We start from the raw sequence: 55,892 nt of genomic DNA on the forward strand, positions 1-55,892 counted from the left end.
CGTACTGCCAGCAGATCCAGCGGCTTATCATTTACAAAAATTCGCATAGTCGCAAAGGTAATCCTTTCAAAAATGCACAAAAAAAAACAGGCACACCAATTTCCAATGGATAAAATGTTAATTTTGAGTCATGAAAATTTTAGACAGAGAAGTAGCCTCTCGGGTAGCTGGGGCACTTTTATCCATCGAAGCCATACGTTTACAGCCGAAAAATCCTTTCACTTGGGCCTCCGGCTGGAAGTCTCCTATTTACTGCGACAACAGGCGCGCGCTTTCTTTCCCTGAAATTCGAAATTATATCAAGGAACAGCTGGTACTGGCAGCAAAAACTTTTCAAGGGGTAGAGGCCATCGCGGGGGTAGCTACTGCGGGCATCCCTCAGGGGGCTCTCTTAGCTGATGCGCTGGGGGTACCTTTTATTTATGTACGGGCGAAACCCAAAGGCCATGGCATGGGCAATAGCATCGAAGGAAAAATCACCCCCGGCCAAAAAGTGCTGGTGGTAGAGGATTTAGTCAGTACCGGAGGAAGTTCCCTAAAGGCGGTGCAAGATTTAAGAGCGGCCGGATTTGAGGTGTTAGGGATGCTTGCCATCTTCACCTATGGCTTTGAGTTAGCGCGCCAGAACTTTGAAGCAGCGGAAGTTGCATTACTTTGTTTATCCGACTACGCACATCTACTCCCCAAAGCTCTAGCGGACGACTACATCGACGAAGAAGCACTCGCCTCGCTGGTAGAATGGCGGAAAAATCCAGAAACCTGGGGCACTCCAGAAGCGGATTTCCCTATTTAAAGTCCATTTTTTAATCCCGCACACAAGCGCTCTGATAGAAAAAGGATACGATTGAATGCGTGCTGGATGATAAATCTCAAATCAGGCAAAACACACAAAATTGGGCGATTTTGTTTTATGCCCAACCTATGCATGGGGTTTTGATAGTGGATAAACCGGATAGAGATAATGACAGCGTCGAAAATAAAACAGATGAAACTATCCATGGCGATAAGGATAAACAGCATACCGTAGAGACAGGAAATGCCCTGTCTCTACCTCCGAACAAACCATCCGCCACTTTCGGACAAAAACGATTTCAAAATATAGCGGTATAAACACGGTTTCATCTATCATTGGTTGATACAAATCGGATGTAATCAAACACGACTCAACCAAAGGCTCAGCCTCCCCCCTCACGTACACATGTTCGTTTGCTTTCCTTTTTCTGTTCGTTTGCTTTCTTTTTTCAGTTTTACGTGATCGTTTGCTTTCGTTTGCTTTCTTTTTGATGTTCGTTTGTGTTCGTTTGCTTTCCTTTTGGCCTACAGGCCAAAAAAAAGAAAGTGTGTCCCAAGGCACTAAACGCAAGGGACTAAAGAGGGGTGAAAAAGGCTTCTCGCCTATGTTTTCGACTTGAGGACGATAGCTGGGTTCGCCTGCTGTAAGGCGTGAATAAATGCCTGCTTGTCTTGGGGGGAAAGGAGAATGGCATCAAAGCGGCCATACTTGAGTTCCAGCCGGTCTAAGGACAAAGCAGGCGCACTTCGGGGATTACGGGTTTCAGAAATTTCCTTTATGCTTTGGATATCGATGGTCTTCTCGTTACCCCAACCGCAGCTGACCTGGAGTTTATCATCGAGCAAGGTGTAGCGGGTGTTCAGCAAAAGGTGCCCAATATAAAGCAATACGGGTACACATAGCACCAGAGCCAGCCACAGGAGGCCTTCGTACACGAATAGGAGAGCTACTACAAAGAGCAGCGACAGCGGTAGGAGCATCAAACCGACACTGATTTTAGATTTAAAAACCTGCTTCATCGACTTATTTCTTTACATGTACTCAAGATACTAATTTTTAGCTTTATTGAGTTCAAGCGTTTTTGGATTTTTCAGGCTTTACATCGAAAAGGTATACAAAACGCGTTCATGGTGTAACGAGGCCCTGTACCTATTCGTTTCCTTTAGGTCCTGCCTTCCTAAATTATGCTGCTTAAACCAAATGGCATGCATGGCGCGATCGCTTACATGAATGACCTATTACCGCGCAGTCTGCATCGCTGCGTGATTTTTCTCACTTTATTCCCCAGCGAAATCCTCCACATTTGTTGCTGAATTCTAAAACGCATCACAGATGAAGCGCTCCTACCGCACCCCCCTCCTGCCCCTCCTCGCCCTGCTCCTCCTGCTGCAGGTCGCTTCCTGCAATAGTCCAGCCACGAAAGCACCCACCCTGGGCGAAGATCAACACACAGAAAATTTGGATAAAAGCCAAGTGCTTAGCTTCTTATTAGAAGGAAATAAACGCTTCTCAGAAGATCATCCCATACATCCCGATCAAACATTAGAGAAGCTTCGCGCGTTAAGCCAAGGGCAACATCCCATAGCGGCCATCGTTTCCTGCTCGGACTCCCGCGTTCCCCCTGAGTTGCTCTTCGATCAGGGACTCGGGGACCTCTTCGTCATCCGAAACGCCGGAAACATCGTCAGCGACTATGAAATCGGCAGCGTGGAATATGCCATAGAACACCTCGAAGTACCCCTGGTCATCGTCCTCGGACATACGCAGTGCGGGGCCATAGGTGCCTACGTAGCCAGAGTACAGGACAGCACGGCCCATAACGCCACGCATACGCATGCCACGCACAGTATGTATATAGAAAAAAATTATCGCTTACATCGAAGCGGAAGAAGAGGAAAAGGCACTTCCGAAAAGTGCACCTAATTTCTACGAACAGGCCATCGTCGCGAACGTCATGCATGGCGTGCAGGCCATTCACGATGCACTGCCCGAAGTAGAAGAAAAGATAAAAAGTGGAAAACTGCGTATCATTGGCGCAATTTATGATATGGAAACAGGGAAAGTACGCACCCTAGAAAAGAAACTATGATTGACATATTTATTTGGAAATACTACCCTCTCTGGGGGTAGTTTTTTTTGCCCGACAGGGCCAAAACTACTCACGAGAAGAAGCTCCCTTCCTGAAATCAACACTTTTTTCCACACGCCTCACTTAACGTTCTCCGATGACGCCTAAGCTGAAAAGCGCAAAATCGTAACGTACCGGATCCGAAGCGTCCAGGGTCCGAAGCGCTCGCGTTAACTCCATAGCGGTAGCCCAGTCGGTCTGTTTCCGCTGAATCAAGCCCAAACCGCGCGCTACCCGATCCACATGCAAGTCACAAGGGCAGACCAGCTGGCTCGGCTGTATGCGCTTCCATATCCCGAAATCGACGCCAGCCTCATCCTGCCGCACCATCCAGCGTAGAAACATGTTTAACCGTTTACATGCCGACTTGCGTGCGGGGGTAGCCACATGCTTGCGGGTGCGCGCCGGCGCAAAAGGATCCGCAAAAAACTGCTCATGGAAGCCACGCAGCAGCCGCTCCATCACATCCACCTCATCCGCCTGATACCCCTGGAGAAATGCTTCTTCTAAACTGGAATGCTCCTGATAAAAACGCTTGAAGAACGCCATAAAGTACAGCGTGTCCGTCGGGGTAAAGGTGCGATGCTTAAACTGCTCGAAGACCTTGAGATCACGCTCCTCATGGTGCAGCACGAAATCATAGGGAGCATGATCCATCAGCTCCATCCACTGCCGGCACTTGGCGATAATGGTCTTTCTTTGGCCCCAGGCCAAAGTAGCCGCGATAAAACCTGCTATCTCGATGTCCTGCTTCTTCGTGAAGGCATGGGGAATGCAAATCGGATCTTCTGGGATAAATTCAGGGCGATTAAAACGGGAGACATGCTCCTCTAAAAAATCTTTTAAAGCAAGTGGATGCACGAACCGACGCAATTTATAAATGAACCACTACCGTGTCTCCCTGAATGCCATCAAACCACTTGAAACGCAGGGTGTCACCCTCCCGCTCAGAAAGGTGCCAGTCAAAACACGTGATGCGCGTTAAGGGGCGCAGCTGATCTTCCTCAGGCAGGTACAAGCAGAGGGTGAAGTCAGGGAGCTCTTTAGGTTCTACGGTATTCCATTTTTCGAGGAGAAGGCCTTCTTCAATCTCGTACACGCGTGAACCGAAAATATGCTCCTCTAAAACCGATGGTACACCATCTGCACGGCGAAAGGTGAAGCCCTCCGGTCCGAACATGATTTTTTTAGAGAGCTTGGCCTCTAACAGTTGTGCCACAGGAATCGGCCCTTCCCCCGCGCTCTCCTGCGTGCTTTGGGCGACAGAGGCCCCCGCGGCATCGTTCAGAAACGCCTGCACCTGAACCGTTTTCCAAGACCCGGAAAGGGTGGGAGACATTTCTTCTTCCCCACTACGAAAACGGGTAAGCAAACGCGAAATGCCGGAAAATAAATAAGTAAGCCCGATAAAAAGAAGGCCAAAGGTGGCTAAAATCGGGTAAGACAGCACGAATATCCCATTCCAAATGTACCGAAAGAGATGGTGTAAGCCTGTGCTGATGGAGGAAGAGTTATTCATGAAGAGCAAAAATACAGGGAATGTGGCGCTTATCCAAAAAAATCCACATTCCCTATACATGCTGCCCCTGTAAAGGGCTTAATAGGATATTTCAACGGGGAAGCGTGCATTTACCGCCCGCAGCTGATCGTACGCAGCCTTAGACACCTTGATCAAAAGCTTGCTGTTGTCTCCAGTATCCGGGAGCTTGCCCACCACACGCGCGAAGATCGTGACATCATTTTCGGCATTACGCACACTCATGATCGTTCCCACAGGGGCATCACGGTGCAGCACCAAGTATTTTTTATGATTGCCTGTACCATCGATCACCTCTGCCAGGCCGTTTTGCTTCAAGTTTTTAAAGCCCGTGGACTTATCCTCCACCTTCTCTACCGAGGCTACTGTGGGCCTATTATTCGCCCGAATGGGAACCTCCGCCTCGATTACAGGCACGCGCTCCACTGGAACTGCCTCTCGGCCGACACGGAGCTCTTGGCCGGAGGCCAAATTATTCGAGCTCAAGCCGTTCCAGCGAATCAAATCATCTACCTTAATGTCGTAGCGACTGGCAATGGAAAATAAAGTCTCCCCCTGCTTGACCTGGTGCACGCGCCAGCCACCTGGGGTAGTGGCTGAAGCAGCGGCTGCCACACTTTCTTCACGCACCACAGGCGTCTGTACTTCTGCTCTTCGAGCACTCCGTGTGCTGCTGCGCACTTCCGCCGTAGTTTCTTCTACCTGACGGACCGGAGCCACCGCTTCACGCCCGGCAGCTTCGGTGTTTTGGCTAGCGGCAGCGCCCGTCTGTCGGGAACGTTCGGCAGCCGCAGCACCCGTTGCTGCAGCCTGAGCCACAGGAGCTGCTGGCGTGGCGGGTGCGGCAGCTACGCCTTTTACCACGAGCTGCTGGCCGACACTAATATCATTTCCAACCAAATTATTCCAGCGCTTTAAGTCGTCCACCGCCACCTCGTAGCGCCGCGAAATCGCAAAGAGCGTCTCTCCCGGCTGTACCTGATGTGCGCGGGCATCGGAAGGAAGCTCAGCCGCTAACACGATCGGAATGCGTATCCGCTGACCAATCTTCAGACCATCTTTCAGGTCATTTTGCTGTATGATGTCGTTTACCGTAGCTCCATACCGCCGAGACAACCCAAAAAGAGTTTCCTTAGGAGCCACATCGTGCAGGACAAAGGTCTGGTTTCCTTTGCGCTCTATCCCCACTGAATCCAGTGCCGCCGGCTCATGTGCCCATGCAAAACCACTTAAAAACAGCCCGGTTAGTAGGCCAACTATACGCTTTTTCATGCTTTGTTATTGCTCTTAATGCTCGATATAACCACAAATATAGGAGGATTCCACCCAAAATACGGGCTTACAGGAAAAACGTTCCTCTTCCCGATTCATTTCATGGGAAACAAAATCTCTTTTTATTTCCCCTCCTGCGTGTCTGTAGGGATCTTTTTTACCCGCAGGGAGGTGCCTTCTGTGCTGATCACCTGCACCCGCTCGCCACGATCGATAAATTCGCCCCGCGAAAAGGCATCGTACACCTCTCCTTCGATTTCGATGCGACCGCTGGGCATCAAGCGGGAAATCACGATTCCCTCCTGACCCAAAAGCTCCTCCTGATAGGTCGTAGACGTGTACCCCTCGGAACGATTCTGCGTACTCGCCAGCGCTACACTGCGAAAAGCTTGCCAACTATTAACTTTTGGGGCCAAGGTAAAAATCCCGATGATGGATACGATCGCCGATACGAGCACCGTCAGGAGTGCGGAGAAGAGGTCTCCGCCTGGAACAAAGGTAAAATCAAAGACATCATTGGGCAGCATGCCCAAAGTCAGCCCCGTAAGCACCCCGACAATCCCTAAAATACCGAATATCCCAAACCCCGGCAGCACAAACAGCTCCACAAACAAAAAGAGCACACCCACGATAAAGACCGCAATCTCCCAGTTGGCCGCCAAGCCATTCAAGTAATACGGAATAAAGTACAGGATCACGGCCACGATCGAAGCGGCCAAGGGAAAGCCCACCCCTGGCGTCTGAATTTCAAAATACAAGCCTCCCAGGATGATGAGAATCAAAATCCCACTCACGGCGGGGTTTAAAAACAGGGATATCACCTGCTCCACGCCCGACTCCTCGTACCGCTCCAGGCTGTAGTCCGTCACCCCCACACGCTCCAGCAGCTCTTCCACTGAGCGCACTTCGGCCTCACAGAAACCATTCGCGATGGCCTCCGACACGGAAAAGGTGATAACAGAGCCTTTTTCTGTTACGCCCTCGATTTCCAGGCGCTCATCCACCATGGCCTCCGCGATTTTCGGATCGCGCCCCTTGGCTTCTGCCGTGCTACGCATCATCGAGCGCATGTAACTTTGATACTTATCAGGCGCCGCCTCCCCGGAGCCCCCCTGTACGACCGTGGCCGCACCGATGCTACTCCCCGGGGCCATGTAAATACTATCTGTGGCGATAGAAATCAGCGCCCCCGCAGAAGCCGCGTCCTTGTTGATCCACACATACACAGGCACTTCTAAATCCAGCAGCATGGTCCGAATATCGTCCGCATCATTTACTGCCCCTCCATAGGTATCCATTTCGATCAGGATCAGGTCGGCCTCCTTCCGCGCCGCATCTTCCAGCGCTAGCCGAACCCGCCGATTCATCCGCGGATCGATATTGTCATCTATTTGGAAAAGGTAGACCTTCTTCTTGCCCGCAGCGGGGGCTAATGGCTGCTTTTCTGCGGTGGTCGCTGCACTGTCTGCCGCCATGGTATCCAGCTCCTGCCCCTGTACTGCCTCTGCCTCCCCCTGCGCCGCCAGACTATCAGCAGCTGCCGGTTCGGCTTCAGAACGGGGACTTTGGGCGAAGCCCAAAGCGGAGGCCTGCCCAGAACCTGTGAAAAAGTAAAGGCCAAAAACGAAGGCCCACCCTAGGAGCCTGCGGTATAGCGTACATGTTTGCATAGCGAATTTTATCTTACAGAAAGTGGGCGCGAAATGCCCCTCTTTTCCAAACGTATGGAATCCAAGTTAGTTAAGAAAAACAAAATTCCCGACATCCCTTCCATAAATTCTTTTGGGAATGGTATCTTCGCAGCATGGAAAAAGGCCAAACTGTCTATGAGTTAATCGGAGACGCGGGCATCCGGAGCCTGGTGGCGCACTTTTATGTAGAAGTGCAGCATCGGCCAGCCCTGCGCGCCCTCTACCCGGAAGAGGACCTCGGGCCGGCAGAAGACCGCCTCTACTGGTTCCTCCTTCATGTATTCGGTGGGCCACATACCTACCTGGAAAAACGCGGCCACCCGATGCTGCGCAAGCGCCACTTTCAGTGGAAAATCGACGGAGAGATGCGCCGGCTGTGGCTGGACTGCATGCTCACCGCCATGGACAAGGTGGACCTTCCCTATGAGGTGCGCGAGTACATGCAAAATTACTTTATAAAAGTGGCTAACCACATGATTAACAGCGCATGAAAGCCCTGAAAATTCTGTACACGGCCTATGCCTTGCTCGTCTTTATCCTCACCTTCCTGCTGCTTTTCCCCCTATTTTTACTGGCAGCCTCCTCGCAGAAGCGCGCCTCTTTCGGGCGACGCGTGAACCAGCACTGGGCTCGGGTTTATTTTAGCCTCATCGGCAAAACCGTGCAGCGAGAGGGCTGGGAGCAGCTCCCGAAAAAGGGACCCGCCGTATTTATCGCCAACCACTTCAGCTACCTGGATATCGCCATGATGGGGCTGCTGCCGGGAGATGTGGTCTTCGTCGGCAAAAGCGGCATCGGCAAGTTGCCGTTCTTCGGCTACTACTTTAAAAAACTCCACATCGCTGTGGACCGGGAGAGCCTGCGGAGCCGCGCCGAAGTGATGCGCCGTGCGCAAAGGGCCTGCAGCAGGGCAGCGCGCTCGTCATCTTTCCGGAAGGAGGCATCCTGAGCAGTAGCCCTCCAGAGATGAAACGCTTTAAAGAAGGCGCTTTTCGCATCGCTTGGCAAGCGGGCGTACCAATCGTGCCCATCACCCTCTCATATAATCACCTGATTTTACCCGATGTTTCGATTCCTTTGCTTAACTTTAAGGCCGGAAAAATGGTGGTACATGCTCCGATCCCCACTGTGGGATGCACCGAAAAAGACCTTCCCCTACTAAAGGAACGCGCATTTACGTGCATACAGGAGCAACTTTACCGCGATGAAGCCGCACGGAAACCAGAAATGTATGAAAATAGATAACAGTACCATTCAAAAATTAGCCCACCTGTCCCGCCTCGAATTCGATGCGCAGGGGGTGGAAAAAATGAAAGCCGACCTCAGCCAGATCCTCGACTGGATGGAGCAGCTGAACGAAGTAGATACCGAAGGCGTGGAACCGCTCACCACGATGTCCACCGAGGTGAATGTGCTGCGCGAAGATGTTCTCGGAGAGCACCTTCCGCATGAGGATGGGCTAAAAAATGCCCCACAGCGTGATTCCGACTACTTCCGCGTACCTAAAGTTCTCGAATAGCATGCCCCAAGTCGCGCCTAAGCGCAAGAACGTTTTTTTCCCCCTTCCGCTTTTCCCGGGGCTTCTGCTCCTGGTTTTGGGAGGGGGTTTTCTCTTCTATAGCCTGCTCCTAGCCGAACCGCTGCTTCAGTATGAACAGCGCTTCGAAACGCTATCCCTTTCGCTGCCCTTCGATGCCTTCGACTTTCCCACAGGAAGGTACCAGCCCGAGGCACTGCATGAGCTGCAGCTGCCCCTTTTCAGCCCGAAAGACGCAGAAATTCCGCCCATGCTCTACCACAGCAGCTTCTGGCTTTTGCTACTCTTCCTCATCACCGCCCTAAGCCTGAGCACCTTCTTGAAAGGCTGGCTGTTCTACCTACCCCTCACCCTACTGATTGTGGGAATCAGCAGCGGCAGCTTCCTCGGACTGGAGCTCCAGCAGTGGCCCGACTCCACGGTTTGGCCACGCGGCATCGTCCTGCTCGCCTGCCTCCTACCTGTGCTGCTCATTCGGATTTATGGCCACTACTGGACCCTTTGGCAGCGCCTGCTGCTCTGCACGGGAGCGGTGGCCCTGCTCCTGATCGGCTGGTACCTCCAAGCCCCCGAAGCGGCGGGCAGTCAGCTACTCGCCGCACAGCAAGGGCTCTTGCTGCTCAGCCTCATCGCCGCAGCAGGCATGTGCTTTTACATCGCCCGGGCTTATTCAAGGGCTCAGCCTCTTGCTGCTCCGACTAAATACCGGAGTAGGCACTAACCTCAAGCCAGCACTCATCCTAATCAGCATCAGCTACTTAGGCCTTAGCACTGCCTCCCTGCTGGTGCTCCACGGCAGCTACACCCCCCTTTTCCCGGTTTTGCCGGCAGGCCTTTTTCTCCTGCCCGCCCTTCTGGGAAGTGCCTACTGCCTCTACGAAAAACAGCACAGCGTAAGCCGCTTCTTTCAGACCAGAGGGACCGAAACGATCGCCTTGCTGACAGGAGGGGGCCTACTTCTTTTGCTTTGGGGCTACGCCCAATGGAGCGCTAACACCCCGCTGCAGCGCCTGCTCAGCTACCTGCTCCTGACCACGCAGATGGCCGGCACCCTGATGGCTTTCCTGTATGTGGCGATGAATTTTTTTAATTTTATAAACAGTGGCACGCCCCTCCACCGGGTCTTTTATCAGCCCAAAATCCTAGAACGCATCCACATGCGGCTGGCCCTCCTGATGGGCACAGGAGCCGTGCTGCTTTTTGTGGATTTAGCCCCCGCTGTGCAGGCTGAGGTAGCCCTGACCACGAACGAGGCGGGCCGGTACTGGCTAGATCGAGAGCCCGTGAAAGCGGCCATTCTCTACGAAGAAGCTTGGAACGCCTACCGGCAGCACCCTTTCGCGATACTGGCATCGGCGACCCTGCGGCGGCAGCTCGAAAGCCCACGCAGCTATGCGGATTTGTTAGCCAATAGCTTTGACTTTGCCCCCAGCCCGGAGGCGATTTTGCTACTTGCAGCCCACAAACAGGCGCAGGGCAATGTCCTCGAAGGGCTTTTTTACCTCGAACAGGGGGTGGAGCTTTTTCCCGAGGAGGCGGCACTGCGGATCCACACGGCCAGCGTCTATGTGCAGCTGGGAGAGCCCCTTCAGGCAGCCAAGCTCGTCGCGGAAGCCCCTATAGATAGCCCCGGATTGGCGGCGCTACTGCCCGCGCTGGCCGCCCTACTGGATAGCGCAGGCGCAGCGAACCTGCCCGAAATACCCGCAGTTCCGCAAGGGGAGCGGCTGGCCTTTCAGGCCAATAAGCTCGTGGCAGACGCTGGTGCTCCTACATTTGCCTCGGCTGACGAAACGCTGGACGCGACCGCGCTGCTGGCATCCCCTGCCCTTCGACGTAATTTTATCTTGCGCGGTAATTTAAAAGAAGCCCCCTTTTTAGGGTCCACGCTAGACAGCTTGGTGGCACAGGCTACCGAGCTGCGCACACTACAGCGGGCGACAGAAGACCGCATCCTTTGGCACTGGCGCCAAGGAAATATTCAGGAGGCGCTTTTCTACCTGCAAGGGAGCATCGGACAGGCGGATCGTCAGCAGGCGGCTCACCGCGAGCTCTTAGCAGCCCTTTACATGAGCCGCTTCGACTTGGAACGCGCCACCGGCGTCTGGCAAAACCTGCTTCTTGATGGTCAGGCCCCCGATGAACTCCCCTTGTATGCCGCTTACCTGTTGGCCGAGCAGCCGGAGTCTCTGGACCCAGCCCAGCGCTTTCGTGTAGAACAGGCCTTGGCACTGCGCCCTGAACAGGAGCGCCAAGACATAGGTAGCCTGATGGCCCTGGCCCGCCGCCTGTTGGCACAAACTGCCGCCCCCCTTTACTCGGCCTGGGAGGCACTACCCGCAGGGGAAAGCCAGCGTTATTTGGCAGCAGGCCTGCTTCGGCATAAGAGTCATTTCCTGACTGCCGCGCAGCAGGAGCACCTATTGGGGACTTTGGGCGAAGCCCAAAGCAGCAGCTTTCAGCCCTACCTGCGCTTACAGACCAAGCCCGCCGAGGAGATTTCTAAGGAAGAGCTAAGAGGGTTTCAGCGGGACCCTTACCTAACCGCGGCCCAGCTGGTACTCGCCGAACGGGAAGCGGATCCGGATGCGCGCTATGCGCTGCTGCAGCAGGCCATTAGCTATAACAGCGATCCCCTTTTAAAGCTACGCTATGCAGCGGCGGCAGAAGCGGTGGGTTTAGGGCCCTTTGCGGCGGCAGCCGCCAGCAGATACGGGAGGCGATCGGCCCCGAAGCCTGATGGAGCTGCTAGAACAGGAAATTTTATGAATTTAATTGACCAGCGGCAGGTATTTTTACAGGCGAATGCCTATTTTTAAGTTTTCGGAGCAGGAGAGCCCGCTTCGAGAGATAATGACGACCGCTCTATGGGAAAGATAATTGAAACGACAGACATCAGCCGAGAGTACCGCATGGGTTCTGAGGTGGTGCGTGCGCTGAAATCAGTCAGCATCGAAGTGAATAAGGGAGAGTATGTGGCCTTTATGGGGCCTTCCGGCTCGGGTAAGTCCACGCTGATGAACATCATCGGCTGCCTGGACACCCCTACGGGAGGCAAGTATATCCTGAATGGCAAAGATGTCAGCGACATGACCGAGAATGAGTTGGCAGAAATCCGTAATAAAGAAATCGGCTTTGTGTTTCAGACCTTTAACCTTCTTCCGCGCGCAAGCTGCTTAGAAAATGTGGCCTTGCCCCTCGTCTATGCCGGATTCAGCAGAAGCCGACGTGAGGAGCAGGCGCGGGCGGCCTTAGAGAGTGTAGGATTAGGTGATCGCGTGACGCATAAGCCGAACGAGCTCTCCGGAGGCAGCGGCAGCGCGTGGCCATCGCACGGGCACTTGTGAATACGCCGAGCATCATTTTGGCCGATGAGCCGACGGGCAACTTGGACACCAAAACCTCTTACGATATCATGGAGCTGTTCCATGAGCTGCACGCTCAGGGGAACACCATTATCATGGTTACCCACGAAGACGATATCGCCCACTATGCCCACCGCATCGTGCGCCTGAAGGATGGCTTGATCGAATCGGATCGAATCAACCCAAATCCCACACGTGGAAAAAAAAGAAGCTATAGCCAATTAGCAAATAAACCCAATAATAAAGTGAAGGCCTTCTTATCTTGCGGCAGCGTAGAGAAAAGAAGTGCAGCAGGAGAATTATGAAAATTTACACGAAAACAGGTGACAGTGGCCAGACTTCCTTACTGGGAGGCAAGCGTGTTTCGAAGGCCCACCTGCGCATCGAGGCCTACGGCACGGTGGACGAGCTAAATGCCTATGTGGGCATGGTGCGCGATCAGGAGGTGAATGCGAGCCGTGCGCCTTTTTTAAAGGAAATTCAGGACCGTCTCTTCACCATCGGCGCGGATCTAGCTACGGCTCCGGACGCGGCCAAAGTCAAAAAACCGGATCTCCACGAGGAGGACGTCATGCAGTTAGAGGGAGCCATGGATGAAATGGACGCAGTTTTGCCTCCTTTAAAGCATTTTGTTTTGCCCGGAGGCACCCCGTCGTTTCCTTCTGCCATCTGGCCCGCACCGTATGTCGTCGCGCAGAACGTGCCTGCATCGCACTGGCAGAAGAAGAGAGTGTGAACCCATTAGTCATTACCTATATCAACAGACTTTCCGACTACTTTTTCGTACTGGGCCGCATGAATGCCCAGGAATTAGGCGTCGAGGAAGTCACCTGGAACCCCCGCATTGTATGAGCAGTAAAACTACCTTTCCGATCCACATCACCCGCACAGAGAAGTCGCGGCTGGCAGAAACGGATTTCGATAATTTAGTATTCGGCATGACCCTTTCCGATCACATGTTTATCGCTGACTATGAGGAGGGCGAGTGGTCTAATTTCCGGATCGAGCCCTATGCTCCACTAGCCTTAAAACCTGCGAATGCCACGCTGCATTATGGCAGTCCGTGTTCGAGGGCATGAAAGCCTATAAAAATGAAGCGGGGCAGACGCTCCTCTTCCGAGCAGATGCCAATCAGCAGCGTCTAAACGCTTCCGCCGAGCGTATGTGCATTCCCACAGTGCCTGAAGAAGTGTTTATGGAGGGCCTAAAGACCCTATTAGAGGTAGACAAGGACTGGATCCCGAACCGTGCCGGCTACTCGCTTTACATCCGGCCGTTTGTTTTTGCTACGGACGACTATCTCGGTATCCGCCCTTCGAAGAAATATTCTTTTATCATTTTCACCTGTCCCGTAGGGCATTATTACGCCAAGCCGGTTTCGGTGAAGGTGGAATGTGCCTATGCCCGCGCGGCTGAAGGAGGTACGGGCTACGCCAAAGCCGCCGGAAACTATGCCGGCTCCCTTTACCCTGCCTCCTAGCCCAAAAAGAGGGATTCGACCAGCTCTTGTGGACCGATGCCAAGTCCCATCAGCACATCGAAGAAAGTGGCACGATGAATGTGATGTTTATGATTAAGGGCACCCTCATCACCGCACCCACAAGTACGGGCACGATTTTAAAGGGGATCACTCGGGATTCTGTGCTTACCCTCGCCCGTGAAATGGGTGTTGCGGTGGAAGAACGCTTCCTACGTGTGGCCGAACTGGAAGATGCCCTGAAAAGCGGCACCCTAGAGGAAGCCTTCGGTACAGGTACAGCCGCCACCATCGCGCACATTAACCGAATCGGCGTAGGTGGTGCCGTTTATGACCTGCCAGAAAAGACAAACGAGGCCTTCTCGAACCGCGTGTTGGCCAAGTTAGATGCAATAAAATATGGAAAAGAAGCCGACACACATGGTTGGATCATCACTTTATAGCACAGCAGGTAGTAAAGACCTGAAAAATGAAGCCCTTGGTTCTTACCGAGGGCTTTGCTTGCTTTATGGAAAAGCCTTTTGCCTCCTCCTAGGGCTATTTTTTCTGCTCAGCGGAAGTCTTTTTGCCCAGGGGGCACGGCCCAAAGTGGAGCCTGTAGACAAATATATCCTCATCCAAAAAGGGGGAAAAAAGCGGACGGCCATGCGCTATCGTGTGGGCGAAGAGCTGACGTACAAGTTGAAAGGAGAGCCTTTTTTCGTCACCGATCGCATCGTTAATATTCAGGCGGATCTCATCGAGATGCGTGAAAACATCTTGACCCTGGAGCGCATCGAGGCGGTGGATATCTCCCAGAAAGACACCCGAAATCAGACCATCAGCAACCTCAGCACCGTGGCGATCGGTGGTGGGCTTCTGTTTTTAGGCGCTGAGTCCGTGAACCAGCTCAACCAAGAGGGGCGTCTGTCCATCAGTCGGGGCGTGTGGATCAGTTCGGCGGCCATGATCGCTGCGGGTATCGGCATTCGGCAGCTGAAAACCACGACCGTGCCTATCGGCAAGGCCTATAAGATGCAGCTCATCCTCATCTATGAGGACGACCCGACGCTGTAGGTGCTTAGCGCGGAAGGAAAGGCTTTTTCATAGGTTTTTCGGCTAAAAATCACGACCTTTGCAGGCTAAAACGAAAGCAATTATGACACTAGACCAGTTGAAAGACTTGAAAGCCCGCGTTTCGGCTTTGAGGAGGTATCTTTGACTACGATAAGAAGCGAGCAGAAATAGAAGATTTAGAGCTGGTATCTGCCCAGCCCGATTTTTGGAATGACCCGGAAGAGGCAGAAAAGACTATGAAGCAGATTCAGGCCCGAAAGGCCTGGACCAATGCCTACGATGGAGTCAACCAAGCCCTTCAGGACCTAGAGGTGCTGTATGAGTTTTACACTGCCGAGGAAGTTTCTGAGGAGGAAATCAAACGGGACTACACGAAAGCCAAGCAGGCGGTAGAAGAACTGGAGCTGAAAAAAATGCTGAGCTCCGAAGAAGATCAGCTTAGCGCCATGCTGGAGATTAATCCCGGCGCAGGAGGTACGGAAAGTAACGACTGGGCCAGCATCCTGATGCGGATGTACATCATGTGGGGGGAGAAAAACGGCTATAAAGTGAAGGAAGTGGACCTGCAAGAAGGTGAAGTAGCAGGCATCAAATCCGTCACGCTGGAATTTGATGGACCACTCGCCTACGGTTTCCTGAAATCTGAAATCGGCGTACACCGCCTCGTGCGGATTTCGCCTTTTGACAGTGGAGGCGCCGTCACACCTCTTTTGCCTCCGTATATGCCTATCCCGTGGTGGACGACACCATCGAAATCAACATTAACCCAGGGGACATCGAACTTCAGACCTCCCGTTCCGGTGGGGCCGGGGGCCAAAATGTCAACAAGGTAGAAACCAAGGTGCAGCTGACGCATAAACCTACAGGGATCGTGGTGGTCTGCCAGGTGGAGCGCTCTCAGTTGGCCAACAGGGAAAAAGCGATGCAGATGCTCAAGTCTCGTCTGTATCAGATGGAGATGGAAAAGCGGAATGCGGAGCGCAGTAAGATTGAGGCTTCGAAATTACGTGTGGATTTCGGTTCGCAGATTCGAAACTACGTCTTGCATCCGTATAAATTAATCAAAGATGCGCGGACAGGACATGAAACCTCCGATGTGCAGGCGGTCCTAGATGGTGCAGGGCTAAATGAGTTTATCAAAGCCTATCTCCTCGCCCAAAGCGAAGAGGAGGCGGGCACTGACAACTGATACGCTGGGTGATGTGATGGTGATACGACCAAGTGTCGCTATCCGGCCCACCCTTTTTGGCCTGCGGTGCCCGAGTGGTTCCGCAGGCTTTTCCATTCCTTCCCACCACGCACATCGTCTATTTCCGATTTCCTAATCGACTCTTTCGAAGTACCTGCATGCGATTCCTGCCTACCTTCTTTACCTTAGACTTTTTCGTGCTCTGCATGAGCTCCTTCCTCTTTTTCGCGAGCTTTAACATGATTATCCCCGAGCTACCGGCCTATCTAAGCAGCTTAGGAGGAGAGGATTACAAGGGCTGATCATCGCGCTCTTTACACTGACTGCCGGCCTCTCGCGCCCTTTCAGTGGCAAGCTAGCGGATAAAATCGGGAGAAAACCCGTGATGGTCGTGGGCGCTGCCGTTTGCTTTGGCGTCAGCCTATTCTATCCCTTACTGACCACGGTGGCAGGATTTCTGCTGCTGCGCTTCATTCATGGCTTTTCAGCGGGCTTCACCCCTACAGGCACCTCCGCTTATGTGGCCGACATCGTCCCCTTCCAGCGCAGAGGCGAGGCCATGGGCATTCAGTCGCTTTTCGGCTCACTAGGCATGGCCGCCGGTCCCGCTGCTGGCGGCTATATCGCCGCTGCTTTCGATATCAATACCCTTTTTTATGCCTCTGCCGCGACGGCGGTGCTGTCCATTCTGATTATCTTACGGCTGAAGGAGACGCTACCGAATAAGCAGCCCATGCGCCGAGCTTATCTCAAGCTCAACCGAACGGAGCTGATCGAAAAACGGGTTTTAGTGCCTTCGCTTGTGCTGTTTTTGACCGTTTTTTCTTTTGGCACCATCTTGACGATCATTCCTGACTACTCCGAGCACTTGGGAATCCAAAATAAGGGCCTCTTTTTCGCGGTGTTCACACTGGCATCCCTCGGGATCCGGATTATCGCCGGCAAAACCTCAGACCGCTATGGCCGGATCCCCGTGATGAAAGTGGCTACCAGCTCCATGGCTGTGGCCATGCTAGTGATCGCTTTTTCCACCACTACCTGGCAGCTCATCCTCGGAGGCATCATTTTCGGCGCCTCAGTGGGCATGAACTCGCCTACGATTTCGGCCTGGACCATCGACCTCTCCTTAGACGAAAAGCGAGGCAGAGCGCTGGCGACCATGTACATCGCTTTGGAGGCGGGCATCGGTATAGGGGCCTTAGTGAGCGGCTGGCTCTTCAACAATCGAGTAGAGAACTTTCCGCTGGTCTTCTCCATCGGTGCCATCACGGCCAGCATCGCCTTTATCTACCTCTTCACCCTTCCAAAGGACCAAAAGGAGCTGGTCCCCGTGGACGAAAAGGATCCCAAATAAAAAAGGGAAGCTTCTACGTCTGTAAAAACTCCCCTTTTGTATCCTCATTTTAGGCTACCCGCTTAGCCCGCTTCCGCATGTGCTGACACTGTTTGCTAATTTTCTTCTTCCTTCACCTCGTCTTGCTGCATTGCCTCATCCCCGGCAGGTATTACGGGACCACTGCCATCCATCCAGAGTTCGAGCGGACGAAACACCTCGATGAAGCGCTCGTTTTGGCGGTAGGCCTCGAAGCTCAGGTCCGTAAGCGCCCGCTGGCGCAAAGCATCTGAATAGGCGACAGCTTTCTGCAAATAGGCCAAGGCTAAATCCTCGTCCTTACCCACTTTCGCATTCACTAAGGCTAGGCCATAGAACCCATAGCCATAGGCACGGTTCACCTGCACACTCTCCTCGAAGGCCACTTGCGCTTTCTCATAATCACCAGAAAGGAAGTAGGCCAGTCCTAAGTTAAACAGATGCTCTTCTGTTCTCGGGGCTTGGTTTAAGCGCACCGTCGCCAGACGATAATCCCCATTGATGATGTCGATAGCCCCTCTGAGCGCCTCATTTTCCTTTAAGAAAGGATTATTTAGGTTACGCTCCATGGCAGAAGCCTGCGAAACAGCCACATACGCCTCGAAATAATCGTTTAACATCAGATAAGCTCTGCCTAGATTATGGTAAGCTATTGGGTTTTGCTGCATATTCGCGCTGGTCTTAAACTGCGCGATAGCGTTTGAAATCAAAATATTCCGCTCTCTCCTGTCCAGCGAGCGCTGCGCCTGATTTAAGAAAACCACCCCCAGATTATTGGTGGCCGTGGCCGAAGGGAAATGCTGCTCCATGTAGCGATAAATGGATTCTTTTTCGCTCAGCTGGGGAGCATCTTTTGCTGCTGCCAGCAGGTCTCCCTCGCTAAGATTGCGCAGCACTTCCCCATTTCGTACAGCGGCATAGACACGTGAAGCGATGGCCGCCTTCGTTTGGTCGGAAGGCTCCGAATAAAGGGTGACTTTGGCCGAGGCCAAAAGGGGAAATAAGTCCCGCTGAACGGCCGCAAAACCAGGCAGCTTGCGCAGCTCAGCAATCTGGTTTTCATAGGCGCTTTCGCTGAGAAGCACTTCGTAGAAAGCGGCCTTTTGACGGTCATTAAGTCCTTTATAGTCCGCGATCAGCAAGCGGAGGTCGAACAGGTCCGCATTACGGTGATTGACCTCTACGGGGACATCGAGTCCACGCAACTGCTGGCGCACGCGCTGCTCCGCCTCGATAGCCCGCATGCGTGCCAGATTCGCATCGCGGCGATCTGCATCTACAGGAGCATGTGTCCCCAAAATACTTACTTTGCGCAGCGTTTTACCCGGCTCTAAGAGCGAAGAAATCGGCCCCGACTCCGCGCTCGTGAGTCGGTTTCCACTGAGCTGCGCACTCCCATATCCAAACTTTATCGTGTGGATTTTTTCCTCTAGATAGGCCTCTGGGTTTAGATACGTCTCCATGTACATGCCCACGACGGGAATCGGCTCATCCAGAATCACTTGCCCGAAACGTGCCAGCATCGGGAGTGTGATGAGGCCCTTGCCAAGTTCTTTTTCGGGGATGGTTTTCAAGCCTTTCGCATCTTCTGCTAGGCCCTTTAAGACAAGCTTGCCCTTTTCCATTCCTGGTAGGTAGGGAAATGTAAGCTGAAGGGAAACATCCACACGTCGATCCGTAGGCGTGAACTTGCCATTAAACACCTCAAATTCCCCTAAGCGGAGCGCCCCCTGCCCGTAGTGGTATTCCGGATACAGCGTGATGGCGCGGTCTTTTGCTAGGACCTCTAGTGGCAGTGGCCCTTTAATTTCCACGCGAATGGAATCACGGTGCAGGGTGAGAAGTTGTGGATTCGCCTCTATTCCATCGAATGCCGAATAGTATAGCGATTTTTGGGTGCTACAGCCATAAAATATGCCGGCCGTCAGCAAAAAAACGAAAAAAACTACCCTTGACTTAAACATTATTCTATTGATTAGCTTATGAATTTATCGATTTTATTCCTTACATTAGGTCACTCTAAACGAAAAAGCGTCATGAATCAAGTAAAACATTTCTTTGAAGACCGAGCTTTTGGCGTTTGCGCTAAGCTTGGTGAACGTTTACGCTTCCCAATCGACAGTATTCGTTTATTTTTTATTTATGCTTCTTTCGTCACCTTAGGCTCACCGGTTATCGTGTATGTGAGCCTAGCCATGATGATGAAAGTACGAAAATACATTCGAAAGATGAATAATCCGGTACTTTTCGATTGATCGCCCGCACTAAAGTGCTTGGTACCTGCGCCTACCTTTCAAATAGCGCGCCAAAATAACTGAGCGTAACACAGGCTGTCGTTGGCTAATCGGTCCGCGCAAGTGCTGGGGTGCCTCAGCTCGCTTTTTCAGCAACTCCCGAGCAGCTTTGCGGCCTGCCCGCACCGCCTGCACGTGTGCCCATTTACCCTGAAAAAGAAAATGTCCGCTCGCCAGCAGATCGAAGAGTTGGCGTGCCCGCCAAAGCCGCTTACGGGATGCCAGCGGGCTCCGATCCATGAGCATGAGTAGGGAATTACGGATATTCAAGAAGGTTTTTTTCGGGTGCGCTACGGCTAAGGTGGCCCCTCCCTGATGATAGACCGCCACAGCAGGCAGGCACCAAAGCTGTAGGCCTAGGTTTCGAGCGCGCCAACAGAGATCAATCTCCTCCATGTGCGCGAAATAGTCGGCATCAAATCCCCCAAGCGAAAAAAAGTGTTCCGCCGCCACTGCCATGCAGGCTCCGGAGCACCAGTCCACTGTGAGGGAATCGGTATACTGCCCGGTATCTTGCTCGCAGTCCATCAGGATACGCCCCCGACAGAAGGGGAAGCCATACTGATCTAAAAACCCTCCCGCAGCACCGGCATACTCAAAATACTCCGGGCGTTTCGCATCCAAGATTTTCGGCTGCACAGCGAAGGCCGCGCTCCCCTGCTGTTCTAAGAAGGCCAGCAGCTGCTGGTCCCAGCCGGGTGTGACGCGCACATCTGTATTCAGCAGGATAAAGAAGCGGTACCTTCCCTTAAGTTGCGCCAGCCCACGGTTATAGCCCTCCGCAAAGCCGAAATTTCCCGCTAAAGGCAAGACAGACAGGCTCCCCTTCCGCTCATAGGCCTGAAGATAGTCCAGCGAGCCATCCGCGCTCCCGTTATCGATTACATAAATGGGCAGGCTACTCCCCTGTAAAACAGAAGGGAGAAAATCCGGTAGTACTTTCTCCCCATTAAAATTTAATAAAACGATCGCGCCTGGTTTCATCCAAACATATCACTGAAGTTCATGCCCGGAATATTCGGGAGCATACCCTGCGTGGCTTGTTTCATTTCCTCTTTGATCTTCACCTCCACGGCGGCTAAGGCATGGTTCACTGCAGCCACACTCAAGTCCTGCAGCATCTCACGGTCGGCGGGATTCAGTAAAGACTCGTCTACCTCCAGGCGCAGCACCTGCCGCTTGCCATTCACCACGGCACGGACCATGCCAGCACCCGCCTCACCTTCTGCTTGCACATGAACGAGGTTATCCTGCACTTCCTTCATTTTGGCCTGTGCTTCCTTCACCTTATTCATCATGCCCATCATATCAAACATAGCTCTCTTGGTTTATCTTTTATGGGGTAAAAATACATAAAATCCCCTGCTTTCGGAAGTGTGCTGGAAGAAAGAGCACCCTGAGCAGGCGGAGGAGAAGAATTCTGCTAGCTTTTGGCGCTGAGCGCCAAAGTTTACGCTACACAAATCGCCTAAAACCCCTTAGTAAATCCCTATAAGATAAGGACTTAAGGCTAAGAGGAAAAGAAACTACGCTGCTAAAGCCTACTTGCCTTATAAGATTTGTGAAAAGTAGCGCCTCCCAATAGAAGTAACAACACAGAATTTTATTTTGAATGACCCCGATTAAAAAGCTATTCTACCAAATATCCGATTTTTTCGAAAAATTCGCTTAAAAATCGGAACTTTAGTAAAAGATCTCATGTATATAAGACTCAAACCATTAAACAAAGAATGCCATGAAAACGGTAACAGCGATTGAGAAAGAGCAAATCACAAACTTAAAGTTTAGCGCGCAGGAAGTGCTGCACTCAGTAGAGGAGAGAAGCTTACGTAGAGCAGATTTAGAGCGTGCGCAGGCCCTGGGTAACTTGCTACAAAACAAGGTACGTATCCGCTTCGAAACTGCTGACGGTGAGCACTATGAGGTGTACACGACGGTGTGGGCGGTAGGTGAGCGCTTCATCAAGTTAAAAGGAGGTGTGCACATACCTATTCACTGCATCCTGAAGATCGCATGAAGAGCTGGGGGATTCCGCTTGACTGCTCGAAAGTTTAGCAGGCCCCGTTTCTATCCAGACTTCTTTTTATCGTCCTTCAGCGGGACAGAGCATGTAAGAAAAAAGCCCGTAGGCACTCGTGGTCTGCGGGCTTTCGCGTGCTTCGGGCAGTTTTTTTGGGGGTTGCGTCCACAGGTCGCAAGCTCCTTTTACCCCTGGCGAAGTGAGCCGAGCGGCTGCGCTACTGTAATATGACCAGGGAGCGGTCGTACCTGCCATCTAGGCCAGGATTGCGAGTAAAATACCGCACGCGCATCGGATAGACCCCTGTGGGGAGGCGCTCTCCGTTTATTTTGCCGCTCCAGCGGCAAACCGGAGCCAAGTCCCCCTCGTTCGTGGCTTCACAGGAGAAAACCAGTGCCCCGCTAGAAGAAAAAACCTCCACTTCTATGCGCAGCACGTCTGCCCGCATCCAGAAAAGTAGCTCGGAGTCTGCCTGGTCATAGCGCAGGGCATTCGGAAAGGCCACAAAAGGATCACAGTCATCAAAAACCAAGAACTGCTCCTGCCGGACACAGCCGAAAGCGTTCCCCACCGTGAGGGTGTATAATCCGGCACGTGCGGGGCGAAAGGTAGCTGAAGTGGCCAGCAGCTCCCCATCCAGCTCCCAGCGATAGGTGTCAAAATTTCCCGGACGGATCAGGGGGCGGCGTCCGTTTCGCTCACAAAAAGGGTACATGGCCTCTAGATCCGGCGTAAGGGGTTGGTCTAAGGGCATAACCAAAGCCACATCTCGGCCGATTTCACAGCGCTGCCCTCCTAAAATTTGTCGGAACCAGACGGCTTCATAGGTACCCGCTTCGCGAATGGCGATCTCAGATTGGTTCGCAAAGGCCGTAAGCTCCTGCACCCCGCCATCGGCATCGAAAAACTGCCAGCGAATCTCATCTACACCTTCCGCGCCTTCCTCCAATAAAAGGCTGATGCTCCCCTCCAGTTCATTTTCACAAAATGCACGCACCACTAATTCCCCCGCCGCACGGCTAAGGATAGGCGCTACCTCTAGCGGTACGCGACCATCTGGACAGGCGGTCACACCATTCCGAAGTGCCTCCACCGAATAACTGCCAGGGCGCGTGATCAGCAGGATTTGTTCCCTACCGATAATGGCGCCATCGGCATCATACCAGCGAAAACTTAGTGTCTCAGGGGCAAGTGAGCCATCAAGCTGCGCCTCGAAGAATAGGTTGCCCGAGCAGTCTTCTTCTATTAAAACGGGCTGAACGGGCACAGGCTCAAAAAGAAAAACTTGAATAGTTTGACTTCTCGGACAGCGGCTATCATCCGCTGTTTCAGGACGCGCCGTCAGCACATACTGCCCCTCTTGGGTGAGTCGGATGTCTTCACGAAATGCCTGCACGCTTCCATCGGGAAAGCGGATGCTGTACTGTAAGGCCTCCTCGGCGGCTGGCGCTAAAAGTGCCGGCCCACAGCTGCGAAGCGTGGTCGGTGCGCTGAACTGTACTTGGTTCGGCACATCCACCTCCAGTACGCTTTCTTCGGGAAATGCACATCCTCCCGAGGGGCTGTCGGCGATAAAGTTCAGCTGATACGCGCCTGGAGGAAGGCGCTCCAAAGCGGTGTCTCCGGACCCCTCCAGCCGTCCTGCTGCAGCCTCCTCTCCTGAAGCTCTGGAAGTAAGGATGTAGGTTCCCGGAATATCGTCGTTCAGAAGCAATCGAAATCCTCCATTTTCTACACCTTCTTCGGTACATACGGGTGGCTCGGAGCTCCAACTCAGCGGACTGGGCGCCTCATTGGGAATGGTGAGCACGAAGGCAGAGACACAGAAAGCATTTTCTACAGAAAAAGTGTATACGCCTGGAGTTAGGTCACTTAGGAGCTGCGGACTCCCTGGCTGTAGCGTAAACGTGGGGAGTTCAGGATTCGAGGTACTACGCACCTGAAGGGGAGTTGCTGTGGCGCTGAGGCGCAATTGGCCGCTGGCCACCTCGCAGGAGGCTCCCTGTAGTACTTCCGCTAGCAGCTGTGGGGCGGGTAAAATCTCAAGGGTGAACTGACCGCTGACCAGACAGCTGGGATTGTCGGGGTTCTGAACCTCTTGGATAAAGGTGTAACTACCAGGGCCAGGAAGCTGGTTGCGCGGATTTAGGGTAAGGTTAACGCCCCTAGGAAGTGGCTGTCTAGTGCCCGAAGCGTCCAGAAAAAACCAATTGCCCGCAAAGGGGCTGTCGCTTTCGATTAGCAGCACTTGATCCTCACAGACTTCCTCTCCCGGTAGGGTAAAGCGAATCTCGCCAAAATTCCCCACGAAGGTTTCCAATTGGTTTTCACAAGAAGCTTCGTCGTTTTGGGCTAGGAAATAGCGCACCGTGTAACGACCTTGAGTTTGGACATTCAGTGTATTGGCATTGCTGATAAGATTCCCCTCTTCATCGCGCCACTCGAAAGTAAAGGCATCTAAACCCTCTGTGGTGGGATCTACGGCCTGTAAGGAAAGGGTTTCATTTGCGCACAGCGTGAAGTCGGGACGTAGGATGGGAATCGGCACTTGTACGGCACGCACCTGCTGGCTGCCTGTAAAAACAGGTAGCTCGAAGGGGCCTCTTCGAACACGTAAGCCTACGGTGAATGTTCCCGTAGTTGGGAAGGCGAAGCGCAGCTCCTGTAGGTCTTCCCCTCCGGAGCGATTCGCTAGGGTGTCTCCAGACGCGTTCACCACGGTCCAAAAGTACCGGTCTATTTGGGGCTCGCCCCCACCGAAGAAACGCACGAGCTGTCCGGACTGCGCGCAGACCACCTCTGGACCTGTTAGAGCAGGAGGCGTCTGCCCGTATCCCTTATGGGAAAGGAAAGCAGGTAAAAAAGGGACAAAAAGGGTAGTATAACCCAAAACCTCGAGCAAGATGATGACATAGCTATAGAAATAAAAAAGCATGCGAAAGTTCAATAACAACGCACGCTTCTTTCTATAACTTCAAAAATTAGTCAAAAGTTAAGCAATAGCACTCCTGAATTAACTTGATGCACACCAACTTATGACTGGTTTTTTCTTTTTTTATCGATCTGCGAAAAGTTGCTCTACCGCCACCATTTCCTGTGTGCCCGCCTCGAGGTCCTTCACCGTCACCTGCCTGCGGCGATTTCATCATCCCCTAAAAGGAGCACCCTGCGGATGCCCTTTTTTGTGGCATAGGCCAGCTGTTTTTTCATTTTTGTGGGCTCCGGATACAGCTCCACCGCTAAACCGGCAGCGCGCAGCTGGGCGAGTAGGCTGAGTCCATACTGAAACCCTTTCGCATCGAAGTGTACCAATAAATAGTCGCTTACCTCCACGGCTTCCTCTGGGAACAGCTGAAGTACTTCGAGCACATCGTACAGGCGGTCCACCCCGAAGGAGAAGCCTACCCCTGGCACACCCTCCCAGCCGAAAACGCCCGTTAGGTTATCGTAACGCCCACCGCCACTCACCGAGCCGATGCCCGTATCCGGCACCTGCACCTCGAAAATCGCCCCCGTATAGTACGAAAGCCCGCGCGCCAGCATCACGTCCAGCACGATGCCTTTGGGCGAAGCCCCATACGTCTGCAGCAAAGAAAAAACGGTACGCAACTCCGCTACCCCTTCCATGCCAATAGTAGAAGGCGCCAAATAGCTACTCAAAAAGGTCAGGGTTTCCGCCACATCACCCGTATGCGCGACCAGTGGGGCCAAGGCCGTCCGTGCTTCCTCCGAAAATCCGCGCTCCGCCAGCTCTTCCTGCACCTTTTCCCAGCCGATCTTGTCCAACTTATCGATAGCCACACAAAGCGCCGACTCTTTGCCTGCCGCTCCGATTACCTCGGCGATGCCCGTCAGAACTTTACGGTTGTTGATTTTTAGTTGATAATTTTCAATTTTCAATTCAGCGAAAACCTCTTGGATCATGGCGATGATTTCGACCTCACAGAGCAGGCTTTCCGTTCCGACCACATCGGCATCACACTGATAAAACTCCCGGTAGCGGCCCCGCTGAGGGCGATCGGCACGCCATACGGGCTGCACCTGATACCGCTTAAAGGGAAATGCCAGCTCATTCCGGTTCATCACCACGTAGCGCGCGAAAGGCACGGTCAGGTCGTAGCGAAGACCTTTTTCAGCCACTTTTGGCAGGACATGCCCCGGGCCTTCGGCCAAATCAGAGGCCTCAACCTGCTTTAAAAAATCGCCGCTATTTAGGATTTTAAAGAGTAGTTGATCCCCTTCATCCCCATATTTTCCCGTCAGCGTGCTCAGATTTTCCATGGCAGGCGTTTCTAAGGCCTGAAATCCGAATTTTTTAAAGGTCTTGGTGATGGTACGTAAAATGTAGGCGCGCTTGGCCATTTGTGCAGGCCCGAAATCTCGGGTGCCCTTAGGTAAACTAGGTTTTTGCATGGGGAGTATCGCGTATCGCTTCTTTTAAGGCCGCAATTTACGTCTATTTTTTGGAAGGCACTATATTTTCACCCGCAGCGCATGCGCCGGAGGAGGGAGTAAGCAGCATTTTTGAAATAAATTACGCATGAATACGAACGCCAGCATGGTTTTCAAAAAATATTTCCTATTTTTGCAGTCCTTTACTATTTTGCATTTAACAGATAAAATTAATAAAGCCATGGCCGTTACTACGCTAAAAAGAAAACTAAAAAGAAGAAGACAAGCAGCTACTACACGCGTTGCAAGAATCAAGCAACTTACTGCGAAGCCCGTAATCAAAAACGTGGATGTTGAGGAGTTGAAAAAGTCTTTTGATAAGTAAGCATCCAATGCCGCACCTGCGGCGTAGGGGAACGTTAAACAAGTAGAGCTTTCGTAAGAGGCTCTATTTTTTTATCCCTCAAGCAGTTCAGGAGTGGGGGCGGCACGAAGTCCCAGCTCGATTACCTGCATATTGGATACCTTGCCCGCATCTAAGCGAAAGCGCATCAGGGTTCTCACACGATGGAAGCCCTTTCTACCCGCAGCACCGGGATTTACATAGAGTAGCCCTAGATCGGCATCTTTTTGCACCCGACAGATGTGACTATGCCCACAGACCAGCCAGTCCGGCTGCTCTCGCTTTAAAACAGCTTTTACACCTTTCGCATAACGGGGCGGCATGCCTGCGATGTGAACCAGCGTAAACTTTAGACCTTCCAGATGAAAGTGCTGGTATTCAGGATACCGATGGCGCATCTTTTCATCGTCGATATTTCCATAAACGGCACGAACGTGTACATGCTTGGGCACTAAAGCCTCCAGATGTAGCTCACCGATATCCCCTCCATGCCAGAGCTCATCGGCCTCTTCGAGATAAGCTGTAATACGCTCATCCCAGTAGCCGTGTGTATCGGATAGTAAAACAATATTTTTCATTTGGTTTAGTTGTTCCTATTTTCAATAATCAAATATAGGCATTTTCCTGAGAAAATTCTCCTTAACACTTCTTAAATCAAGCACTTGCTCAACAAAACACCATACATTAGTTTGTCCTACTCCCAAACAAGCTTTGCTTCCATTTTTATATGCAAGAGAAAAGCTGTAAATTGTATATTGATTACCAAGAATAAACGCCCTTATGCCGTTTCTTACGACTTTTGGCATCACATAAAAATTAACCGTATGCAGCGATTACGTACTTCTTCCTGGCTTACGCTACTCTTCCTAGGAGCGGCCCTGTTCTTTGCCGCCTGTTCTCAGGCGCAAAATGAAAAAATCATCCGCCTCGATGCGGAGGAGTTTGCTTCTTATCTGGCAGCTGAAAAACCAGAAGACATTATAATTTTAGACGTACGCACAGAGCGCGAGATTCGGCAGGGCTACATCGCAGGTGCCGCATTCGCCGATGTGCTGGAGGATAGTTTCGAAGAAAAAGTCGCCAAATTAGACCGCACTAAAAAGTTTTACGTGTACTGCCGCTCCGCGAATCGCTCACAGCCCGCCACTGAGCTGCTGGCTAAATTAGGAATCGCGGAAATTTATGAGCTAAAAGGAGGCATGATCGCCTGGGAAAAAGCAGGAAAGCCCGTAGAGAAACCGTAGCGTTTTCGCTAAAAGCATAAGAGCAGGCCGAAAAGCGATTTCGGTTTTGTAATTGAGGGAGAGTTTCCTATTTTTACGCTCTGTAAACCGAAACTAAAATGAGAGTCATACAATTTAGAGAGGCCCTTCGTGAAGCCATGACAGAGGAAATGAGACGCGATAAGAACGTGTTTCTCATGGGAGAAGAGGTAGCTGAATATAACGGTGCCTATAAAGTTTCCCAAGGCATGTTGGATGAATTTGGGCCAGATCGTGTATACGACACCCCCATCGCGGAACTAGGTTTCGCTGGACTAGGTGTAGGTGCTGCCATGAACGGTTTAAGACCTATTATCGAGTTCATGACGTTTAACTTTTCGCTAGTAGCGATAGACCAAGTCATCAACTCCGCCGCGAAGATGCTAGCCATGTCCGGTGGGCAGTATGGTGTGCCGATCGTGTTCCGTGGACCAACAGGTAACGCAGGACAGCTAGGGGCTACACACTCTTCTAACTTTGAAAACTGGTTCGCAAATACGCCTGGCTTGAAGGTCGTTGTTCCTTCTAACCCTTATGATGCGAAAGGCCTACTGAAATCCTCTATTCGTGATAATGATCCTGTGATTTTTATGGAATCGGAGCTTATGTATGGGGATAAAGGCGAAGTACCTGAGGGCGAATACCTCCTTCCTATTGGCGTAGCCGACATCAAGCGCAAAGGGAAAGATGTTACGATCATTTCCTTCGGAAAAATGATGAAAGTGGCACTAGAGGCAGCTGAAGAACTGGCGAAAGATGGGATCGAAGCAGAAGTAATCGACCTCAGAACGGTACGTCCGATCGACTATAAAACCTGTTTAGACTCTGTTAAAAAGACAAACCGCTGCGTGGTGGTGGAAGAAGCGAACCCATTAGCGGCCATTTCTTCTGAACTCACCTATAACATCCAGCGCAATGCATTTGATTACCTGGATGCTCCAGTCATCCGAGTAAACTCTATGGACGTGCCCTTAAGTTACGCACCGACTTACATAGAGGCGACCATTCCAAATGTAAAAAGAACCATCGATGCTGTCAAGCAGGTGATGTATAAAAAATAATCCCTTTTAGAAAGAAAAAAAGACCCTTGCTTCCTGCATGGGTCTTTTTTTATGTCTTACTCATCGTCCAGCGCTGCTATCCGCACTTCTACCTTCCGATCAGCATCATTGGTACCGGACTGACGACCTCGGACGACCAAGCCACCCACTTCTTTTTCTATTTGCTCTGCCGGCACTTCAAACTGCTCGACCAACTGCTCTCGGATAAAAGCGATGCGATCTTCTATCAAGCGAATGTTATAAGAAATATTCCCGGTGTTATCGGCAAAACCCAGTAGACGCAAACCATATCCTGGACGCTCCTTCACGAAACGGGCGATTTCTTCTAGCTTTTGAATCTCTTCTTCGCTCGCCTGCCGCTGATTTACCCCAAAGAATACCTCCACTTTGCTATTCAACAAGCGTACTTCGGTACGGTCTAAGCTTGAAGGCTCACGAGAGGCACGTAAGCTGGCTAACTCCGCCTCGGTTTCAGCCAACCTTTTTTCTACCTCTGCCAAGGCTTTTTGTGTATCAGCTGCAGGCTGTGCTCCCTGCGTAAAACGAGGTGCAGCTACCTGCTCCGCCTCACCCACGGCGATCGAGGTCAGTTGCTCGAACTCCCTGCGTTCGCTCGCGTCTAGGATAGGAAATCGAAGCACACTTTCAGAAACGGTGTACAGCGCAAGCTGTTGTCGGCGCAGCACCTCCTGCTCATAAGCGGCGGCCTCTAGTCGCTCCTCTAACGTACGAGGTTCGGAACTCACCACATTTCGCGCTCCCACCGTAGTCGAAACACCCGCCGGCGGGGCACCAGCTCCGTTCGAAGTCGCTGAACCGACTGCCACACCTGCTGCTACACCTCCAGCAAAAGGCCACCAAGGGCTTGGAGACGCGGCCGCACCTGCGGAACCGCTGGTTGCAGCACCTTCAGCTGCTCCCGTACCAGCGGTGGCACGCACGGCACCCGCACGATTCAGCGTTCCCATCGCTTGCTGTTGCTGCTGGCGCTGGGTTTCTAATGCTTGGCGCTCTTCGCGCAAAGCACGGGATTCCCGATCCAGCTGATCCATCCTACGCTGCATACGCTCATCTTCTACATAGCGCTCACGCTCTACACGTTCCACACGCGTAGGCTCCTGTGTCTCATTACGGATGTAAAGGGTATCGATTCGACGCTGCAGTGCTTGCTGCTGTACGGAATCCGCACGCATACCTGAGGAGGAAAATTGCCTCCTGCGCTCCGCTGTTGTTCGCGCATCAGCACCTTCCTGCTCCGAAACAGCCGACTCCTGAGATGCTTCTTCTTGAGTGGACGCTTCCGCAGCCCCCCTTCGCGAGCGTCTGCTACGCTCTTCCTGCTGTTGCACAGCAGCACGATTCACCGTAGTATCCGAACTTGCTATCGGCATTAAAAGCGCCTCTTCTAAGCTGCGCGTGGTCTCCGAATCCCATCCAAAACCCTCACGCAGCATATAGCTTCCATTTCTTTTGCCAGTGCCCGGCGATCAACAGCCGCAGTCTCAGCTCTCGTGAGCGAGGAACGTCCCATTACGGGCGTTACAGGCCCCGCTGCCAAAGCACGTAAACTATCTATTTCTGCATCCAATCTAAGCTCTTCTTGCTCGAGGCGATATTGCGCATAGCGCAATTCCAGCACCCGATCCTCTGTAGCCTTCAGGCTGGAATCCCGCTCCTGTGCCACTAGCAGTGTGTCGCGACGCAACTGCTCCCGCTGGGTGCCAAACGTAGTCAGCAAAGCACTGTTCTGCGTGGCTTCCTGCTTATTTGCCAGCTTTTGACGCTCACGGCGATCGATTTCCTGCTGCCACATCAGGCGCTGCATCTGCTCATCCATCCGATCGAGCTGCGCGTAGTCAGGCGTCTCGATATAAAAGTGATTGACCACCCGCTCCTGCTGTCCACGAGCCGAAGCCATCTGCTCGAGAAGTTGCGCCCTTTCCAAAGAATCTGCCGCTGCTTTTTCCCGTTCACGTCGGGCTTGGGCTCTTTCGGCCTCATCACGCGCACGCTCGATATCCCCTCTTGCTTCCAGATAGGAGGGGCGAGGAGTGGAAAGCTTAGGGGCTCTGAAGTCATTGCGCTGCGCGCCAAAACTATATTTCAGCCCAATGCCATGAAACAGCACCCAGTCTTGGCGCAGATCGGGATCCCCACGGCGAGCACCCGGCTCGATGCCCGCCCCACCCGTACCTGGGGAAGCCAAGAAAGCTTCAAATTCGCTGGCGTAGCTCTCGCGGAATGTACCGCCTACACCATCCAGCTGATCTGAAAATGCACGCATAATATCGGTCTGGGCGAACAGCTCAAAGCGTGCATTCAGGCGGAAACGTACCCCTAAACCTGCATTCAGATAAAAGGCATAACCGTCATTCGGCACTTGTTCGGTCTGAAAATCAGCGAGCCTTGTTTCAAAAACGCGGTTTTGAACCAGGTTAGGATCGGAGAAATCGTAGGGATTACCCGCATCGTCTCGCATGTCCGTCCGTAAATCATACAGCATGAGGCCTGCACCGAGCGTGAAATAAGGGGCTATAAAGGCCCGCTCACTCAGTAGACGTCCATTATCCGAACGAAATACGACATTAAATCCTAAATCATAGGTATCGCTGCGAAAATTCAGCGCCCGATCGAAGTTCGGAGCATCTAACTGCAGGCTACCATCCGGGCGGACGAAGCGATCGTTCATCCCGAAACGGTACTGCCCATAATGAAGCTGCAGGCCTAAGCCAGGGATAGTGCCCGCTCTAAACTTACCCGAAAGGAGGGCCGGTCCGCATAATGGGCATTATAGGTGAGCAGGTGGCGCATGGCCTCCCCATCGAAAGGACCACTAAATCGCACCGGAGAAAGATCCCCATAATAGGTGCTAAAGCCACCCGAAAACCCCAGGCGCCAAGCGAAGTCGGCCTGCTGGGCGCTCGAAACGCGAGGAAGAAACAGAATCAGCAGACCTAATACAACATAGCTGCTTTTTCTCATCGCTTCTTCTGATTAAATCCTAACCATAAATTTAATTCCAAACTCAAGCCGACAAAGGGCTGCGCATACACATTCCCAGAGCCACCATTTTCCATATCGATCAGCACGGCTCCCGCATTAAAGCGCAGTACATTAAACGCTCGGTAACCGAGGCCTACATAGATCGGCAAATTCACGAAAGGCCCTGAAATCTGCATGCCTTCCGCCTCGAAATTCTGAACAAAAACCCCCGCAGAAAGGGAAGCATTTCCTAAAAACTTCGTAAACGTCGTATTACCAAGCGGCAAACTCAAGCCTACATAAGGACCATTAAAATATTGGGTGCTGCTCAGCGAGCGCCTCACGGCAAAAGCTCCATAACCCACATTCAGTGGCAGGCTGTTTTGCAGGCGCTCAGTAGGATAATTTCGGACGCTACGGATGTCCACTAAGGTCAGAAGACTCCGGCTGAGGTACTGCTCCAACTCATTTTCGACCAGATCGAACAGCTCCTCCATATAAGTAGCCGCATAGACGGCTTTGTCCTCATCCTTTTCCGTTCCACGCTCTGAACGAATGATATTAAAACGTGCCCTTCTGAGGCGGATTTTGTCTTTTTGTTCCAGCTTATGCTTCACCACATCCGAAAAACCCTGAAAATCGCGGTCTAAATAATGGCGATAATCCGTCAGGCCCTGCTCTACGATCGCATCCAGCTGCCGCATGATCACACGATCCGAACGAAAGGAACGAATCCCAGAAGCTGTCACCTCTAAATTGGCCTTCAGATAAGACCTTAGGTTTTCACTCAGCAGCCTTTTACCTCCTGCATGTCTTCTTCCGAGGCAAGCTCATAAAAGGCAAACTCGAAATCATAGCGCTCATTACTCTTTAATGGCTCCGACACGAATAGCTCATACTGATCCGTTCTGAAATCAAAGGCCGTTTTCCAGTTGTAGTACTGAGCGGTCGCTGTACGCCGATCACTAGGCTTGACCTTTACCTCCACGAAATGAATGTCCTTAGGCAAAGCACCTCGTATAAAAAATGCCTCCTCCGCAGGTAGCAGATTGCCTTCATTCAGGTCATTCTTGACCACATTAAAATTCACATTTGGGATTTGAGCGTGCAAAGTGGTGCTGACTAAAAAGATCGGCAGGGCCACACACAACAATTGGAAAATCTTCTTCATCTGATTTATTTTTCGTGAAAAAACGAATTACGTTAACAGAAATTAACAAATACCATTCCATTTCTGAGGGCAACCTCTAGTTCGAGGCGTCCACGAAGCAGAAAGGCTGGCTTTCTCACCTAACCCGTCCCTTAACAGAAAGTTCTTATTTATACCCGAAATGTTTACATACATCTTTCCCTCCATTGGCGCCGAGCGCCAAAAAAACGCCAAACAGGAGACCCATTTGGCGCTTTTTAATTACAATAAGTAAACTTGTCTAAACTGCAGAAAATGTATCTCCCGTCTTCACAGGCGGAAGACGCTCTAATTCTTCCATCGTAAACACACGCGAACGAATCAGAAAGCGTACCCCTAAAGGAATCTCTACTGAAAAACTACTTCCCCTCCCTGGCGTGACATCCAGAGTCAGCTGGGTATGTTTCCAGTATTCGAACTGGTCTGCACTCATAAAGAAATCGCAGCCATAAATCTCCTCTAACCACACATCGCTGCTGCCAATCTTAAAGTCGCCCTTCTCAAAGCACATCGGCGAGGAGCCATCGCAGCAGCCGCCACTCTGATGAAACATCAGTCCATCTGGATAGCGCTTACGCAGCGTATCGATCACCTCCATGGCGGCTTCTGTGATCAACACCCTGCGCAGGCGCGGCTCTTTTTCTTCCATCATCCTGTCTCAGGAAAAGGCCAGCGGCCTAGAAGAAGCCTAATTTATCCTTGCTGTAGGAAATCAGCATGTTTTTCGTCGCTCTGTAATGGTCAAGCATCATCAGGTGATTCTCTCTACCAAAACCGGACTTTTTATAGCCTCCAAAAGGAGCATGTGCCGGATATGCATGATAATTGTTGACCCATACACGACCTGCCTTGATGGCACGTGGCACAGTGTAAAGCTCATGTGCATCTCTGGACCAAAGCCCCGCTCCTAAGCCATACATGGTATCGTTGGCGATTTCGATCGCTTCTTCCACTGTCTTAAAGGTCGTTACCGAAGTTACAGGACCGAAAATCTCCTCTTGGAAGATACGCATCTTGTTATGCCCCTTAAAGATCGTCGGCTGGATATAATACCCCGTCTCTAATCCTGAGTTTAGGTTCATCGGACCACCGCCACACAGCACTTCCGCACCTTCCTGACGTCCGATGTCCAGGTAAGAAAGAATTTTTTCGTACTGATCGTTAGAAGCCTGCGCCCCCATCATCGTATCTTCTGCTAAAGGATGCCCCATTTTGATGGCTTTGGTACGCTCCACCACACGCTCCATGAATTTATCGTAGATGTCTTCATGCACGAGAATACGCGAAGGACAGGTACACACCTCCCCCTGGTTCAGTGCGAACATCACCGCACCCTCGATACACTTATCGAAGAAAGCATCATCCTCGTCCGCGATAGACTTCATGAAAATGTTTGGTGACTTACCTCCCAGCTCCATGGTTACAGGAACGAGGTTTTCAGACGCATACTGCATAATTAAACGCCCTGTAGTGGTCTCTCCCGTAAAGGACACCTTCGCCACGCGCGGGGAATTCGCTAAAGGCTTACCGGCCTCCGGCCCAAAGCCCGTTACTACGTTAATCACCCCAGGAGGAAGCACATCTGCTATCAGCTCCATCAGCACCATAATGCTGGTAGGCGTCTGCTCCGCCGGCTTTACTACTGTGGTACAACCTGCAGCCAGTGCGGGCGCGATTTTCCATGTAGCCATAAGTAGCGGGAAGTTCCAAGGGATAATTTGGCCCACCACACCTAATGGCTCTTTTAAAGCGATCGACACTGTATGCTCGTCATGCTCAGAAATCGTACTCTCATCCGCACGAATTACGCTGGCAAAATAACGGAAATGGTCGATGCATAAAGGCAAATCCGCTGCACGCGTTTCACGTAGCGCCTTGCCATTATCGATCGTCTCCACACGCGCCAGCATCTCTAAGTTGGCCTCCATAATATCGGCGATCTTATTTAACACGCGGCTACGTTCTGTAGGAGAGGTCTTAGACCAAGTCTTAAACGCCTCATGCGCCGCATCGAGTGCACGGTCGATATCCTCCTTGTTGCCGCGCGCAGCCTGAGAAAATGGCTTGCCATCTATAGGAGAAATATTGTCAAAATACTCCCCTCCAGCAGGAGCTACAAACTTACCCCCAATAAAATGATCGTAACGCGCTTTGATTTCCGGACGCTCCACCGGTGCCGTCTGTGATAATGTTTGTGTTGACATATGGATTCTTTGGTTATTTTGGTTTAGGTCAAATATCCCACATTATTCTTGTTAAAAATCCACCAAATCGATCATTGTATCCACCTGATCTGACATATGCCTTTTTTTCTTCCCCTTCGGCCTCACCGGGCCAAAAAAAAAACGCGACACCGGCCCGCTACTTCGCCGAAAAGGCCTTTTTCGCCACAGGAAGCGGCTAAGCCTAAAATCACCACAAGATAAGCGGCTAAAAACTTGATTTTTCGAAATAAAAACATTAAAATTAGTGGATTATATAGTAACCCAAAATACCCTTTTATGCAGCATGAATTCATCGCCGGAGTTCCTTGGAGAAACGAGCGTGACCTAAAAACGCTGGTTGAAAACCGCACGACTTTCACCCTAAATGATTGTGAATTAAATATATTCGAGACCTATAAAGAGGCGAAAGCCGTCAACTTGGTCTTCGGAGATCTCGTGCTCACTACCATGCTGAAAGGCAAAAAAGTCATGCATCTTTTCGACAAACCCGGCTTCGACTATGTTCCGGGAGAGTCGGTCATCGTCCCCCCAAATGAGGTCATGAAAATCGACTTCCCCGAAGCCGCCATCGATAGCCCCACACAGTGCATCGCCCTTTCGATCTCGAAAGAAATGATCGAAAACACCTTCCACATGCTAAATGAACGCTATCCCGAAAAAATGCTGACCCAAGACTGGGGGCTCGACCTCTCCTATTTTCACCTTAGTAATAATCAGGAGCTCAGCGAAATCATCAACCGCTTCATCCGCATCGGGGTAAAGGAGCGCTCAAAAGAAAAAGACCTTATCGCTAACCTGGCTCTTAAAGAGCTCCTCATTCGCCTCACCCAAACGCAGGCGCGCGAAATGCTGGAGATAACCTATAAGTCCCAAAGCAGCTCGAACCGCCTGGCCTTTATCCTCAGCTATATCCGCGAAAACATCCGCGAAAAACTGACCGTGGAGGAACTGAGCGAAAAAGCCTGCATGAGCACCGCCCATTTTTCCCGCTGCTTTAAACAGGAATTGGGGCTAAGCCCCAAAGAATTCATCCTAAAAGAACGCCTGAAATTAGCAAAAAACCTACTTAAGCTCGGTCAGCATCAAATTCAAGAAGTAGGCTTTATGTCTGGATTCCAAAACATCACCTACTTTATCCGTGCCTTTAAAAATGAATTTGGTCTCACACCCAAGCTGTATCAGCAACGACATACGGCAAGGCTGCTCGAAAACGATTGAAAATCAAAGGGAGCAGGATTTTTTTTTACAATTAATTACAAGCAAATTAGGTCGTTTGAGCAATTTTGTATAAGTTTAGAAAATTTTGGTAGCGTAAAAAGGACAGAAGTAAAACATTTACCAAAGTTTATATGGCTGAAGTCAGTTACAAATAAACCCACCTCAGGAGTCTTTTACGAAAGACTCCTTTTTTTTGGCTAAAAATTAAACCTGTTTTCGAAGCTTTTACATGAAAATCACTAAAACAGGTTAAAATTTAAACCAAATATTTTACTGCCCGCAAATAAAAAGAAAGGGTCACTTCTTTTTTGAGGGTTTTTCGGCACAGGATCATGCCCTGAAGTACCCCATGGATGGCAGCGAGCGATACGCTTAAGCCCCAGCCAAGTCCCACGAAAGGCCCCCACTCCTCTACTGCGCCCAACATATAATGCGAACAGGTAGGGCTATGCCGACAGTTAGGCCCCAGCACGGGGGAAATAAACCACTGATAGATTTTTACAGGCACTATGATGAGGTACTTGATCATTTACTCCGCTAACGCTTGGTCTAACATCCGCTGCATGGCCAGGCGCTCTAGGCCTTTGCCGATAAAAACGAGGGCACTTTGACGCGGCAGCGTCTCTGGCCAAGGCCCCATATCCACGAAGGTCAGCTTTTTCCCCGTGGACTGCAGGAGCCAGCGATGGGGCTGCCCCTGAATATCGACGAAACCCTTCACGCGATACAGCTGCGCATAACTCACAAAAAGCCGCATGCTCAGTACCGCGCTCAGCTTATCCCGATCGAAAGGCTGTTTAAAACCGAAAACCATGCTTTTCAAGCCCGGCGTGTGGGTTTCCTCCTCCGCTAAAGGCTGCAGGAGCAGACGCTCACGGGAGACTTCCTGTGTGAGAAACGTGTCGGGAACTTGCCCGTACCGGGCAAAAACATAAGAGGCAATCGGATTAATCCGCGCGAGCTGCTGCTGTACCTCCACCAAGTAATCCGGATGCACGGCGTCGCATTTATTGATAATAATACCATCAGCAGCGACTAACTGCCGCCCCGCCTCGACGGTTTCTTCTAAGCGATCTGCCACGTTCTCCGCATCAGCCAGCGCAATAATTTTTTCCAGATGGAAGTACTGCAGCACATCTTCCCGCTTGAAAATCGCACCCACCGTACCAGGATCCGCCACCCCAGAGGCCTCGATCACCAAGATATCCGGACGATTTTCAGGCTTGATCAGCTCGGCTAAGACCTCGATCAACTCATGGTCTAGGCTACAGCAGATACAGCCATTCGCGAGTTCATACACCTGATTAACGGCGGCACTTACTAAGGCGCCATCGATGGAGGTACTGCCGAACTCGTTCTCGATGACCACTACCCGCTTCCCCTCCCAGCGCTGCAAAAGCGTGTTCAGGAAAGTGGTTTTGCCACTCCCTAAAAAGCCGGTGAGTAGGTAAACAGGTATGCGCGGTAAAGGAGCTGCTGGATTCATAGAAGTGATTACTTGCAAATTTGTTGCAAAAATAAGAAAAAAACCGCCCTTATCCTATGCTTACAAGACGGAAATCGGTCTGCGGGCTTCATCCACGGCCACGAAGGTGAAGTTTCCGCGTATCGCCCGCTCCCTTTTCTCCGAGTACATCTCCTCGACGTAGATGCTCACCTCGATTTCCAGGCTGGTGCGTCCCACACGAATCACCTCCCCTACCAGCTCGATGATCGTGCCTGCTGGGATGGCATGGTTGAAATCGATTTTGCCCGTGGAAACCGTCACCACCTTCTTCCTACAGAAGCGCGTGGCCGCGATAAAGGCCACCTCATCCATCAGCTGCAGGGCGTTACCGCCGAAAAGCGTGTCGTAATGATTGGTCGTATTCGGGAAAACCGCCTTAAATAAAGACGTGCGAGCGGCAGTCTTGCGCTCTTCAAGTGTCGGTGCTGTGTTCATTTTGTGTAGGGACAGTGCCGGCAGCCATTGGTACAGCAGTACCCGCGAAGCAAGTGATACTTCTCCGTGAAAACCATGTAAGGTCCTTCGAAATAATAATGCTCGCCTTCTTTTAAGGCAGCGCGCGGGGGAAGCTTCGTCCCTTTTGTCTTCGGCATATTCCGTATGGATTAATGTCTGAAAAAAACCCAAACAGGAGACCATAAGCCAGAGACGACAGTTGTCCACACCCCTACAGGCAGGCACAAGCATCCTCCCCGACAAATTCCTCCGATTTTAGGGTGGCACGAACAGGCAGGTCTCCTGGCTCCTTCCGCTTTTATGGCCTTCCCATCCATATCGGGACAGTGGCATCTGCATAAAAGCCTTTTTGAAAGTTACAGTTTCGGGGAAAGCTCCGGATTCGCACCGGATTCCCTTTTCATTTTCCGAAAGGAAAAACCTAAACGTGTACACAAAGATACACTTATAAGCCAATAAATCCCCCGCTTGGTTCCCGGACTTTGCCCAAGGGGAAAAAAAAAGAAAAGCGCTAAGCCCAAGTGCTCATCGGCTAAACCGTATAAACGAAAAAAACCCCGACAGTGCCGGGGTCTTTTCGCATCACCTAAATAATCAAAAAATACGTGCTTATCGGCCACCTTCGCCACCACCGCCCACAGCACCTTCACTGCTGCTGCTGCCGGACTTTAAATCATCATTCGTCACCCCTCGACGCTTACGGCGTGAAGGCCCTTCGGTGCTCAACTTCCCAATGCGGTAAGAAAAGTTGATCTTAAAGTTCATATTACGCAGCCCTACGGTGGAGTTTTGCATGATCGTGGGCGTGCGCAGCTCATTTCGGATAATAAACTCCGAAGTGAAGAAGTTCTCCGCCCCGAATCCGATGCTTCCGCGGCGCTCATTAAACTGCTTGTTCAAGTTTAATCCGTATACGCCGAAACCACCGGCTGTTCCCTGCAGCTGTACCTGACGTCCGCGTGCAAAGGTAAATAGCTGAATCTGCCAGTCTTTCGGCAGGGTATAATTACCGAATAAGCGTCCGCTAAACACCCAGCCTGTGTTCGAAGCCGCAAATAGCGGGTCCTCCAAGCCATTATCCAGCATGGCATAGTAACCTTCAACACTTCCGTTCAAGCTGAATTTTCCAGACACCTGAATGTTACTGAAAATACTTAAACCGACGGCCTGCTCATTTCCGATATTTTCGAAAGTCGTGAAGATGATGTCGTCCGCCAGCGTGGTACGCACCGCCTGAATGGAACCCGTCGTGCTGCGGTAAAACGAAGAGAAGTTCAGAGAGCTGCCTTTAATGAACGTGCTGTAGCCGAGCTCAAAATTATCCGTCAATTCGGGATCCAGAAGTGGGTTCCCCTGAGAAATCTGCAGCGGGTTCGCATCGTCAATGTTCGGATTCAGGAAGTTTAGGGAAGGACGCTGGATGCGGCGGTTATAAGCTGCCTTAATCATATTGCCATTTTTTAACCTACGACCAATGTTCACTGAAGGCACAAAGGTCCCATAAGAAGGAATGTCTGCCTCCAACTCGGAATTCCGGAAATCTGCAGAAATCGTCGTGTACTCATAGCGCAAGCCTGCCTTCAAGGTGTAGTTAGTTAAAAAGGCCGTGGTGTAAGAGGCATAGGCCGCAGTCACGTTTTGATCATAGCGCAGCTCATTATTAAAATTAATGCCCTCGATCGGCTCAAATGGCCCCTCTCCCACAGAACGGAAGCGCTGGAAGTCCGAGGTCACCCGGCGCAGAATATTTTTCGCCCCATACTCTAAGATTTGCCCGGACTTTTTGCCCAGCGGGCTTACATAATCGAGCTGCACCGTAAATTCCTCGTTAATGCCCGAATTCTCGTTTTTTACGCGGCTCACGATATCGGTTAGCGTGCCGTTATACAGGGCCTGCACAAAATCATTTGTTCGATTATTCCGGCTGTAAAGACCGGAAATACTGAATTCCTTCTGCGGTTTTTCGAAGGTCTTCGTGTAGTTATAATTCACATCGATGTTATTCGATAAGTTATCCGTGCGCACATCTTGCACGATGCTGTTCTGAAGCATGTCCTCTAAAAAAGTATCCGAGCGCAGGCCATCCTGGAAGCTGCGGAAATCCCGCACACCGAAGCTGACCGAAGCCGTCATAAAGTTGTACTTGTCGATATCATAATCCCAGCCTAGATTATAGCGCCCGAATAGTCGGCTATTCCGCGTATCCGCCTGCTGCCGAATGGTGGCTGTCTCATTTCCTTCCGCATCACGCAGCATCTGTGTGTTGTCGAAGCTGCCTAGGATATTATAGCCTGCACGGCCAAAGCCACCCAGCGTCCAACTCATTTTGCCCCGCTTTAAACTGGCATTAACGCCCAAGTTGGAGCCCCGAAGACCAGCACTGGAGTTCACGTTCAGAGAAGCCCCCTGCAAGTTGTTTTTCTTCGTAATAATATTAATCACCCCACCAGTACCCTCAGCGTCGTATTTGGCCGAAGGCGACGTAATCACCTCCACCGTTTTAATTTCCTCTGCCGGAATCTGCTTGAGCGCCTCTGCGATATTCGTGGCCACGATCGCCGACTGCCTGCCATTAATCAAAACCAGGATATTTCCGCTCCCGCGCATGGAGACATTTCCATCTAAATCTACCGATAACATCGCACGCGACGTAAAACATCGGTAGCATCCCCACCGACGGTCGTCTTATCATTTTCCGCATTAAAAATGGTGCGGTCCACGCGCTCTTCGATCAGATTTCGCTGTCCCTGCACCACGACCTCATCCAGCTTCACCGCATCCTCTTGCAAGGCCAGCACCCCGAGGTTGACCTCCGGATTATCCGGCCCAACTAAAATTTCGCCCGAATTATACGTCTCATAGCCCAAGAGGCTTACCTGCACCGTATAGGCCCCTGCACGCACCCCGCTGATGATAAATTTTCCATCCAAATCCGCCACCGCACCGGCGATGGACTGCCCATCCTCCTTGCGGATTAGCGCTGCTGAAGCATAAGGAACCCCTTCTCCAGAGCCCCCCTCGGTGATGACCCCCGAAATGGTGTAGCTGGCACGGGAAGCGGCGCTACTCTGCTGTCCTGCCCCTTGGGCAAATAATCCCGCAGGCAAGCAAATCGCTGCCATAAAAAAGTAAAAGAAAATCTTTATAAACGAATGATAGTTGGGTCTTTGATTCATAGGAAGTAATTTTCGTCTCGAAGCATTAACACAAAGCTGAGGGATAAGTTGCGCTTTAAAAAATGAAGTAGACTGTTCGCCGTATTTAGCCGACGAATCCCTCCTTTTAGCAGACTAAATCCGCCCCTTGCGCGTCCTTGCGTCTTAAAGCCAAAAATGACCTATTCTGCCGATAGAAAAGCCGCGCTCAGCGATATTTTTGGGTTTTGCCGATGGAAAGTGTTTTATTTGTTGCCTATCGAAAAGGGCATTTCGGCCTTGGGCTCAGAAAGCCCTAAAAAAGGTTCCTTTGCGCCAGCGTCCCTCCCACGAAAACACCGCTATGGAAAGTTCCCTATCCGTTCCTACCCAAAAAAGCCGCCTGGTAAGTCTGCTCATCCATGTGCTGGGCTGGGCGTCCTTTGGTTTCGTGCTCTTCTTAGTTACGCCGCTCTCCTGGAAAGTGGAGCTACCTGATGCTTTCTGGGGCAAGCAGGCCTTTATCCTTCTGCTCCTGGTACTGGCCTTCTATTTTAATATGCTGTACCTGGTGCCCAAGCTGCTGTTTAGTAAGCATAACTACCTCTTTTTACTCCTCATCCTACTGGCAGGGGCTGGCTACCTAGGCTTGCTGCTCATTTACGATGACTGGGTGGACATGCAGCGGCAGATGCACGAGGCCTTCCGACCGGATGTGCCCTACACCCCGAAGCCACGGAATCTGTTTTACTTTATGAACAACCTGTGGATTTTCTTTTTGGCCGTAGGCACCAGTACCGCCGTAGCTGCCGTCCAAAAGTGGCAAAGCGACGAGCGTCAGCGCCGTGCCATGGAGCGGGAACGGGTGAATTCAGAGTTGAGTTACCTCAAAGCCCAGATCAATCCGCACTTCTTTTTCAACACCTTAAATAATATCTATGCCCTCACCAATATCGAGGTGGATCGGGCCAAGCAGGCGCTGCTCAAGCTCAGCCGCATGATGCGTTACGTGCTGTACGAGACCCAAAAGGATTTGACACCGCTGCAGAAGGAGATCGATTTCCTGCATGATTACATCGAGCTGATGCAGCTGCGCCTCACCGACAGCGTCACCGTGGAAATGGACATCACCCCGCTGGATCGGCATGCAACCATCGCGCCGATGCTGCTGCTTCCGCTGGTGGAAAACTGCTTTAAGCATGGCATCTCCACGAAGGAGCCCTGCACCATACGCATCAGCCTGGCACTCACGGAGGAGTCCCTTACGCTGCGGACCCAAAACCAGATTTTCACCGCCAACAAGGACACGCCTGAAGGCAAAGCCAGTGGCATCGGCATCGCCAATACCCGCCGCCGCCTGGAGCTCCTGTACCCCGATCGGTATAAGTTGACCCAGGAAACGCGGGAGGAGACCCAAACCTTTATCGCCACCCTAAGTCTGAAACTCTCATGAACATCTCCTGCTTGATCATCGACGACGAGCCTTTGGCCATCGGCCTGCTCGAAAGCTTCGTTCGTCAGACCAACTTTTTAAGCCTGAAGAAGACCTTTTCAAACGCGGTGGAGGCCCTCACCTACCTGAATCAGGAGGCGGTGGATCTGGTCTTCTTAGACATTCAGATGCCCGAGCTGAGCGGGATGGAACTGGCCCGGCTGCTGGATGCGAAGCCTACCGGCCAAAAGCCCAAAATTATCTTCACCACGGCCTATAATGAATTTGCGGTGGAAGGCTATAAGGTGGAAGCCATCGACTACCTCTTGAAGCCCTTCAGCTACGAGGAATTTCATCGCGCGGCAGGGAAGGTATACCAGTATTTCGAGGAGCGGGAGGCGGCCGCTGCGCAGGCCAAAGGTGCCGCTGCTGTGCCCGCATCTCCGGATTATATCTTCCTGAAAGTGGAGTATCAGGTCCTAAAGGTCAACAAATCCTCTATCACTCATATCGAGGCCTATAAGGATTATGTAAAAGTACATCTAAAGGAAAAAGCCGCCCAATATTGTCCTTGACCAGCATGAAAAACATGGAGGATTTACTCTGTCAGGATAATTTTATGCGCATCCATCGCTCCACCATTTTAAATTTAGACCATATCGATGCGGTCTCGAAGAATACCGTGCATGTGGGCGAGCACCGCCTCCCTGTGTCCGATCTCTACAAAGAAGCTTTTATGGATTTCCTGACAAAGTGGATGGGTTAGTCGAACAAAAAGGGCACTTTTCCCGTATAAGTAGTATATAAATTTTGTAACCTATACCACAGGTTTTAAACCCTTTTTATCACCTTATATTCGCTTCGCACATGGAAAAGACTCATGCGTACTTCTTGGAGAAGGCGATCGCCCTGTCGAAAACCGGCATGGAAGCCGGTAAGGGAGGCCCTTTCGGATGTGTCATCGTAAAGGATGGGGAGATCATCGGCGAGGGATCGAATTCGGTTCTCGACCAGCTCGACCCCACAGCCCATGCAGAGGTGGTGGCCATCCGTGCCGCCTGCAGGCATCTCCAAAGCTTCCAACTGGAAGGCTGTACCCTGTACACCTCCTGTGAGCCCTGCCCGATGTGCCTCGGCGCTATTTACTGGGCCCGCCCGGAAGCCGTGTACTACGCGAATACGAAAGCGGATGCAGCAGCCATCGGGTTCGACGATCAGTTTATCTATGAGGAGCTGGATAAACCGCATGAAGGTCGAAAAATCCCATTTAAGCGTTTAGCTTTGCCGCAGGCAGGAGAAGCCTTCCGTGCCTGGGCAGAAAAAGAAGATAAAAAAGTATATTAAATAACCATAAAAATGAAAACGACCATTTTAAGTGTAGGAGTATCTGTAGTTTTGCTTTTCGCCTGCGGCAAAGAAATGTCCGTAGAAGAGCGTTTCGTGTATGAAGGAAACAAAATAGTCGATGTAGAAACCGGCGATGAATATGTCATGGTGGATAATGAAGAGGTTTTCGTCGTCACCCATGAGGATGGTACGAAAGAAGAAATCCCCGTGACGGAAACACCTTTTTACGAGTCCGTGCTCACAGATGACTATATCAATGCCTGGAAAGAAGACCTCGCCAAGCAGGAGGAAGCCCTTCTGACGGAGAAGAAAAATATGTTGCGCGCCGCACGTGCTGAGCGCTACGCCCAGTACGACGATGATGCCCTCCTGAAGGCCTTCCAGAAAGCACATAAGGAGGAGGCTGACCTGAGCAGGCAGTTAGACCTCATGGGAGAGCTGATAGCCCGTGGCGTAGTTTCTGAAGACGAGGCCCCTGAGCTTTTAGAGATCGAAGAGCCGATTTTGGATTTTGATATCGAGCTGGAAGAGCCGGTGGAGGATCCCGTATAAAAAATGCATGAATTTCTTGTAAACAGCTTTTGGCCTAGGGCCAAAGTGTTATAAACGCATCGATAAAGGATAAGAAGGACCTTCTTATCCTTTTTTTATGTCCGAAAAAAGTACGATTTCTCAAAACAAAAACCTGAAGGTGACCTTTGTCACAAGAAAAGCAAATGAAAACTGGGATATTTAGGAAATTAAGTACAATTAAATAACCCAGAAACCATGAAGCATGCACAAGTTCTTATCATCGGTGGTGGTACTGCCGGTATAACCGTAGCCGCACAGCTTAAACAAAAGGACAAAAATCTCCAGATCGCTATCTTGGAGCCTTCGTCCAAGCATTATTATCAACCTGCATGGACTTTAGTCGGTGCTGGAGCCTTCGACTTTAAAGCCACAGAGCGCGAGACAGCTGCTTACATCCCCAAAGGGGTGACGTGGATTCAAGATAAAGCCACTACCATTCATCCTGAAAAAAATACCGTCGTAACCGACGCTTCTGGCGACCTGACGTATGACTATCTCGTGGTAGCTCCCGGTCTGGTGATGGCGCCTGAACTGCTACCTGGGCTCACAGAGGCCCTCGGGAAAGACGTGGTCTGTTCGAACTATACGGACCCTGAGCACTCTTGGGAAGTAATCCGCAAGTTTAAAGGCGGCAATGCTGTCTTCACCCAGCCCACCACACCGATAAAATGCGGTGGCGCTCCCCAGAAAATCATGTACCTCGCCGAGGAGCATTTCCGAAAGGCAGGTATCCGAAATAAAACGAATGTGGTATTTGCCACACCAGGATCAGTGATATTCGGCGTAAAGGACTTTGCCCGCACACTGAATAAAATTATTCTAGAACGGGATATCATCCTGAAAACCTTCTATGCACCCACCAAGATAGATGGACCTAACCGAGAAATCTATTTCCGCTATGCACAGCCCGGTGACAACAACTGCGTACTTACGGAGGATAACCGCATCGGAGAAAATATCATCGGAGACTCGGAGATCAAGCTTTCTTTCGATATGCTTCACTTAGCACCGCCCCAGCAGGCGCCAGAATTCGTGCGTAAATCTCAGGTTTCCGCGCAGGATGGCCCAAGTAAAGGGTGGATCGATGTGAATATCAATACCCTGCAGCATGCTCGCTTTGCGAATATCTTCTCCCTGGGAGATGTAGCAGCCTTGCCTACGGCAAAAACAGGTGCTGCCATTCGGAAGCAGGCGCCTGTGGTGGTGGAAAACTTACTGCAGCTCATCAAAACCGAGAAAATGGGGACTGCCAGCTATGAAGGCTACTCTTCTTGTCCACTGGTGACCGGCTACAGTAAAATGGTCCTGGCGGAGTTCAAGTATGATAATGTGCGGGACTCTGATCCTCTTATCTCGAAATTCGTTGACACGACGAAGGAGCAGTACAGCATGTGGCTCCTGAAAAAATATGGCCTCCCCTTCATGTATTGGAACATGATGCTTCGTGGGAAAGCCTAAAACATGAATTGATTCTTGTAAACCGGGGAATCCCGTTTTCATGAAACGGGATTCCCTCCACCAAAATGGAAATAACTTCTGTCCTATACATTACGTTACCCGTTACGAAGTCTTTTATCGGTAAGTTCCGGCACTACAACCAGCCAAAACATCAATTAACCACACGGCTTGCGCGTGAAGACTTTTCCCCGCTTTTTTTAAGGCGGGGATTTTTTTACCCCTAGATCCCACATTAGAACTTGGCTTCGATCTTTTTAATCAAGGCCTCGCGCTCGGGGCTTGGGATGAGCAGATGCGCCTCTCGTGCGAGATTCCAAGCATTTTCAAAATCTTTACGTGCATAGGCAGCTTCCGCCTCCTCCGTAAGTCGATGTACACGCAGGCGCAGCTCACGCGGATAACGCGACTCTTCCTCCTTATCGCTCGGGACTAGCTCCACACGAAGGCCCTCGACGAAGTCTCCATCCGCCAACGCCCGAATCGTAAAGACTGCGTTAGAGTTGGCCTCATCGAAAACCCGCATCATGTAGGCCAGCTGCTGCTCATCTGGGCGCAGTCGATAGGTTCCTGGGCGCAGGTTATAGGTATAAAAAGTGCCATCGGAGAAGGTCTTTAGCGTTTCTGTTAGCTCCCAGCGCAACCCGATTTCTTCATCTTCGACCGCGCGCTCCACCTTCAGGCGCATTCCCCCTTTTCCTTGTAAAGTACCCCGCTCTTCATTTAGCAAGACCCCTTCGATCACCCCCGTCCGGTAGAGCGGAATATCGATGAGCTGTATATGATTCGGCGGTGCGATAAAAGCAAATCCATCTTGCAGCGCCGCCAGTGTCGGATCTGAAAAAAACTTTTGATCCAGCGTCACCTGATACTTCCAGTAGCTTTGCAGCTGGGTGACACGCAGGATCCCGTCCTTGCCCAGCGCCGCATTAGCGGAAAGATCTAAGCGAATACCCTTAGCAGGCACCAGCTCCTCCCCTTCATCGTAAACGCCATTTTCATTGTCATCGATAAACATGCGGAAGGCCGCACCCGAAAGACCGATTTGTTCACGATTCGTGAAAAAAGGCTGCCTGTTACTCGGATCATAGGCCACAGAACCAAACACACTGGTAGAAGTGGCCACCTGCTTGCCACGGACGGTACTCTGGTTGATAAAACGCAGCGGTGTAAAATCATAGAAGAAACTCAGTTGCCAGAGGTTTGTGCCAGAAGCCACCTGCCGGTCATAATTGAGGTTCAGGCGAGCCCGCTTGAAAAGCGTCTGAGAAAGGGAAGCGCTCACATTCAGCGGCGTCCTATCGTCTACGCTGTAAATGATTTGTCCCCGAAGAAACATGCCTCGCACGAAAACAGGGAAGCCCGGAAGACGGGGCAGCGTATAGGTCAGGGAGGAGTTGATCAAATGCCGCGACATCCTACCGCCTGTTTCCATGCCCAGCCCGATGCCTCGATAGCCGACACGCCCGATGACCCGGCCCACACGGCTATTAAAATCAGCATTAATCCCTGTGGCATGATCCCCTAAAGGACGCCAGAAACGATTCGCTCCTAAGCGAATGCCCGACTGCTGCTTGCCAATTAAAAACGGATAAAAACCATTTACATTGGACTCGCGCAGGAGTCCGCCCGGATTAAACATCGACTGCCATCGTACTCGGTAAACTGAAAATTGATGCTGGCATTCGAGGCGTAAAACACCGAAGCAGCCGCCTGATACAAGCGCCCCGGCTGCACGTCCACATTCAGCAAGTACTGATCGAGAATCCGCGCCGAAAAGCCCGCATAGGGATTCATTTGTTGGCCTAAAGTATCCAGATTAGCCTCTGTCCCCACCCGAAACGTCAGGTGATCCCGCACCCCATAGGAAAGCACTGAGCTAAACCCGAGGCGATCGGTAAAGGCTAAGGTCTGTGGATCCTGGAGAAAGCCGCTTTGCACATTATAGGACAGGAAGCCTTTCGGCAAAAAGTTAAAGGGAATCTGAATCTGCCGCTCTTCGGTGAACACCTCCCCCTGTGGCGTAAAGAACCGCAGCAGCACGCGCACGGAACCGTAGGTCAGCGGCATGTCAAATTTAAAATACCCATCCTCCTGGGCGCGCTCGAAAGCGATGAGCTGCCCATTCACAAATAGCTCCACCTCAGCATCAGGCTCAGTAAAGCCATCGACCAGGTAGGTCCCAAAATTAAGTCGTGGAATAACTGGATCATTGGAAACCGAGAATCCCAGTAACTGCGCGGACGTAATACCAGTAGTCGGAATAATTCCCAGGCTGGCCGTGGCGATTTCCACATTATCATCGGGGCGCATGCCGCCTTCGAACACATAGCGCCAGCGGGCCTGCTGCAGAAAGCCCCGCATGCCCTGATCGCCCTGAAAGCCAGAAGCCCCCAGAAGGACATCGCCACCTAAAAGCTCCGCCCCAAAACCCAGGCGTGCAAAATTCAAGAAACCATCTGTACTGATGGTGGAGACGACCTGATAATCCACCATTCCCCCACGAAAACCATCACGGCGTAAGGGGTGGGTCAGGGCATATTCCTCCTTTTTCTTTTGCCCCAGCTGCCCCAGCCTGCGGTCCCGCTCCGCATCACGCTGCCGCTTCTGAAGCACGGGTAGCGCGCGCTGTGCATTCAGGGAAAGCTGTAAGCTGAGTGGATTCACGGTAAACACCAAGCCAAAATGCTGCTCAAAGCGCGCTGGATTCAGGTAAAAGTCCGTTTCTCCCATGAATACTTCCGCAGCTTCGAGCGCATGGGTCTGCCCCTCCACCCAGATCGTCTGGCCGACAGGGTCTATCCTCCACGTGGGCTCCCACTGCTCGAATCCCCCCTGAATACCGAAGCCTTCCGGCATGCGCTCATAGTAAAAACCGAGGAGATTAAACAGTTCACCCACCGGCAGGAGCACCCGCTCCCCCTTAAATTGGGCGGAGATGTAATAACTCCCTACCCCAGGATAGGTAAACACGAGCAGCGTCTCCTCATAGCTGTCTGTTTGGATACGCTGGCTTGCGCCAAAGGGGAAAAAAGCAGGCCTAAAGTGGCGTGGAGTACAAACAAGACTAGTCCAAAAAAATACTTTTTGGACTTATTCGAGTAATAAATATTACTTTTTAAGTATTTATAGAATAAATACAAGGGAGTCTTGTCAAGAAAAAAGAGGGGAATTCGCGAGGAATTAGCTTAGCGCAGCTGCACCTGATCTTCTAAAACGAGCGGTTGTGCCAGTTGCACGATATTCCGTCGTTCCATGTCAGAGCGCTGCGACTCGAGTTGCACCACTACACGATAGCGCGCACTGCGGCTAAGGGATAGGGTTTCCGGAAGGCTGATGCTGACATTTCGGGTACCGGAGAAATAGAGCGCCTGGGTAGATGCGAACTCATGGAGTAGCGCATCCGAGGCATCCCGTAGCTGCACCTTCATGGAACCTAAAAAAGGCGCCGGACCCTCCACTTGGAAGGACTGCCGCAGTTTTAGTCTCCGCGCCTCCACATCCAGTTCTACAGCCTCATTTTCGACTGTTAGTTGGATTTCAGGGTTTCCACGCTTGTAAAAAACGGGAATAACCTGATCGAAGCGGAAGGAAAGTCGGGTCACGATTTCTTCTGTAGCTTGTTCACCCACTTCGGCTGCCTGAGGGACGGAGGAAACCTTCACACGGGTAAAGTAGAGTCCATCTCCTGTGCTGGCGGGAGGGCGAGCCATCACGCGTACGGTTTGCTGCTGGCGTGGGGGATAACCAATGCGCGGGGAAATGCCCGCACATTGTTATCCAAAGCCAATACCTGATTTGTCGCCTCTTCGTACCGCATGCGCATCTCTCCATTTTCATCGTAGTACGGATATCCGAACTGAAAGGAAACGGTCACCTCCATCGGCTCATCTGCCGTATTCGAGAGAAACAAGCTCCCCACACCACTCTGATCTAAGAAAACAGAGGTCGGGGCTATGGAGATTTGGGCAAGGGTTTCATTAGACAGAAGATGCCCTAGTAAAAAGAAGATTAGACAAAATCTGGAAAATAATTTGACCATCTCAGGGCCTTAATTATAATCTGCTGTCAATGTTATAGTACCTTCGTATCTTCCTACAGGAGCACCCACGGGCACTTCAATGGTTGCACCTATTCTCACCCAAAATCCAGGTGCATTGTCTGGACCTATTTGCGAATCCTCGAGATTTATTACAGTACTTGGCCCTGGTGTAAAAGTAGAACCGCCACCTTCAACTGCATCCACAGGAGCATCACCACCCAAGACTACTCCACTAAAAAGGCCTGCAGTAAAGGTATTTATATCGATGAATTCAGTTCCTGGCCCATCTATGATTAGAGATCCTGGCAGATCAAAAGATAAATTTATTTGTGTGTCTGGAGAAGCACGTACCCCGAAAGCACCAGACGTAACACCATCATTAGAGGCAACAAAGGAGCCCAATGAGGTAGCGGGACCGTCGACCGGCACAGTTTTTACTTCACCAGCTAAAACAATTCCAAAGTCAAGATTTCTCTCAAAACCTGGCCCACCTACTTCCAACTGGTCTAAAACTCTAGCTATACCAAGAATTTGGCTTTGATTAGTCTGCGCCCTAGCGCCGAATGAGAGCAAACTTGCTGCTACAGCAAGAATCGCGAATGTAAAGATCGTTTTCATATGGTTCATTTAAATACATTGCAATATACTCGCTTCCTCCCAATTCTGTTACCCCCCTCCTTCAACTAATGCAACAATAGTCAAAAAATGTAACCTAATGACTGACTTTTGTCAGGATTATGCCGATTTTTGTTACCGAAAAAAATAATAGAAATAGAACGAATCAAATATTTTTTTTTTACCTAAAAGTACTTGCGAAAATTCGCTGAGAAATTTTCCAAACCACTCAAATAACCGAACCCCCATACATCCAAAAAAATCAAGGAATTTCGATAAGCACCCGCGCAGCGCGGCCGTAAGGAAGTCCAATAAATGCAAAAAAAGAAAAACGCTCGGGAAGCCGATCGCGAAGTAAAAGAGGGCCTGCATCCAAGCGTAAAAGTTGAGGTCCCTCATCCAAAACCAGCGCCTCCGCCGTGTCAAAAGAGCCGGAAGGCAAAAAGCGTACAGGGTGCTGATAGCCTGCCTCTTCTGTCCCCTCCCCATACTCCACTAGCAGCAGAACATCGATGTTTTCCTGCGCCAACACCCGGTACCAAGCGTACTCTCCCGCCGCGATGGCGGGGTTGCCCGAAAGCTCAGGGCTGTACTGCAGCAGCAAGGAGGCGGGCAACTCGATCTCCACATTGACCCACTGTGCCGGCACAAAATGGCTGCCAGCAAAATCCTAGTAAGAGACAAATCAAAGCATGTTTCATGGCGTACTGTCTAAAGTAAAGGTCACTTGAACGTTTCCCGTGTAGGTCCCTGCGGAGACATTGCCCACAGGGCCCACCTCCCCGTAAAAGAACAGATAAATCAAAGTCCTCGGCCGTGTAAAACCGCCGTGTAAAGGAGTAGGGGGCGGACCTGGGGCTCCTGAGCTGCGCCGACGGGCAGGAAACGTGAAGACCTGCGTCCCCTGAGGGAGCTCCTGTGCCCCTGAGCGGGCCAGTTCAATCTCCCCACTCGGCACCCCTAAGTTGTTATACGCCACACGCAAGCGGAAGGGCAACTCATCCCCACCCAAAACAAGGACGGGGTCCGCATCGATGAGCACTGTTACATCAAACTCACTGGGTACCTCCACCACCAGCGGGGTTACCAGAGGATTAGCCAAGCGCAAAACCGCTGTGCGTCCACTACCGCGTACCAAAACCGCCCCATCAGCATCCCGCTCGAAAAGCAGTTCCGGCAGAGTACCTGGCAGGATTTGTATCTCATCAGAGGTGGTAAAGGCCCCGAAATGAATACGCTGCGCCGAGGCAGAAAGACCCACCCACAGCAAGCAAAACAACAGTCCTAAGCCCCCCTTGCGCATCAGATATACTCGATTTCCATAATAAATTCAGACTCGTAGACCCCCGGCACAGCGCGCCGAAGGTCCATCGAAGCCCCTAACCAAAAATACAATTCCCCCTTCGGACTCAGCCGTAAAATCGCCTCCCCCACATCCAACTGCAGGCTTTGGGGCTGGGTGTCCTCCTCAGCGAAGGAAAGCAAATACGTGATCCCAATCTCACCGATACGCTCCTCCCGCTCCTCCAGCCGCTCATCGAGGATATAGGTGATCCGGATCTGCGCATCGGGAAGCCCCGTGGCCAGCATCAGCGCAGCCTGCTCACTGCGAATGGGGGAAATCAAGACCACAGAATCCCCCAGCGGCGGCTGACTGATGTACAGATCCCGAATGGTCAGCAGGTCGATATTATCCACCACAGTGGCCGTAGCCCGAATCTGCGCCTGAAAACGTCCGGCACCCTGCTGCCCCTGCACCGTTCCCGCAGACAGCCAAGCCAAAAGGCCCAGCAGCACGATGGCGATATTTCCTGCTACTTTTTCCATAATTTCTTCGTTTCCATGTGGCGCCCACTTCTAATCCGCAGCACATACAGGCCCGGGCCCCACTGCTCCGCGGGGAGCTCGAGGCGGTGCATGCCTGCGGCAAAATCCTCTTCCCAAGCCACCAGCTTTTGGCCGGCAGGCCCGAAGAGCTCTAAGGCCACCATCCCGGCTTCCTCCTGGAAAAAGCGTACCGTAAAGCGATCTCTGAACGGGTTCGGGAAAGGCGCAAACAAGGTAAAATCTCGTGGCTGATAGCCTGCATCCCCTTCCTCCACCGGGCCGATGCGCAGTGTAAAAGGCGCCACAGGAACCTCTCGCTCCCGCAGCATACGCACTTGAGGACCAGCCCCTTGCTCCGCGATAGGCTCTTGTATGGCCGGACGAGCGGGCAACTTTAATGCCGCCCAAGCTCCACCCACTTGCCGTTCTGCCGCAGACTGCACGAGGTCTGGAGCCCGATAGCGCACCCCGTAATTTTGTTGGCGCCGCATATTTACAGCGCGGCGCTGCGCATGATCCATCAGCTGCACCGCCAGATGCTCCGGCCAGTCGCCTTCTAAAGACCATGAAAAAGTGAAATCACCAGAGAAGCTTTGAAACTCCTGAGCAGCTGCCAGGTACAGGGGAATGCTAATGCCCTCCTCCCGCGCCGCCAGCGGCAGATGGTTGATCGCCAAAGGCGACAGATGCCGACTGCTGCTGCGCGTGTAGGCACCAGCCAGGAGCTCCCCAGCGGCTGCAACTGATAGGCATCCCACTCATCTGCCCCGATTAGGCCGTAGGGGCTGAACTGCAGGCGTGTACTTCCCTCCATGCCAGCACCTCGGATTTCCAAAACCAAGACAGGTCCGTCCGCTCAGGTCCGAGGAAGGCCTGCCGCGCGATAAAGTTGGCCGGAGCCGCCGTTTTAGCGGTATTCGTAACGGAGAGACTGGGGCTGCTCGCATTCGCCTTCACCCAAAAGCCTTGGAAGGGAGCCAAACGCCCATCGAAGTCCCCTGTGCTGCCATTGGTCACCCGAAAAGCACCACCCAATCCTGGCGTATCCCCTGGTAAAGTAGGGTCCCACACATAAATGCTGTTATCCAGGTTCGTACGTGTCCATCCAGCCCCCATCCAGTCCAGCACCGAAGCCGTCGGATTGGCTACCATATTAAAGCCTTCATCTGCCAGGTTCACCTCGACGACAGCCAGGCTATCCGGCGGTCCCGTGCCTACGAAAAGTGTGTCCCGTGGCGTAAACGTGAGCCAGAAAAGGAAAATGGCGTGCTTAAATTCGGTTCGGTACCCTGTACAGCCATGAGGCGCGGAAGCGTATCGGGATACGGTGTGCTCGGCGCGTCGGGCCGTGTGGCTCCGCCAAAAACAAAGAGGTAATGCCCTCTCCCGCTCGGAACGAGGTCACTGGCAGAAGCCGGCTGACGCCAAGACTGATTCGTGGTGCCGACATCTGTCTCATCAAACCAGAGCAAATTGGGCTGCAGCCCTGGAAAAGTGGCTCCTGGAAAGCCTGCGTCACCATATTATCGGTAAAAGCTGCATAGCTGGCACCTGTGACCGGCACACCGACCATCCGCCAGCCGCGGTTCCCTGAATGCGCTGCTGCACCTCCAGCCGTGGATTTTCGGTGCTTAGATTTTGGTAATTTGCCCCCGGGGCAATGCGGATGAAACTGTCTGCGTCTTGGGTCACCGCGATCTGGTTGCCTTCGAGCACCAAGCCTCCTTCCACGGTCAAAATAGCATTCGGGTTTTCAGGTGTTCCCATAATGAGCTCCCCGATGCTCGAAAGTGTAAAGGTGGAATCAGCTGGAATGGTGGGCTGATTCGGTCGCTGTGGTATGATGATGCGTGAATTAGAAAAAGGGACAATTCCCGTGGACCAGTTGCCATCCGTAAACCAGTCCGTACTCAGGTTCCCTGTCCAAATAAATGCGCGGTCTAGGCGTACATCGTGGATGCGGAGATCGCCATCTAACAAACCTAAGTTAAGTAAACTGCTGGCACGCACGGCCACTCGATCGAATGGAACCCCTAAATTCGCTGCTACAAGCCCTAAATTACCTCCCAGATTCAATAAACGCACTGAAAGTAAATTCCCAATGGAGTTTCTGCTCGTTTCGGCCCCGTTAAAATAGGTGACCAATTCGAGCGAATTCAAAAGCTGTAGATTAAGGAGACCTCCTGAGTTACTAAAAGTAATGCGTAGGAGATCATTTTCCGCAGCAGGCAGTCCCCACTCAAAGGACTGTTCAATAAACTGCCCTAGACCTAAACCTAATAGATCTCGAGGAAAGCTGGAAAATGTACTTAAATTATTATCGATCGCTTGGTGAATGTTGTTTACCCGTGTGGAACCTATTACAGTTAGGCCGCCTCCATCGAAGGAAGTAAAGTTCGCGATAGTGGAAAGCCCTAAGCCCGTAAACCGAAAAGCCTCGAAAATATTTAAATCTACTGACGGACAATCTAATAACCCAGATAGCAAACCAGTATTTATATCGAGCCTACTTCTAATCCTATTATAATTAAAATTAGGTGCAACAGCGAGATGAAATTGATTATTCCCATTTACTACGACGCGCATACGATTGACGTTTCCACCCAGATTATTCCCTGTACCTCCTAAAAAACTTTGTGTGTTATCCGGACTAAAAACAGTAAAATCTAACTCAACACCTGCAAACAAAACATTCCCAAGCAGCCCAAGTAGACCACCCACCAAACTCCCTCCAGTTAAATTGCTTAGTTCACCGTCAACCCCTCCTATTCTCATATAGGCAACCTGGTTGGCGTTGATTACTTGGGTATTCAGGCTCAAACTGCCAGAACCTGTAGACACCAGTATTCCACATAACCCTCTTCGAGCATTTACAGTGGCGAATGTATTTAAATTAAAGTCTACCGCACTTCCAGCATTTGTCACTCTTTGCGCACCTGAAGTACCCGTCCCAATAAACTGAATGGTATCTTGCCCAAACACACCCCTCCCCGGCAGGCATAGCCAAAAAATCATCAGGACCCAAAAGGGCCAGACAGCGG

General features: G+C 51.5%; 57 protein-coding genes, 6 pseudogenes and 1 riboswitch (1 of these 64 running past the window's edge). Of the genes and pseudogenes, 27 read left to right on the forward strand and 36 right to left on the reverse strand.

What is annotated here, in order from left to right:
- Window positions 1-130: 130 nt before the first annotated feature.
- Window positions 131-793 carry an orotate phosphoribosyltransferase gene (gene pyrE / locus A3SI_RS02160; protein WP_009053431.1) on the forward strand — a complete coding sequence of 221 codons (663 nt, stop codon included), beginning with the start codon at window positions 131-133 and terminating at the stop codon, window positions 791-793.
- Window positions 794-852: 59 nt separating this feature from the next.
- Entirely contained in the window at window positions 853-1,110 is a 258-nt protein-coding gene (locus A3SI_RS18745; protein WP_009053432.1) for a hypothetical protein, read from the forward strand.
- A 285-nt stretch (window positions 1,111-1,395) separates the two neighbouring features.
- On the opposite strand, the gene A3SI_RS02170 is transcribed toward A3SI_RS18745, so the two are convergent.
- Window positions 1,396-1,812 (reverse strand): PH domain-containing protein, encoded by a 417-nt coding sequence (locus A3SI_RS02170; protein WP_009053433.1) that lies wholly within the window; start codon window positions 1,810-1,812, stop codon window positions 1,396-1,398.
- Window positions 1,813-2,125: 313 nt separating this feature from the next.
- Here A3SI_RS02170 and A3SI_RS02175 point away from each other — a divergent pair, with 313 nt between their 5' ends.
- Both A3SI_RS02175 and A3SI_RS21395 read left to right on the forward strand, forming a co-directional pair.
- A complete protein-coding gene (locus A3SI_RS02175) occupies window positions 2,126-2,716 on the forward strand; it encodes a carbonic anhydrase (protein WP_009053434.1) in 591 nt (196 codons plus the stop codon).
- A 16-nt stretch (window positions 2,717-2,732) separates the two neighbouring features.
- Entirely contained in the window at window positions 2,733-2,882 is a 150-nt protein-coding gene (locus A3SI_RS21395) for a carbonic anhydrase (protein ID WP_262491751.1), read from the forward strand.
- Between the two features lie 123 nt (window positions 2,883-3,005).
- On the opposite strand, the gene A3SI_RS02180 is transcribed toward A3SI_RS21395, so the two are convergent.
- The 4 genes from A3SI_RS02180 to A3SI_RS02195 all read right to left on the reverse strand — a co-directional run bounded on the left by A3SI_RS02180 (window position 3,006) and on the right by A3SI_RS02195 (window position 7,205).
- Window positions 3,006-3,782 (reverse strand): TIGR02757 family protein, encoded by a 777-nt coding sequence (locus tag A3SI_RS02180; RefSeq protein WP_009053436.1) that lies wholly within the window; start codon window positions 3,780-3,782, stop codon window positions 3,006-3,008.
- A 13-nt stretch (window positions 3,783-3,795) separates the two neighbouring features.
- On the reverse strand, window positions 3,796-4,440 hold the full coding sequence (locus A3SI_RS02185) for a hypothetical protein (RefSeq protein ID WP_040669845.1): 645 nt from the start codon (window positions 4,438-4,440) through the stop codon (window positions 3,796-3,798).
- Window positions 4,441-4,518: 78 nt separating this feature from the next.
- A complete protein-coding gene (locus A3SI_RS02190; RefSeq protein ID WP_009053438.1) occupies window positions 4,519-5,730 on the reverse strand; it encodes a lytic transglycosylase in 1,212 nt (403 codons plus the stop codon).
- 122 nt (window positions 5,731-5,852) lie between these two features.
- The gene (locus A3SI_RS02195; protein ID WP_040669898.1) at window positions 5,853-7,205 is read right to left on the reverse strand and encodes an NfeD family protein; all 1,353 of its coding nucleotides are present in this window, start codon (window positions 7,203-7,205) and stop codon (window positions 5,853-5,855) included.
- Between the two features lie 329 nt (window positions 7,206-7,534).
- On the opposite strand from A3SI_RS02195, the gene A3SI_RS02200 reads away from it, so the two are divergent.
- The 11 genes and pseudogenes from A3SI_RS02200 to A3SI_RS02250 all read left to right on the forward strand — a co-directional run bounded on the left by A3SI_RS02200 (window position 7,535) and on the right by A3SI_RS02250 (window position 17,399).
- Window positions 7,535-7,912, forward strand: coding sequence for a globin domain-containing protein (locus A3SI_RS02200; RefSeq protein WP_009053440.1), 378 nt, complete (start codon window positions 7,535-7,537; stop codon window positions 7,910-7,912).
- A pseudogene (locus A3SI_RS02205) lies at window positions 7,909-8,666 on the forward strand (lysophospholipid acyltransferase family protein). The gene A3SI_RS02200 and the pseudogene A3SI_RS02205 overlap by 4 nt, the downstream one beginning before the upstream one ends.
- Entirely contained in the window at window positions 8,653-8,940 is a 288-nt protein-coding gene (gene gatC, locus A3SI_RS02210) for an Asp-tRNA(Asn)/Glu-tRNA(Gln) amidotransferase subunit GatC (RefSeq protein ID WP_009053441.1), read from the forward strand. The pseudogene A3SI_RS02205 and the gene gatC overlap by 14 nt, the downstream one beginning before the upstream one ends.
- A 1-nt stretch (window position 8,941) precedes the next feature.
- On the forward strand, window positions 8,942-9,679 hold the full coding sequence (locus A3SI_RS02215) for a hypothetical protein (RefSeq protein WP_009053442.1): 738 nt from the start codon (window positions 8,942-8,944) through the stop codon (window positions 9,677-9,679).
- Complete coding sequence (locus A3SI_RS02220; protein ID WP_156810124.1) at window positions 9,645-11,777, forward strand: tetratricopeptide repeat protein; 2,133 nt, start codon at window positions 9,645-9,647, stop codon at window positions 11,775-11,777. Before A3SI_RS02215 ends, A3SI_RS02220 begins: the two co-directional genes overlap by 35 nt.
- A gap of 48 nt (window positions 11,778-11,825) precedes the next feature.
- Window positions 11,826-12,523 (forward strand): annotated as a pseudogene (locus A3SI_RS02225) (ABC transporter ATP-binding protein); the annotation flags it as partial.
- A 101-nt stretch (window positions 12,524-12,624) separates the two neighbouring features.
- Window positions 12,625-13,175, forward strand: a pseudogene (locus A3SI_RS02230) (cob(I)yrinic acid a,c-diamide adenosyltransferase).
- Window positions 13,172-14,243, forward strand: a pseudogene (locus tag A3SI_RS02235) (branched-chain amino acid aminotransferase). The pseudogenes A3SI_RS02230 and A3SI_RS02235 overlap by 4 nt, the downstream one beginning before the upstream one ends.
- Complete coding sequence (locus A3SI_RS02240) at window positions 14,221-14,856, forward strand: hypothetical protein (protein ID WP_009053444.1); 636 nt, start codon at window positions 14,221-14,223, stop codon at window positions 14,854-14,856. The pseudogene A3SI_RS02235 and the gene A3SI_RS02240 overlap by 23 nt, the downstream one beginning before the upstream one ends.
- 82 nt (window positions 14,857-14,938) lie before the next feature.
- Window positions 14,939-16,045: pseudogene (prfB, locus tag A3SI_RS02245) on the forward strand (peptide chain release factor 2).
- 158 nt (window positions 16,046-16,203) lie between these two features.
- Window positions 16,204-17,399 (forward strand): annotated as a pseudogene (locus A3SI_RS02250) (MFS transporter).
- A 95-nt stretch (window positions 17,400-17,494) separates the two neighbouring features.
- Here the strand turns inward: A3SI_RS02250 and A3SI_RS02255 are convergent.
- On the reverse strand, window positions 17,495-19,381 hold the full coding sequence (locus tag A3SI_RS02255; RefSeq protein WP_009053445.1) for a tetratricopeptide repeat protein: 1,887 nt from the start codon (window positions 19,379-19,381) through the stop codon (window positions 17,495-17,497).
- Window positions 19,382-19,453: 72 nt separating this feature from the next.
- Between A3SI_RS02255 and A3SI_RS02260 the strand changes: the two genes are divergently transcribed.
- Window positions 19,454-19,672 (forward strand): PspC domain-containing protein, encoded by a 219-nt coding sequence (locus tag A3SI_RS02260; RefSeq protein WP_009053446.1) that lies wholly within the window; start codon window positions 19,454-19,456, stop codon window positions 19,670-19,672.
- 9 nt (window positions 19,673-19,681) lie between these two features.
- Here A3SI_RS02260 and A3SI_RS02265 read toward each other — a convergent pair whose 3' ends face one another.
- A complete protein-coding gene (locus tag A3SI_RS02265) occupies window positions 19,682-20,695 on the reverse strand; it encodes a glycosyltransferase family 2 protein (RefSeq protein ID WP_009053447.1) in 1,014 nt (337 codons plus the stop codon).
- Window positions 20,692-21,027: a YbaB/EbfC family nucleoid-associated protein gene (locus A3SI_RS02270; protein WP_009053448.1), complete on the reverse strand. Its 336-nt coding sequence runs from the start codon at window positions 21,025-21,027 to the stop codon at window positions 20,692-20,694. The genes A3SI_RS02265 and A3SI_RS02270 overlap by 4 nt, the downstream gene beginning before the upstream one ends.
- A gap of 419 nt (window positions 21,028-21,446) precedes the next feature.
- Between A3SI_RS02270 and A3SI_RS02275 the strand changes: the two genes are divergently transcribed.
- Window positions 21,447-21,728 carry a hypothetical protein gene (locus tag A3SI_RS02275; RefSeq protein ID WP_009053449.1) on the forward strand — a complete coding sequence of 94 codons (282 nt, stop codon included), beginning with the start codon at window positions 21,447-21,449 and terminating at the stop codon, window positions 21,726-21,728.
- Window positions 21,729-21,948: 220 nt separating this feature from the next.
- On the opposite strand, the gene A3SI_RS02280 is transcribed toward A3SI_RS02275, so the two are convergent.
- Both A3SI_RS02280 and hisS read right to left on the reverse strand, forming a co-directional pair.
- Window positions 21,949-24,666, reverse strand: coding sequence for a hypothetical protein (locus A3SI_RS02280; RefSeq protein WP_156810125.1), 2,718 nt, complete (start codon window positions 24,664-24,666; stop codon window positions 21,949-21,951).
- 188 nt (window positions 24,667-24,854) lie between these two features.
- On the reverse strand, window positions 24,855-26,144 hold the full coding sequence (hisS, locus tag A3SI_RS02285) for a histidine--tRNA ligase (RefSeq protein ID WP_009053451.1): 1,290 nt from the start codon (window positions 26,142-26,144) through the stop codon (window positions 24,855-24,857).
- Window positions 26,145-26,271: 127 nt separating this feature from the next.
- Between hisS and A3SI_RS02290 the strand changes: the two genes are divergently transcribed.
- A complete protein-coding gene (locus A3SI_RS02290) occupies window positions 26,272-26,508 on the forward strand; it encodes a hypothetical protein (protein ID WP_009053452.1) in 237 nt (78 codons plus the stop codon).
- A 71-nt stretch (window positions 26,509-26,579) separates the two neighbouring features.
- Here the strand turns inward: A3SI_RS02290 and A3SI_RS02295 are convergent, their stop codons facing one another.
- On the reverse strand, window positions 26,580-27,104 hold the full coding sequence (locus tag A3SI_RS02295; protein ID WP_009053453.1) for a metallophosphoesterase family protein: 525 nt from the start codon (window positions 27,102-27,104) through the stop codon (window positions 26,580-26,582).
- A 246-nt stretch (window positions 27,105-27,350) separates the two neighbouring features.
- On the opposite strand from A3SI_RS02295, the gene A3SI_RS02305 reads away from it, so the two are divergent.
- Window positions 27,351-27,770, forward strand: coding sequence for a rhodanese-like domain-containing protein (locus A3SI_RS02305; protein ID WP_050977324.1), 420 nt, complete (start codon window positions 27,351-27,353; stop codon window positions 27,768-27,770).
- A 98-nt stretch (window positions 27,771-27,868) separates the two neighbouring features.
- Entirely contained in the window at window positions 27,869-28,849 is a 981-nt protein-coding gene (locus tag A3SI_RS02310; RefSeq protein ID WP_009053455.1) for a pyruvate dehydrogenase complex E1 component subunit beta, read from the forward strand.
- 56 nt (window positions 28,850-28,905) lie between these two features.
- On the opposite strand, the gene A3SI_RS02315 is transcribed toward A3SI_RS02310, so the two are convergent.
- From A3SI_RS02315 to A3SI_RS02340, 7 genes are all read right to left on the reverse strand, one after another.
- Window positions 28,906-30,303 carry an OmpA family protein gene (locus A3SI_RS02315; RefSeq protein WP_009053456.1) on the reverse strand — a complete coding sequence of 466 codons (1,398 nt, stop codon included), beginning with the start codon at window positions 30,301-30,303 and terminating at the stop codon, window positions 28,906-28,908.
- Window positions 30,255-31,538: a hypothetical protein gene (locus A3SI_RS02320; protein ID WP_009053457.1), complete on the reverse strand. Its 1,284-nt coding sequence runs from the start codon at window positions 31,536-31,538 to the stop codon at window positions 30,255-30,257. Before A3SI_RS02320 ends, A3SI_RS02315 begins: the two co-directional genes overlap by 49 nt.
- Before the next feature lie 35 nt (window positions 31,539-31,573).
- Entirely contained in the window at window positions 31,574-31,831 is a 258-nt protein-coding gene (locus tag A3SI_RS02325; RefSeq protein ID WP_009053458.1) for a hypothetical protein, read from the reverse strand.
- A complete protein-coding gene (locus A3SI_RS20025) occupies window positions 31,828-32,580 on the reverse strand; it encodes a hypothetical protein (protein ID WP_238531558.1) in 753 nt (250 codons plus the stop codon). The genes A3SI_RS02325 and A3SI_RS20025 overlap by 4 nt, the downstream gene beginning before the upstream one ends.
- Window positions 32,581-32,618: 38 nt before the next feature.
- The gene (locus A3SI_RS20030; protein ID WP_238531559.1) at window positions 32,619-33,002 is read right to left on the reverse strand and encodes a hypothetical protein; all 384 of its coding nucleotides are present in this window, start codon (window positions 33,000-33,002) and stop codon (window positions 32,619-32,621) included.
- Between the two features lie 259 nt (window positions 33,003-33,261).
- Window positions 33,262-33,669: a DUF779 domain-containing protein gene (locus tag A3SI_RS02335; protein WP_009053459.1), complete on the reverse strand. Its 408-nt coding sequence runs from the start codon at window positions 33,667-33,669 to the stop codon at window positions 33,262-33,264.
- A gap of 28 nt (window positions 33,670-33,697) precedes the next feature.
- Window positions 33,698-35,224, reverse strand: a complete 1,527-nt coding sequence (locus A3SI_RS02340) for an aldehyde dehydrogenase family protein (protein ID WP_040669853.1) — start codon at window positions 35,222-35,224, stop codon at window positions 33,698-33,700.
- Window positions 35,225-35,521: 297 nt separating this feature from the next.
- On the opposite strand from A3SI_RS02340, the gene A3SI_RS02345 reads away from it, so the two are divergent.
- Window positions 35,522-36,463 carry an AraC family transcriptional regulator gene (locus A3SI_RS02345; protein ID WP_009053461.1) on the forward strand — a complete coding sequence of 314 codons (942 nt, stop codon included), beginning with the start codon at window positions 35,522-35,524 and terminating at the stop codon, window positions 36,461-36,463.
- Window positions 36,464-36,719: 256 nt separating this feature from the next.
- Here A3SI_RS02345 and yidD read toward each other — a convergent pair whose 3' ends face one another.
- From yidD to A3SI_RS22060, 6 genes are all read right to left on the reverse strand, one after another.
- Window positions 36,720-36,992 (reverse strand): membrane protein insertion efficiency factor YidD, encoded by a 273-nt coding sequence (yidD, locus tag A3SI_RS23090; protein WP_009053462.1) that lies wholly within the window; start codon window positions 36,990-36,992, stop codon window positions 36,720-36,722.
- Window positions 36,993-37,949: a CobW family GTP-binding protein gene (locus A3SI_RS02355; RefSeq protein ID WP_009053463.1), complete on the reverse strand. Its 957-nt coding sequence runs from the start codon at window positions 37,947-37,949 to the stop codon at window positions 36,993-36,995.
- Window positions 37,950-38,009: 60 nt separating this feature from the next.
- Window positions 38,010-38,405, reverse strand: a complete 396-nt coding sequence (locus A3SI_RS02360; protein WP_009053464.1) for an acyl-CoA thioesterase — start codon at window positions 38,403-38,405, stop codon at window positions 38,010-38,012.
- A complete protein-coding gene (locus A3SI_RS19285) occupies window positions 38,402-38,563 on the reverse strand; it encodes a DUF5522 domain-containing protein (protein ID WP_162098405.1) in 162 nt (53 codons plus the stop codon). Before A3SI_RS19285 ends, A3SI_RS02360 begins: the two co-directional genes overlap by 4 nt.
- A 118-nt stretch (window positions 38,564-38,681) precedes the next feature.
- Window positions 38,682-38,866, reverse strand: a riboswitch (cobalamin riboswitch).
- Window positions 38,867-39,035: 169 nt separating this feature from the next.
- Window positions 39,036-41,066, reverse strand: a complete 2,031-nt coding sequence (locus tag A3SI_RS02375) for an outer membrane beta-barrel family protein (protein WP_009053466.1) — start codon at window positions 41,064-41,066, stop codon at window positions 39,036-39,038.
- Complete coding sequence (locus tag A3SI_RS22060) at window positions 41,054-41,533, reverse strand: carboxypeptidase-like regulatory domain-containing protein (protein ID WP_316929048.1); 480 nt, start codon at window positions 41,531-41,533, stop codon at window positions 41,054-41,056. The genes A3SI_RS02375 and A3SI_RS22060 overlap by 13 nt, the downstream gene beginning before the upstream one ends.
- A gap of 391 nt (window positions 41,534-41,924) precedes the next feature.
- Between A3SI_RS22060 and A3SI_RS02380 the strand changes: the two genes are divergently transcribed.
- The 6 genes from A3SI_RS02380 (at window position 41,925) to A3SI_RS02400 (ending at window position 46,370) form a co-directional block, all read left to right on the forward strand.
- On the forward strand, window positions 41,925-43,013 hold the full coding sequence (locus tag A3SI_RS02380; protein WP_040669855.1) for a sensor histidine kinase: 1,089 nt from the start codon (window positions 41,925-41,927) through the stop codon (window positions 43,011-43,013).
- Complete coding sequence (locus tag A3SI_RS02385; protein WP_316929049.1) at window positions 43,010-43,567, forward strand: LytR/AlgR family response regulator transcription factor; 558 nt, start codon at window positions 43,010-43,012, stop codon at window positions 43,565-43,567. The genes A3SI_RS02380 and A3SI_RS02385 overlap by 4 nt, the downstream gene beginning before the upstream one ends.
- 14 nt (window positions 43,568-43,581) lie before the next feature.
- Window positions 43,582-43,758 carry a LytTR family DNA-binding domain-containing protein gene (locus tag A3SI_RS22065; RefSeq protein WP_316929050.1) on the forward strand — a complete coding sequence of 59 codons (177 nt, stop codon included), beginning with the start codon at window positions 43,582-43,584 and terminating at the stop codon, window positions 43,756-43,758.
- 101 nt (window positions 43,759-43,859) lie between these two features.
- Window positions 43,860-44,336, forward strand: a complete 477-nt coding sequence (locus tag A3SI_RS02390; protein ID WP_040669858.1) for a nucleoside deaminase — start codon at window positions 43,860-43,862, stop codon at window positions 44,334-44,336.
- A gap of 12 nt (window positions 44,337-44,348) precedes the next feature.
- The gene (locus tag A3SI_RS02395) at window positions 44,349-44,891 is read left to right on the forward strand and encodes a hypothetical protein (RefSeq protein ID WP_009053470.1); all 543 of its coding nucleotides are present in this window, start codon (window positions 44,349-44,351) and stop codon (window positions 44,889-44,891) included.
- A gap of 216 nt (window positions 44,892-45,107) precedes the next feature.
- Window positions 45,108-46,370: an NAD(P)/FAD-dependent oxidoreductase gene (locus A3SI_RS02400; protein WP_009053471.1), complete on the forward strand. Its 1,263-nt coding sequence runs from the start codon at window positions 45,108-45,110 to the stop codon at window positions 46,368-46,370.
- Between the two features lie 232 nt (window positions 46,371-46,602).
- Here A3SI_RS02400 and A3SI_RS02405 read toward each other — a convergent pair whose 3' ends face one another.
- From A3SI_RS02405 to A3SI_RS02460, 12 genes are all read right to left on the reverse strand, one after another.
- The gene (locus tag A3SI_RS02405) at window positions 46,603-48,009 is read right to left on the reverse strand and encodes a prealbumin-like fold domain-containing protein (protein WP_040669861.1); all 1,407 of its coding nucleotides are present in this window, start codon (window positions 48,007-48,009) and stop codon (window positions 46,603-46,605) included.
- Window positions 47,970-49,340 (reverse strand): hypothetical protein, encoded by a 1,371-nt coding sequence (locus tag A3SI_RS02410; RefSeq protein WP_040669864.1) that lies wholly within the window; start codon window positions 49,338-49,340, stop codon window positions 47,970-47,972. Before A3SI_RS02410 ends, A3SI_RS02405 begins: the two co-directional genes overlap by 40 nt.
- Before the next feature lie 215 nt (window positions 49,341-49,555).
- Window positions 49,556-50,080, reverse strand: a complete 525-nt coding sequence (locus A3SI_RS02415) for a hypothetical protein (protein WP_009053472.1) — start codon at window positions 50,078-50,080, stop codon at window positions 49,556-49,558.
- Window positions 50,080-50,409: a fimbrial biogenesis chaperone gene (locus tag A3SI_RS02420; RefSeq protein WP_009053473.1), complete on the reverse strand. Its 330-nt coding sequence runs from the start codon at window positions 50,407-50,409 to the stop codon at window positions 50,080-50,082. The genes A3SI_RS02415 and A3SI_RS02420 overlap by 1 nt, the downstream gene beginning before the upstream one ends.
- Before the next feature lie 9 nt (window positions 50,410-50,418).
- Entirely contained in the window at window positions 50,419-51,027 is a 609-nt protein-coding gene (locus A3SI_RS02425; RefSeq protein WP_009053474.1) for a DUF4402 domain-containing protein, read from the reverse strand.
- A gap of 259 nt (window positions 51,028-51,286) precedes the next feature.
- Window positions 51,287-51,673 (reverse strand): hypothetical protein, encoded by a 387-nt coding sequence (locus A3SI_RS02430; protein WP_009053475.1) that lies wholly within the window; start codon window positions 51,671-51,673, stop codon window positions 51,287-51,289.
- 48 nt (window positions 51,674-51,721) lie between these two features.
- Complete coding sequence (locus A3SI_RS02435) at window positions 51,722-52,327, reverse strand: hypothetical protein (RefSeq protein ID WP_009053476.1); 606 nt, start codon at window positions 52,325-52,327, stop codon at window positions 51,722-51,724.
- Window positions 52,327-52,851: a hypothetical protein gene (locus A3SI_RS02440; protein WP_009053477.1), complete on the reverse strand. Its 525-nt coding sequence runs from the start codon at window positions 52,849-52,851 to the stop codon at window positions 52,327-52,329. Before A3SI_RS02440 ends, A3SI_RS02435 begins: the two co-directional genes overlap by 1 nt.
- Window positions 52,839-53,609 (reverse strand): T9SS type A sorting domain-containing protein, encoded by a 771-nt coding sequence (locus A3SI_RS02445; protein ID WP_009053478.1) that lies wholly within the window; start codon window positions 53,607-53,609, stop codon window positions 52,839-52,841. Before A3SI_RS02445 ends, A3SI_RS02440 begins: the two co-directional genes overlap by 13 nt.
- Window positions 53,610-53,622: 13 nt before the next feature.
- Window positions 53,623-54,030, reverse strand: coding sequence for a hypothetical protein (locus tag A3SI_RS02450; RefSeq protein WP_009053479.1), 408 nt, complete (start codon window positions 54,028-54,030; stop codon window positions 53,623-53,625).
- A gap of 35 nt (window positions 54,031-54,065) precedes the next feature.
- Window positions 54,066-54,323 (reverse strand): hypothetical protein, encoded by a 258-nt coding sequence (locus A3SI_RS02455; RefSeq protein ID WP_040669868.1) that lies wholly within the window; start codon window positions 54,321-54,323, stop codon window positions 54,066-54,068.
- Between the two features lie 43 nt (window positions 54,324-54,366).
- Window positions 54,367-55,892 carry the 3' portion of a hypothetical protein gene (locus A3SI_RS02460; protein ID WP_156810128.1) on the reverse strand. The gene runs 22 nt beyond the window's last position, so the window shows 1,526 of its 1,548 coding nt (coding positions 23-1,548); its start codon lies off the right edge, out of view; it ends in the stop codon at window positions 54,367-54,369.

Source organism: Nitritalea halalkaliphila LW7, assembly GCF_000265075.1.
Lineage (GTDB): Bacteria > Bacteroidota > Bacteroidia > Cytophagales > Cyclobacteriaceae > Nitritalea > Nitritalea halalkaliphila.

Excerpts from the sequence above, each read along its gene's own strand:
- A3SI_RS02420 (WP_009053473.1), bottom strand. The coding sequence starts at position 50,409 with ATGGTCAAATTATTTTCCAGATTTTGTCTAATCTTCTTTTTACTAGGG.
- A3SI_RS02415 (WP_009053472.1), bottom strand. The coding sequence starts at position 50,080 with ATGGCTCGCCCTCCCGCCAGCACAGGAGATGGACTCTACTTTACCCGT.
- A3SI_RS02255 (WP_009053445.1), bottom strand. The coding sequence starts at position 19,381 with ATGTTTAAGTCAAGGGTAGTTTTTTTCGTTTTTTTGCTGACGGCCGGC.
- A3SI_RS02270 (WP_009053448.1), bottom strand. The coding sequence starts at position 21,027 with ATGTTTGATATGATGGGCATGATGAATAAGGTGAAGGAAGCACAGGCC.
- A3SI_RS02390 (WP_040669858.1), top strand. The coding sequence starts at position 43,860 with ATGGAAAAGACTCATGCGTACTTCTTGGAGAAGGCGATCGCCCTGTCG.
- A3SI_RS02405 (WP_040669861.1), bottom strand. The coding sequence starts at position 48,009 with ATGTTTAATCCGGGCGGACTCCTGCGCGAGTCCAATGTAAATGGTTTT.
- A3SI_RS02310 (WP_009053455.1), top strand. The coding sequence starts at position 27,869 with ATGAGAGTCATACAATTTAGAGAGGCCCTTCGTGAAGCCATGACAGAG.
- A3SI_RS20030 (WP_238531559.1), bottom strand. The coding sequence starts at position 33,002 with ATGAAGAAGATTTTCCAATTGTTGTGTGTGGCCCTGCCGATCTTTTTA.
- A3SI_RS22065 (WP_316929050.1), top strand. The coding sequence starts at position 43,582 with ATGGAGGATTTACTCTGTCAGGATAATTTTATGCGCATCCATCGCTCC.
- A3SI_RS02340 (WP_040669853.1), bottom strand. The coding sequence starts at position 35,224 with ATGTCAACACAAACATTATCACAGACGGCACCGGTGGAGCGTCCGGAA.
- A3SI_RS02305 (WP_050977324.1), top strand. The coding sequence starts at position 27,351 with ATGCAGCGATTACGTACTTCTTCCTGGCTTACGCTACTCTTCCTAGGA.
- A3SI_RS02185 (WP_040669845.1), bottom strand. The coding sequence starts at position 4,440 with ATGAATAACTCTTCCTCCATCAGCACAGGCTTACACCATCTCTTTCGG.
- A3SI_RS02385 (WP_316929049.1), top strand. The coding sequence starts at position 43,010 with ATGAACATCTCCTGCTTGATCATCGACGACGAGCCTTTGGCCATCGGC.
- pyrE (WP_009053431.1), top strand. The coding sequence starts at position 131 with ATGAAAATTTTAGACAGAGAAGTAGCCTCTCGGGTAGCTGGGGCACTT.
- A3SI_RS02200 (WP_009053440.1), top strand. The coding sequence starts at position 7,535 with ATGGAAAAAGGCCAAACTGTCTATGAGTTAATCGGAGACGCGGGCATC.
- A3SI_RS02320 (WP_009053457.1), bottom strand. The coding sequence starts at position 31,538 with ATGAACGATCGCTTCGTCCGCCCGGATGGTAGCCTGCAGTTAGATGCT.
- A3SI_RS02325 (WP_009053458.1), bottom strand. The coding sequence starts at position 31,831 with ATGAGAAAAAGCAGCTATGTTGTATTAGGTCTGCTGATTCTGTTTCTT.
- A3SI_RS02215 (WP_009053442.1), top strand. The coding sequence starts at position 8,942 with ATGCCCCAAGTCGCGCCTAAGCGCAAGAACGTTTTTTTCCCCCTTCCG.
- A3SI_RS02190 (WP_009053438.1), bottom strand. The coding sequence starts at position 5,730 with ATGAAAAAGCGTATAGTTGGCCTACTAACCGGGCTGTTTTTAAGTGGT.
- A3SI_RS02175 (WP_009053434.1), top strand. The coding sequence starts at position 2,126 with ATGAAGCGCTCCTACCGCACCCCCCTCCTGCCCCTCCTCGCCCTGCTC.
- A3SI_RS02355 (WP_009053463.1), bottom strand. The coding sequence starts at position 37,949 with ATGAATCCAGCAGCTCCTTTACCGCGCATACCTGTTTACCTACTCACC.
- hisS (WP_009053451.1), bottom strand. The coding sequence starts at position 26,144 with ATGCAAAAACCTAGTTTACCTAAGGGCACCCGAGATTTCGGGCCTGCA.
- A3SI_RS19285 (WP_162098405.1), bottom strand. The coding sequence starts at position 38,563 with ATGCCGAAGACAAAAGGGACGAAGCTTCCCCCGCGCGCTGCCTTAAAA.
- A3SI_RS02375 (WP_009053466.1), bottom strand. The coding sequence starts at position 41,066 with ATGTTATCGGTAGATTTAGATGGAAATGTCTCCATGCGCGGGAGCGGA.
- A3SI_RS02280 (WP_156810125.1), bottom strand. The coding sequence starts at position 24,666 with ATGCTTTTTTATTTCTATAGCTATGTCATCATCTTGCTCGAGGTTTTG.
- A3SI_RS02260 (WP_009053446.1), top strand. The coding sequence starts at position 19,454 with ATGAATCAAGTAAAACATTTCTTTGAAGACCGAGCTTTTGGCGTTTGC.
- A3SI_RS02395 (WP_009053470.1), top strand. The coding sequence starts at position 44,349 with ATGAAAACGACCATTTTAAGTGTAGGAGTATCTGTAGTTTTGCTTTTC.
- gatC (WP_009053441.1), top strand. The coding sequence starts at position 8,653 with ATGAAAATAGATAACAGTACCATTCAAAAATTAGCCCACCTGTCCCGC.
- A3SI_RS02435 (WP_009053476.1), bottom strand. The coding sequence starts at position 52,327 with ATGCGCAAGGGGGGCTTAGGACTGTTGTTTTGCTTGCTGTGGGTGGGT.
- A3SI_RS02265 (WP_009053447.1), bottom strand. The coding sequence starts at position 20,695 with ATGAAACCAGGCGCGATCGTTTTATTAAATTTTAATGGGGAGAAAGTA.
- A3SI_RS02240 (WP_009053444.1), top strand. The coding sequence starts at position 14,221 with ATGGTTGGATCATCACTTTATAGCACAGCAGGTAGTAAAGACCTGAAA.
- A3SI_RS02425 (WP_009053474.1), bottom strand. The coding sequence starts at position 51,027 with ATGAAAACGATCTTTACATTCGCGATTCTTGCTGTAGCAGCAAGTTTG.
- A3SI_RS02315 (WP_009053456.1), bottom strand. The coding sequence starts at position 30,303 with ATGCTGCGTGAGGGTTTTGGATGGGATTCGGAGACCACGCGCAGCTTA.
- A3SI_RS02275 (WP_009053449.1), top strand. The coding sequence starts at position 21,447 with ATGAAAACGGTAACAGCGATTGAGAAAGAGCAAATCACAAACTTAAAG.
- A3SI_RS02345 (WP_009053461.1), top strand. The coding sequence starts at position 35,522 with ATGCAGCATGAATTCATCGCCGGAGTTCCTTGGAGAAACGAGCGTGAC.
- A3SI_RS02335 (WP_009053459.1), bottom strand. The coding sequence starts at position 33,669 with ATGGAAGAAAAAGAGCCGCGCCTGCGCAGGGTGTTGATCACAGAAGCC.
- A3SI_RS02295 (WP_009053453.1), bottom strand. The coding sequence starts at position 27,104 with ATGAAAAATATTGTTTTACTATCCGATACACACGGCTACTGGGATGAG.
- A3SI_RS02170 (WP_009053433.1), bottom strand. The coding sequence starts at position 1,812 with ATGAAGCAGGTTTTTAAATCTAAAATCAGTGTCGGTTTGATGCTCCTA.
- A3SI_RS02360 (WP_009053464.1), bottom strand. The coding sequence starts at position 38,405 with ATGAACACAGCACCGACACTTGAAGAGCGCAAGACTGCCGCTCGCACG.
- A3SI_RS02195 (WP_040669898.1), bottom strand. The coding sequence starts at position 7,205 with ATGGCGGCAGACAGTGCAGCGACCACCGCAGAAAAGCAGCCATTAGCC.
- A3SI_RS02400 (WP_009053471.1), top strand. The coding sequence starts at position 45,108 with ATGAAGCATGCACAAGTTCTTATCATCGGTGGTGGTACTGCCGGTATA.
- A3SI_RS02290 (WP_009053452.1), top strand. The coding sequence starts at position 26,272 with ATGAATACGAACGCCAGCATGGTTTTCAAAAAATATTTCCTATTTTTG.
- yidD (WP_009053462.1), bottom strand. The coding sequence starts at position 36,992 with ATGATCAAGTACCTCATCATAGTGCCTGTAAAAATCTATCAGTGGTTT.
- A3SI_RS02380 (WP_040669855.1), top strand. The coding sequence starts at position 41,925 with ATGGAAAGTTCCCTATCCGTTCCTACCCAAAAAAGCCGCCTGGTAAGT.
- A3SI_RS02440 (WP_009053477.1), bottom strand. The coding sequence starts at position 52,851 with ATGGAAAAAGTAGCAGGAAATATCGCCATCGTGCTGCTGGGCCTTTTG.